At 61.8% G+C, this 57,671-nt stretch carries 46 protein-coding genes (2 of these 46 running past the window's edge); 17 read left to right on the top strand and 29 right to left on the bottom strand.

The window, feature by feature from the left end; genetic code table 11:
- The 4 genes from CAG34_RS05670 to CAG34_RS05655 all read right to left on the bottom strand — a co-directional run.
- Window positions 1–631, bottom strand: partial view of a DUF1329 domain-containing protein gene (locus tag CAG34_RS05670; protein ID WP_085588662.1) — the start only. 791 nt of this gene lie to the left of the window's left edge; 631 of the gene's 1,422 nt are visible here — the first part of the coding sequence; the start codon lies at window positions 629–631; the stop codon falls past the left edge of the window.
- A gap of 468 nt (window positions 632–1,099) precedes the next feature.
- Window positions 1,100–1,777 carry a hypothetical protein gene (locus CAG34_RS05665; protein ID WP_085588660.1) on the bottom strand — a complete coding sequence of 226 codons (678 nt, stop codon included), beginning with the start codon at window positions 1,775–1,777 and terminating at the stop codon, window positions 1,100–1,102.
- 50 nt (window positions 1,778–1,827) lie between these two features.
- The gene (locus CAG34_RS05660; protein ID WP_085588658.1) at window positions 1,828–3,195 is read right to left on the bottom strand and encodes an FAD-binding oxidoreductase; all 1,368 of its coding nucleotides are present in this window, start codon (window positions 3,193–3,195) and stop codon (window positions 1,828–1,830) included.
- 64 nt (window positions 3,196–3,259) lie between these two features.
- Window positions 3,260–4,147 carry a phytanoyl-CoA dioxygenase family protein gene (locus CAG34_RS05655; protein ID WP_085588656.1) on the bottom strand — a complete coding sequence of 296 codons (888 nt, stop codon included), beginning with the start codon at window positions 4,145–4,147 and terminating at the stop codon, window positions 3,260–3,262.
- 314 nt (window positions 4,148–4,461) lie between these two features.
- On the opposite strand from CAG34_RS05655, the gene CAG34_RS05650 reads away from it, so the two are divergent.
- From CAG34_RS05650 to CAG34_RS05620, 7 genes are all read left to right on the top strand, one after another.
- On the top strand, window positions 4,462–5,043 hold the full coding sequence (locus tag CAG34_RS05650) for a TetR/AcrR family transcriptional regulator (protein WP_085588654.1): 582 nt from the start codon (window positions 4,462–4,464) through the stop codon (window positions 5,041–5,043).
- Between the two features lie 269 nt (window positions 5,044–5,312).
- Window positions 5,313–6,839 carry an NAD(P)/FAD-dependent oxidoreductase gene (locus tag CAG34_RS05645; protein WP_085588652.1) on the top strand — a complete coding sequence of 509 codons (1,527 nt, stop codon included), beginning with the start codon at window positions 5,313–5,315 and terminating at the stop codon, window positions 6,837–6,839.
- Complete coding sequence (locus CAG34_RS05640; RefSeq protein ID WP_085588649.1) at window positions 6,836–7,711, top strand: alpha/beta hydrolase; 876 nt, start codon at window positions 6,836–6,838, stop codon at window positions 7,709–7,711. Before CAG34_RS05645 ends, CAG34_RS05640 begins: the two co-directional genes overlap by 4 nt.
- A gap of 219 nt (window positions 7,712–7,930) precedes the next feature.
- Window positions 7,931–9,088, top strand: coding sequence for an iron-containing alcohol dehydrogenase (locus CAG34_RS05635; protein WP_085588647.1), 1,158 nt, complete (start codon window positions 7,931–7,933; stop codon window positions 9,086–9,088).
- A 12-nt stretch (window positions 9,089–9,100) separates the two neighbouring features.
- Window positions 9,101–10,432: an APC family permease gene (locus CAG34_RS05630; protein WP_085588645.1), complete on the top strand. Its 1,332-nt coding sequence runs from the start codon at window positions 9,101–9,103 to the stop codon at window positions 10,430–10,432.
- Between the two features lie 79 nt (window positions 10,433–10,511).
- Complete coding sequence (locus tag CAG34_RS05625; RefSeq protein ID WP_085588643.1) at window positions 10,512–11,936, top strand: gamma-aminobutyraldehyde dehydrogenase; 1,425 nt, start codon at window positions 10,512–10,514, stop codon at window positions 11,934–11,936.
- 46 nt (window positions 11,937–11,982) lie between these two features.
- Entirely contained in the window at window positions 11,983–13,236 is a 1,254-nt protein-coding gene (locus tag CAG34_RS05620; protein ID WP_085588641.1) for an aspartate aminotransferase family protein, read from the top strand.
- Window positions 13,237–13,513: 277 nt separating this feature from the next.
- On the opposite strand, the gene CAG34_RS05610 is transcribed toward CAG34_RS05620, so the two are convergent.
- The 7 genes from CAG34_RS05610 to CAG34_RS05580 all read right to left on the bottom strand — a co-directional run bounded on the left by CAG34_RS05610 (window position 13,514) and on the right by CAG34_RS05580 (window position 20,696).
- The gene (locus CAG34_RS05610) at window positions 13,514–15,172 is read right to left on the bottom strand and encodes a cation acetate symporter (protein WP_085588749.1); all 1,659 of its coding nucleotides are present in this window, start codon (window positions 15,170–15,172) and stop codon (window positions 13,514–13,516) included.
- A gap of 8 nt (window positions 15,173–15,180) precedes the next feature.
- Window positions 15,181–15,504, bottom strand: coding sequence for a DUF485 domain-containing protein (locus CAG34_RS05605; protein ID WP_085588637.1), 324 nt, complete (start codon window positions 15,502–15,504; stop codon window positions 15,181–15,183).
- A 56-nt stretch (window positions 15,505–15,560) separates the two neighbouring features.
- Window positions 15,561–17,213, bottom strand: coding sequence for an acyl-CoA synthetase (locus CAG34_RS05600; RefSeq protein ID WP_085588635.1), 1,653 nt, complete (start codon window positions 17,211–17,213; stop codon window positions 15,561–15,563).
- Between the two features lie 84 nt (window positions 17,214–17,297).
- On the bottom strand, window positions 17,298–18,065 hold the full coding sequence (locus tag CAG34_RS05595) for an SDR family NAD(P)-dependent oxidoreductase (protein WP_085588633.1): 768 nt from the start codon (window positions 18,063–18,065) through the stop codon (window positions 17,298–17,300).
- Window positions 18,065–19,237, bottom strand: a complete 1,173-nt coding sequence (locus CAG34_RS05590) for an acyl-CoA dehydrogenase family protein (RefSeq protein ID WP_085588631.1) — start codon at window positions 19,235–19,237, stop codon at window positions 18,065–18,067. Before CAG34_RS05590 ends, CAG34_RS05595 begins: the two co-directional genes overlap by 1 nt.
- A gap of 47 nt (window positions 19,238–19,284) precedes the next feature.
- Complete coding sequence (locus CAG34_RS05585; protein ID WP_085588629.1) at window positions 19,285–19,641, bottom strand: DUF6285 domain-containing protein; 357 nt, start codon at window positions 19,639–19,641, stop codon at window positions 19,285–19,287.
- Window positions 19,638–20,696: a phosphotransferase family protein gene (locus tag CAG34_RS05580; protein WP_085588627.1), complete on the bottom strand. Its 1,059-nt coding sequence runs from the start codon at window positions 20,694–20,696 to the stop codon at window positions 19,638–19,640. The genes CAG34_RS05585 and CAG34_RS05580 overlap by 4 nt, the downstream gene beginning before the upstream one ends.
- Before the next feature lie 202 nt (window positions 20,697–20,898).
- Between CAG34_RS05580 and prpR the strand changes: the two genes are divergently transcribed.
- The gene (gene prpR / locus CAG34_RS05575; protein ID WP_085588625.1) at window positions 20,899–22,857 is read left to right on the top strand and encodes a propionate catabolism operon regulatory protein PrpR; all 1,959 of its coding nucleotides are present in this window, start codon (window positions 20,899–20,901) and stop codon (window positions 22,855–22,857) included.
- A 147-nt stretch (window positions 22,858–23,004) separates the two neighbouring features.
- Window positions 23,005–24,096 carry a site-specific integrase gene (locus tag CAG34_RS05570; RefSeq protein WP_085588623.1) on the top strand — a complete coding sequence of 364 codons (1,092 nt, stop codon included), beginning with the start codon at window positions 23,005–23,007 and terminating at the stop codon, window positions 24,094–24,096.
- Window positions 24,097–24,141: 45 nt separating this feature from the next.
- Here the strand turns inward: CAG34_RS05570 and CAG34_RS27650 are convergent, their stop codons facing one another.
- The 5 genes from CAG34_RS27650 to CAG34_RS05550 form a co-directional block, all read right to left on the bottom strand.
- Window positions 24,142–25,470: a hypothetical protein gene (locus tag CAG34_RS27650; protein WP_137138406.1), complete on the bottom strand. Its 1,329-nt coding sequence runs from the start codon at window positions 25,468–25,470 to the stop codon at window positions 24,142–24,144.
- Window positions 25,460–26,374 carry an ATP-binding protein gene (locus CAG34_RS05565; protein ID WP_085588621.1) on the bottom strand — a complete coding sequence of 305 codons (915 nt, stop codon included), beginning with the start codon at window positions 26,372–26,374 and terminating at the stop codon, window positions 25,460–25,462. Before CAG34_RS05565 ends, CAG34_RS27650 begins: the two co-directional genes overlap by 11 nt.
- Window positions 26,371–28,284 (bottom strand): hypothetical protein, encoded by a 1,914-nt coding sequence (locus CAG34_RS05560; protein ID WP_085588619.1) that lies wholly within the window; start codon window positions 28,282–28,284, stop codon window positions 26,371–26,373. Before CAG34_RS05560 ends, CAG34_RS05565 begins: the two co-directional genes overlap by 4 nt.
- Complete coding sequence (locus CAG34_RS05555) at window positions 28,281–28,979, bottom strand: hypothetical protein (RefSeq protein WP_137138405.1); 699 nt, start codon at window positions 28,977–28,979, stop codon at window positions 28,281–28,283. Before CAG34_RS05555 ends, CAG34_RS05560 begins: the two co-directional genes overlap by 4 nt.
- Before the next feature lie 1,626 nt (window positions 28,980–30,605).
- Window positions 30,606–31,655, bottom strand: coding sequence for an alpha/beta fold hydrolase (locus tag CAG34_RS05550; protein ID WP_085588615.1), 1,050 nt, complete (start codon window positions 31,653–31,655; stop codon window positions 30,606–30,608).
- A gap of 219 nt (window positions 31,656–31,874) precedes the next feature.
- On the opposite strand from CAG34_RS05550, the gene CAG34_RS05545 reads away from it, so the two are divergent.
- The 3 genes from CAG34_RS05545 (at window position 31,875) to CAG34_RS05535 (ending at window position 34,187) form a co-directional block, all read left to right on the top strand.
- A complete protein-coding gene (locus CAG34_RS05545; protein WP_015270475.1) occupies window positions 31,875–32,120 on the top strand; it encodes a DUF2790 domain-containing protein in 246 nt (81 codons plus the stop codon).
- Window positions 32,121–32,344: 224 nt separating this feature from the next.
- Window positions 32,345–33,001 (top strand): HAD family phosphatase, encoded by a 657-nt coding sequence (locus CAG34_RS05540; RefSeq protein ID WP_085588613.1) that lies wholly within the window; start codon window positions 32,345–32,347, stop codon window positions 32,999–33,001.
- A gap of 274 nt (window positions 33,002–33,275) precedes the next feature.
- Window positions 33,276–34,187 carry a LysR family transcriptional regulator gene (locus tag CAG34_RS05535; RefSeq protein ID WP_085588611.1) on the top strand — a complete coding sequence of 304 codons (912 nt, stop codon included), beginning with the start codon at window positions 33,276–33,278 and terminating at the stop codon, window positions 34,185–34,187.
- 147 nt (window positions 34,188–34,334) lie between these two features.
- Here CAG34_RS05535 and CAG34_RS05530 read toward each other — a convergent pair whose 3' ends face one another.
- From CAG34_RS05530 to CAG34_RS05515, 4 genes are all read right to left on the bottom strand, one after another.
- Window positions 34,335–35,108: an IclR family transcriptional regulator gene (locus CAG34_RS05530; RefSeq protein WP_025339264.1), complete on the bottom strand. Its 774-nt coding sequence runs from the start codon at window positions 35,106–35,108 to the stop codon at window positions 34,335–34,337.
- A 65-nt stretch (window positions 35,109–35,173) separates the two neighbouring features.
- Complete coding sequence (locus CAG34_RS05525) at window positions 35,174–36,628, bottom strand: amidase (RefSeq protein ID WP_178080867.1); 1,455 nt, start codon at window positions 36,626–36,628, stop codon at window positions 35,174–35,176.
- Window positions 36,628–37,938 carry a citrate-proton symporter gene (locus CAG34_RS05520; RefSeq protein WP_085588606.1) on the bottom strand — a complete coding sequence of 437 codons (1,311 nt, stop codon included), beginning with the start codon at window positions 37,936–37,938 and terminating at the stop codon, window positions 36,628–36,630. Before CAG34_RS05520 ends, CAG34_RS05525 begins: the two co-directional genes overlap by 1 nt.
- Before the next feature lie 82 nt (window positions 37,939–38,020).
- On the bottom strand, window positions 38,021–39,196 hold the full coding sequence (locus CAG34_RS05515) for a M20 aminoacylase family protein (RefSeq protein WP_025339266.1): 1,176 nt from the start codon (window positions 39,194–39,196) through the stop codon (window positions 38,021–38,023).
- A gap of 202 nt (window positions 39,197–39,398) precedes the next feature.
- On the opposite strand from CAG34_RS05515, the gene CAG34_RS05510 reads away from it, so the two are divergent.
- The 4 genes from CAG34_RS05510 (at window position 39,399) to CAG34_RS05495 (ending at window position 45,722) form a co-directional block, all read left to right on the top strand.
- Window positions 39,399–41,915, top strand: a complete 2,517-nt coding sequence (locus CAG34_RS05510) for an excinuclease ABC subunit UvrA (RefSeq protein WP_085588604.1) — start codon at window positions 39,399–39,401, stop codon at window positions 41,913–41,915.
- A gap of 158 nt (window positions 41,916–42,073) precedes the next feature.
- The gene (locus CAG34_RS05505; protein WP_085588602.1) at window positions 42,074–43,723 is read left to right on the top strand and encodes an MFS transporter; all 1,650 of its coding nucleotides are present in this window, start codon (window positions 42,074–42,076) and stop codon (window positions 43,721–43,723) included.
- The gene (locus CAG34_RS05500; RefSeq protein WP_085588600.1) at window positions 43,720–44,853 is read left to right on the top strand and encodes an HlyD family secretion protein; all 1,134 of its coding nucleotides are present in this window, start codon (window positions 43,720–43,722) and stop codon (window positions 44,851–44,853) included. Before CAG34_RS05505 ends, CAG34_RS05500 begins: the two co-directional genes overlap by 4 nt.
- Window positions 44,854–45,128: 275 nt before the next feature.
- Window positions 45,129–45,722 carry a hypothetical protein gene (locus CAG34_RS05495; protein WP_085588598.1) on the top strand — a complete coding sequence of 198 codons (594 nt, stop codon included), beginning with the start codon at window positions 45,129–45,131 and terminating at the stop codon, window positions 45,720–45,722.
- A 117-nt stretch (window positions 45,723–45,839) separates the two neighbouring features.
- Here the strand turns inward: CAG34_RS05495 and CAG34_RS05490 are convergent, their stop codons facing one another.
- The gene (locus tag CAG34_RS05490; protein WP_085588595.1) at window positions 45,840–46,715 is read right to left on the bottom strand and encodes an AEC family transporter; all 876 of its coding nucleotides are present in this window, start codon (window positions 46,713–46,715) and stop codon (window positions 45,840–45,842) included.
- 805 nt (window positions 46,716–47,520) lie between these two features.
- Between CAG34_RS05490 and CAG34_RS05485 the strand changes: the two genes are divergently transcribed.
- Window positions 47,521–48,825 carry an MFS transporter gene (locus CAG34_RS05485; RefSeq protein WP_063914168.1) on the top strand — a complete coding sequence of 435 codons (1,305 nt, stop codon included), beginning with the start codon at window positions 47,521–47,523 and terminating at the stop codon, window positions 48,823–48,825.
- Window positions 48,826–49,137: 312 nt separating this feature from the next.
- On the opposite strand, the gene CAG34_RS05480 is transcribed toward CAG34_RS05485, so the two are convergent.
- The 8 genes from CAG34_RS05480 to CAG34_RS05445 form a co-directional block, all read right to left on the bottom strand.
- Window positions 49,138–50,100 (bottom strand): D-glycerate dehydrogenase, encoded by a 963-nt coding sequence (locus CAG34_RS05480; RefSeq protein ID WP_085588593.1) that lies wholly within the window; start codon window positions 50,098–50,100, stop codon window positions 49,138–49,140.
- An 11-nt stretch (window positions 50,101–50,111) separates the two neighbouring features.
- On the bottom strand, window positions 50,112–51,404 hold the full coding sequence (locus CAG34_RS05475; protein WP_085588591.1) for an MFS transporter: 1,293 nt from the start codon (window positions 51,402–51,404) through the stop codon (window positions 50,112–50,114).
- A gap of 58 nt (window positions 51,405–51,462) precedes the next feature.
- Window positions 51,463–52,413, bottom strand: coding sequence for a sugar kinase (locus CAG34_RS05470; RefSeq protein WP_075045318.1), 951 nt, complete (start codon window positions 52,411–52,413; stop codon window positions 51,463–51,465).
- Window positions 52,406–53,194: a TIM barrel protein gene (locus CAG34_RS05465; protein ID WP_085588588.1), complete on the bottom strand. Its 789-nt coding sequence runs from the start codon at window positions 53,192–53,194 to the stop codon at window positions 52,406–52,408. The genes CAG34_RS05470 and CAG34_RS05465 overlap by 8 nt, the downstream gene beginning before the upstream one ends.
- A gap of 67 nt (window positions 53,195–53,261) precedes the next feature.
- Complete coding sequence (gene ptxS / locus CAG34_RS05460; RefSeq protein ID WP_085588586.1) at window positions 53,262–54,281, bottom strand: transcriptional regulator PtxS; 1,020 nt, start codon at window positions 54,279–54,281, stop codon at window positions 53,262–53,264.
- A 286-nt stretch (window positions 54,282–54,567) separates the two neighbouring features.
- Entirely contained in the window at window positions 54,568–55,812 is a 1,245-nt protein-coding gene (locus tag CAG34_RS05455) for a cytochrome c (RefSeq protein ID WP_085588584.1), read from the bottom strand.
- Window positions 55,813–55,824: 12 nt separating this feature from the next.
- Window positions 55,825–57,609: a GMC family oxidoreductase gene (locus tag CAG34_RS05450; protein WP_025339280.1), complete on the bottom strand. Its 1,785-nt coding sequence runs from the start codon at window positions 57,607–57,609 to the stop codon at window positions 55,825–55,827.
- Between the two features lie 3 nt (window positions 57,610–57,612).
- Window positions 57,613–57,671: the final stretch of a gluconate 2-dehydrogenase subunit 3 family protein gene (locus tag CAG34_RS05445; protein ID WP_085588582.1), read on the bottom strand. It continues 682 nt past the right edge of the window; the window shows 59 of its 741 coding nt (coding positions 683–741); its start codon lies off the right edge, out of view; the stop codon is at window positions 57,613–57,615.

Raw genomic sequence — 57,671 nt, 5'->3', positions numbered from 1 at the left:
GCAGCCACTCCCCACCTTTACGAGGCGAAATACCTGAAATGCTTTTCGGGATTTCGACGCCAACGCCGCGATAGCGCATCTTCATGTTCCACATCACCTCTGCACCATTGCTCGGCATAGGGAATGGGGCACCGGGTAGATGGGCTTCTTCGAGGGCCAACCCGCTGGCATCCAGCTTGGCAAAGCCAACGTTTTGCCGTGTGTTCTCGGCCACGAATTCCGGCACGCCGCAGGTACGGCGGGTTGGATAGACATCCATTCGGTAGCCTGGAATCTTCTTGAACAGTTCCAACTGAGCGGGAGACAGTTTGCTCGCATGCTGCGCCACGTTGCCCGCGTCGATGCTGTACAGAGGTTTATCACCCTTGAACTTCCAGTGCTCGCCTCGCACTTGACCATAGCTCCAGCCCGATCCTTGCGGGCCCGGGGCAGCCCAAGCCGGAATTTCCCCGCTTGAGCTGGCGGCGATCTCACCGCCCAGCGGTGTCAGCTTGGTACCCAGCGCCTCGGCCCCCTGGGATGCGGCCTGAGCCGTGCAGATCGCGGTCGAAGCCGCAAGGGTAACCAGCAGCTGCCTGAACATACGGCGAGCGGACATTTCGCCTTCCGTCCGTGCTGTGACTTCTTTCATTGGGGAGATCCTCAAACGTTGGGCCTGGACCGGCCGCGCGATGTCCCGTCTGGGAAAATCGGTGGCCTGCCACATCTTGGTCACTAGACATGGTCACTTGACCATGTCATCTGATCATAAGGCAAGCTGTATGCCAGATCCCATGATTTGCGGTTTGCACCAAAGAAATCAGCAATTTAGAACTGCATGGCGAGCTCTTATACACCAAACGCCTGCACCAATTTGGGAACTAAGGAAACACGTGTTACCCAAAGAGGCTCTTTTTGGGCGCAACACTTAATCGGTAGCGCAAATTAAGTTGAGCATACCCATAAAGTCTGCCTGCAACTAAGCACGTGAAGCGCGCCCATAAAAAAACCGCCCCTAAGGGCGGCAAAAAAGCAGGCCAGCGGCCCGCCATGGAGTAAACAACTACCAAGATTTAATCATTAGCCCGCCGGGCATGAATTTTACGTGGACATCAAAGCTTCAACGAACCGGCATTGCAGAAGCAGAGACATTTTTTGAACGCTGAAGTGCACCATAGGCATAGAACAACTGCGCGATTGTATAAGACCAGGTCAGGAAGGCGCAGGTCATAAAGATCATCTTGGTGTCATCCCCCGGTATCGGGAAAAAGTCATAGCGCAGCGCAATCGTCAGCCCTGCCGCCGCGCCGACAAGCGTGGCTAGCGCGTGCAAACTTTCGCCAACCCGTAGCAATCGCCAAGTAAAATAGAGCAAGTACACCGTATAGAACGCCCACATCACTAGGTAAAAGTAAGGCAGCACTACTTTGAATGTGTTCGACAAAAAATAGATCGCTGCGACAGTAAATGCTGCTAAGAATAAGATGAAATCCTTGGCCGGCGATGGCTTGTAATTATGAGTGACGGCCATCAAACCGAGCACCCCGATGATCGGCACGCCAACTCCACGGGAAAACGCATCAAGAAAAATGGCAATGCTGTAGTTAGCCTGCCAACCGGTGGCAATGAAGGTCGTGAAATTCGTTGCGGAAATACCCACAATCAAAAATTCCACCCCAAGTAGATAATTCTTACGCTTGACGAGTGCTGCACCATAACTCAGTCCGCACACGACCAACAACAGGCATGAGACCAACGCAATGACATCTATTAGTTCCACGTTAACAGCCTCTGTCATCTGGCAGTGCCGTTTTTTATACGAACACTTGCCAATGGTATAGTTTGAATTCAGCTTTTCCTGGCCCTGGCTCTGCGTACTTTCCTATCGGTCCAAGCATCCAGCAAACTTGCCGCCGCAAAGGCAGAATGAACAGCGCACCATTGCAACGGCTCGGGCAGCATGGAGGGCGTCTTGTGCTGAAGCGCGGCCAGCAATTCAGGCGCCTTGCCGTTGATTTGCGCGGCAAAAAGCGATCCTACGAGCGATTGTGTGGCCAGCCCATGACCTGAGCAGCCGGTGGTATAGAAAATATTCTGCTTCGCGCCCATTGCACCGATCATCGGCAGGAAGTCATAGGCGCCACTGACATAGCCACTCCAGCAGTGCTGCACGGCAAGACCCTGCAAGACGGGATAACGCTCGCGCAGTACCTGTGCCAATGCCCGGTAGGCGCCTTGGTCGGGAACGTTAGGCGTCTTCGAACCATAGGCGTAGCCCAGTCTCTTGACGGTCAACAGCAGGGTGCCGTGCGCCGTCAGGCGATGGCTTTCCATGGTGTAGTGCGGCGTGATGATCCCTTCCCGCGCCTGCCACCCCAAGTCAGCGAGCTGCTGGGGGGAAAGCGGTTGCGTTTCGATTGCCGACACCCGAATCGCCGCGACCTTGTTGCGCAACACCCCCAGTTGAGGAGTGTAGGCATTGGTAGCCAGGACCATGACTGGTGCAGTCGCGCTGCCGTGCGCAGTCTTGCAGGTGATGACCGATCCCTCGCTGAATGAAAGCAAGGGCGTGCGTTCATAGAGTTTCACGCCCGCCGCGATGGCCGCACGCCGTAGACCACCGACGTATTTGCCGGGGTTAAGGGTACCGCCGCACTGCTCGGTGCCGAACAGAAAGGCCGGTGGAATCCCCCGCGTGCGCATCTCGGCCGCACCCACGAAACGGGACACCGCTCCCAGCTTCTGGCCCAGCGCCATGTTCTGCCGCAAGCGCTTTTCCTGGCAGGGATGAATACCTGCACGCAGCACGCCCGAAGGGTTGTAATCACAGTCGATTGCCAACGCCTTCAACCGGCCCTCCACATAAGGCACAGCCTCGTCATAGAACCTGACGAACTGGGTAGCCTGTTCCACCCCCACGCGCTTGACGAACATATCGTACTCGATGCCCATGCTGCCCAGCAGGTACCCAGCATTGCGGCCGCTTGCACCGAAACCGCCGAACTCCTGCTCCAGTATGATGACATCCGCCCCGAGCGCCTTCAGCTCCAACGCTGTGGACAAGCCAGCGAAGCCGGCACCGACAATGATCACATCAGCCTTTTCATGACCTTCGAGCATTGGCTGCAGGTCGCTTGGCCGTTCCACCCAGCCGCCCAGGGTGCGAAATCTGAACGGTGCCGCGTCACCTTGGCCCGGGTTGTTCAACGCGTTCATTCATACACTCCCAGAATACCGCCCCCGTTATCACCACAGGTCACCCCATGGCGGCTCGGGATTGTCAGAACCCTTTGCCCGGCTCGGAGAAAGCGGGCATGCCCAGAAGCTCTTGCGGATCACGCATCTGGCCATCAATTTCCACCCAACCAAGCAGTGTGGAACTGGCACTCCAGCCCAACAGGCGCTGCATTTCGGCCGGCAGTTGGCGAACCCGTTCGATAGGAAGGGACAGGAAGTGGTTTTCTTCCAGACGCAGGAAAGCCAAGTCATAGGCCATGGTAAGACCGGTGCGGGCGTGCGCTGAGATGTTCGCCCCTCCACCGTGATACACCGAGCCCATCCACAGCAATGCAGAACCCGCCTTCATCTCTGCCGCAACGGTTTCTTCCTGGGTTGGCATGCGCTCGTCATCCCAAAGATGACTGCCGGGAATGACCCGTGTTGCACCGTTCTCTTCGGTGAAATCCGAGATTGCCAACATCATTTGCAACCGGGCCTCACGCCCGTATTGGGGATGACGCCAAAGCGACGTGGCATCGTCACGGTGCAAGGGCTGCAGTCCTTGGCCCGGCCCGATCTGAATCGCCTGAGTGATGCTCAGTTGTATATCTGGCGCCATCTCGATGCGGTCACTGCCTACCCAGACGTGGGTAGGCGTTTGCAGGATCTGCCTGGCTGTTCCGAGGAACAGCGGGTTCATAGCGACCTCTACAGCCGTGTCGCTTCGCCCGATAATCCGGGCCACACGCCGGGTTTGCGTGCCCGCGAAATACGGGTCCACGCCGCAAGGGGTGGCATTGAGGTAAACGTCGAGTTCATCGCTGAGGGACTGCAGTGTGGCTGGGGAGATCAGGTCGGAAATAATGACCCCACCGTCCCGGCGGATAACCTCAACCACCTGCTCGATGGGAGTTTCATTGCTGAGCGTCGAGAGTTTGCGTGTATCCATCTGCTTTGTACCTGTCTGGTTTTGTCATTGTTTTATCCAGCGAAGCTGGGGAACTCGGCTCAACCCATCAGTGCCGACCACAGCATCTCTCCAGTTGCGCTTGCGCGATGCAGCGGTGCCGAGATGCAAATTCATAATTACCCAACATGGTCATTTGATCAAGTCGTGTGACTAAACTATTTTTCAGCGCTGCTTGGCCAGAAAAGATGGGATCGCATCGACTCATGGATCGCGGCGTGACCTTGCGATAGCATTCGACACCGTCGACGCTGGACGAATGAGCCGGCGACAACACCTCAAAGGGAGAACGCTCAATGGCTCGGATTGGCGCTGAAGAGCGCAGACAAGACTTTATCGAGGCCACCGTGAAGGTGATCGCGGAGCACGGCGTGGCTAATGCTACGACCCGGCGTATCGCAGCGGCAGCAGATTCTCCGCTGGCTTCGTTGCACTATGTCTTTCACACCAAGGACGAGCTGTTCTATGCCGTCTACGAATCGCTGATCAACATGCCGCAGCAATCGCTGCAGCATGTGCCGGCAGGTGCCACAGCAGCCGAATCGGTAAGCGAAATGCTGCGCCAACTGGTCAACTGGTTCACAGCCCACCCGGAAATGGCCACCACGCAGTTTGAATTGTTTTGCTGGAACCTGCGGAACAACCCTGAGATGGCGTCGAAAATTTACGCTGTGTCCATCGATGCGACCCAGCAGGCCATAGCGAAGGTCACCGACTCGACGCTGGATCACGCTGCGCTGACCACCATTAGCCGTTTGCTGATAAACCTCTTCGACGGCTTGATGCTCGCATGGTCCGCACACGGCGACCGTGCACGCCTGGAAACAGAGACCGAGACGGCCTGCCAGGCAGTCAAGCTGCTGGTAGCAACTTACTGAGATGTCGTTCGGATTGCCGCGCTGAGCCGCGGCAATCCGCGCTCAGTAAGTGAGCCGGTCGCCGGCATATATCCCCTGCCCTCATCCTCATTGGCTAGACCGCTGAAGCCAGCCAGATCACTGATCGGCGCATGAAGAAGGTGCAAATCATCCCAAAACATTAGCTAGCCGGTGCATTTTGCACCTTGCTCCACTCGACTTGTCGCCCTATTCTGGTCAAATGATCAAGTCAATAGATCAGTCTCTATAACACTAAAATAGGAGGCGATATGTCCTCACACACTGCTCTTCCGGTTGAGCCGCTGGACATTCTGATCATGGGAGCCGGTGTGTCTGGCATCGGCGCGGCGGCCTACTTGCGGCGTCACCAACCGAACAAGACCTTTGCGATTCTTGAGTCGCGCGAACGCATGGGTGGGACCTGGGATCTCTTTCGATATCCTGGCATTCGCTCTGACTCGGATCTCTACACCTTCGGTTTCGACTTCAAACCTTGGACCAAGGCCAAGTCTCTGGCGGACGCCGCGGATATTCTCGAGTACCTGCGCGAAGCCATCGACGAGTATGAGCTGGGCCCATTCATCCAGTACCAGCAGAAAGTCGTCTCGGCCGACTGGCAAAGCGACAGGGGCCTATGGACGGTGCGTATCGAAGACGGCCAGGCCGCTCAAATCCGCACGATCGAATGCCGCTGGCTTTTCAGCGCAGGCGGCTACTATCGCTATGACCAGGGTTTCACCCCTCGCTTCGAGGGAACTGAGCAGTTCAAGGGTCAAATTATCCATCCGCAACACTGGCCAGAAAATCTGGACTACACCGGCAAACGCGTAGTCGTCATCGGCAGTGGCGCAACCGCAGTGACCCTGATCCCAGCAATGGCTGACAAAGTCACAAGCATCACCATGCTGCAGCGCACGCCCTCCTACATCATCAATCAGCCCGCCAGTGATAGCGTGGCAGCATTTCTGCGCAAACTCCTGCCAGAACAGACTGCGTATAACCTCACGCGCTACAAGAACGCCAAGATCACCCTGGCCTTCTGGGGCTTCTGCCAGCGCTTCCCTAAACTTTCGAAAAAACTGCTGCTCTGGCTGACGCGCAAGGAATTGCCGAAAGACTACCCCGTCGACGTGCACTTCAACCCGCCCTACAACCCATGGGATCAGCGTCTGTGCTCGGTGCCCGAGGGCGACTTGTTCAAAGCCATCAGCGCTGGCAAAGCAGATATCGTCACCGATCATATCGCGCGGTTCACCGAGTCCGGCGTATTGCTCAAATCGGGCAAGACGCTGGAGGCCGACATCATCGTCACGGCGACCGGGCTGAATGTACAGCTCTTCGGCGGCATCACCCTGCACAAGGATGGCAAACCGGTGGTGCTCAGCGAGACCCTCGCCTATAAGGGCATGATGCTCTCCGGCGTGCCCAATTTCGCTTTCGCAGTCGGTTACACCAACTCGTCTTGGACCTTGAAAGTCTGCCTTTTGTGCGACCACTTCTGTCGCTTGCTTGGCTTCATGGCAAAAGAGGGTTACAACGTCTGCGAGCCAAAAGCGCCGGCCGGAATCAAAACCCGACCGTTGCTGGACTTCGGTGCCGGCTATGTGCAGCGCGCACTGGACAGCATGCCACGGCAGGGGCCTTGCGAGCCGTGGGTGATGTCAATGGACTACTTCCGCGATGTCAAGTTGCTACGCCGCGGCAAAGTGGCAGACAAGTGCCTCTCCTTCAGTACAGTGCCCAACGAGCCTTTGCATGCCAGCGTCGAGCTGCAACGGCAAGGTAGCCGTAGATGAGCCGCGATCACTTCTACGAGTTGCCGGGCAAAGGCAAGCTCTGCTATCGCAGCTACGGCCATGAGGCTGCCCCGGCAGTTCTTCTCATCGTCGGTCTTGGTCTGCAATTGACTTACTGGCCGCAAGAGCTCATTGCAGGCCTGGTCGAGCAGGGATTGCGCGTTATCATTTTTGACAATCGTGATTCGGGCAGGTCGTTCTTCACCGACGTAACGCCGCCTACACCCCTGCAGCAGTTCCTGCGCACGCGCACTGCCGGCTATGACCTGGGTGACATGGCCAACGATGTGATTGGGCTAATGAACGGCTTGAAACTGGAAACGGCCCATGTGGTAGGGATGTCGATGGGCGGCATGATCGCCCAAACCCTCGCCGCGCGTTATCCGGAACGAGTACGGACGCTCACTTCGATATTCTCGACTACCGGTTCACTGCGCGTAGGCCAGCCAGCGTGGCAGACAATTCGGCAGCTGCTACGCCGCCCGCCGCGCACTGAGCAGGAAAGCATTCGCGACTACCTGGACATCATGCGCTTGATCGGCTCGACCCTCGAGTGGAATGAGCGCGCCTTTCATGACTATGCCCTGCTGGCTTGGGAGCGAGGGGGTGGCGAGGCCAGCAACATCGGCACTGCCAGGCAGATCGGCGCGATCATCAATTCAGGCGATCGGACTCAGGAACTGCAGCGGATACGGTGCCGGACCTTGGTCATCCATGGCGATAAAGACCTCATGGTCGCCACTAGCGGCGGGTACGCCACGGCAACAGCAATCCGTGGTTCCAGCCTGGTGCTGCTGCCCGGCATGGGGCACGACCTTCCGCGTTGCCTCTCCAGCACACTGCTGTCCCTGCTGACAGGTCACATGCGGTAGTGCAATCAACCTTTTAGGGGAGTGCAGCTTGGCAGCCCCTCTTTTTATCACGAGGGAGGCCTTTTACCAGCCGCTTCAGCAGAACCCAAAACAACAAAATGCTGGCTTGCACGATAAGCCAAGCCACACATCACACGCTTGAGCTGTTATCCACGGCCTCATGCGATGGCTCCTCTACTGCCCTTTCCAACAATGACAACAATTGAGCAAGAGGTATGTATGGAATTCAAGTTTTTACTCCCCTGCAAAGTCGTGGTGGAACCCGGTCTTCGCGAACGCACCGGTGAACACTTGCGGGCACTCGGCCTGGCCCGCGTGCTCATCGTGACCGATCCTGGAGTCAAGGCGGCGGGCTTGCTGGATAGCGTCTACGCCAGCTTGGACACCGCAGATATCGCCTTCGAGGAAGTGTCGGACATCAAGGCCAATCCGCGCAGCGAAGACATCAACCAGATCGCGCAGCAGTATCGTGGGCAAGGCATCGATGGCTTACTGGCCGTCGGCGGTGGCAGTGCAATGGATGCGGCCAAGGCCATCAGCGTGCTGCTCACCCATGAGGGCCGGATCGAGGACTACGAAGGGTCGTTTATGCTCACCCGTCCCATCCCCCCTATCGTCGCCATTCCGACCACCGCGGGCACCGGCAGCGAAGTGACCTGTTTCTCAGTGATTACCGATACAACCCGCCATTACAAAATGAGCGTCCATGATTACCGGGTCGGGCCAGTACTCGCACTGCTCGACTCCAACATCCTCGACACGCTGCCTGCGTCGATTGCCGCCGCTACTGGTATGGATGCGCTCACCCACGCCATCGAAGCCTACACCTGCCGCGTGTCGAACCCGATCAGCGACGGCTTGGCGCTGCATGCGATCCGCCTGATCAGCCAATACCTGAGGCCTGCGGTGCTGGAACCGGACAACCTGCATGCCCGCGAGCAGATGCTGGTGGCCAGCCTCATTGCCGGTATGGCCTTCGGTAACGCGGATGTTGCCAGTGTGCATTGCATCTCCGAAGCCATCGGCGGCATGTATGACACACCGCACGGTGTAGGTAACGCGATCTTCCTGCCGTTCGTGTTCGGCCACAACCGCGATGCAGACATCACACGCCACGCCCAAGTTGCCTATGCACTGGGAATTGATTCCAACCTCTCACCAGTCGATGCCGCACAAGCTGCGGTCGGTTACCTGTTCCAGATGAGCAAGGACTTGGGCATCCCACGCTTTGCGGAAGTGAAAGGCGTACGCGAGGAAGACTTCCAGGCCATCGCTGAAAAGTCGAAGAAGAACTTTTCCGACGGCAGCAATGCCAAGCAGATGACCGTGGAGACCTACCGCGAAATCGTCACCACTGCGTATCACTTCGTAGCGTGAGGGATGTCAGTCATGAGCCAATCAACCTCTGGCGCTTCGTTGAAGCGCACCTTGGGTCCGTTTTCAGTGCTTTTGTTCGGCTTGGCGTTCCTCGCGCCGTTGATCGTGTTCGGCACATACGGCGTGATCACTCAGGCCAGCGGTAACACCACGGCGATGGCCTATCTGATCGCCGCAACCGGCGTGGTGTTCACGGCGCTGAGCTACGGCAGACTGGTCAAGGTGTTCCCGGTGGCCGGCTCGGCCTACACCTATACCCGCAAGATGCTGAGCGCGAACCTAGGATTCATGGTGGGCTGGGCCGCCCTGCTCGATTACTTCTTCATTCCGATGCTGATCTGGCTACTCGGCGCCAGCTACCTCAGCATGGCCTTTCCAGACGTGCCGCAGTGGGTGTGGATTACCGGCTTCATCGTCTCCACTTCGCTGTTGAATGTACTGGGCATCCAGGTCGCGAACCGCTTCAACGTGCTGTTGATGATCGCGCAACTGGCCATCATCGTCGTGTTCATCGGTCTGTGCGTGCACTACATCGTGGCGGCCAACGGCTCTGGCGGGCTACTGTCTGCCAAGCCGTTTTTCAACCAGGACGTGCCGTTCGCTACCAGCATGGCCGGCGCAGCCATCGCCGCTTATTCGTTCCTGGGCTTTGACGCGCTATCCACCCTCAGCGAGGAAACCCGCGACCCGGACCGCACGCTGCCGCGCGCCATTCTGCTGGTTGCGTTGATCGGCGGTTCGGTCTACGTCAGCTCTTCGTACTTCATGTACCTGGCGCACCCCTCCCCCACGTTCGAGCTTGTGGACGGGGCTGCTTTCGAGATCGCTCGCATGATCGGGGGTGATCTGTTCTTCGCCGTGGTATTGGCGGGGATCATCATCGCCCACTTCGCCGCAGGCATGTCGTTCCAAGCCAGCGTGGGCCGCCTGCTCTACGCCTTGGGCCGAGACAACCAGCTGCCGCGCAAGCTGTTCGGTGCCCTGCACCCGCACTACAAGACCCCCGCCTTCAACATCTTGCTGTGCGGCATTTTCGGCACTGCGGGTTTTGGCTTGACGATCGCCACCGCGACGTCCCTGGTCAATTTCGGCGCGTTTCTGGCTTTCACCGCAGTCAACTTGTGCGCGTTGCGGCTCACCTTCGATGCACGGGTCAGGGACGGGGCTGGCCTGCTGCGTGGGGTGCTTTTCCCTCTCATCGGCCTGGTGACCGCGGCCTGGATGCTAGCCAGCCTGGACAATGACGCGCTGATCATGGGCTGTAGCTGGCTCGCCCTCGGCGCGCTTTACCTTGCCTGTCGGACCAGCTTTTTCCGCACCCCGGTGCCTGACGCTCTGACATAGCACCCGGTTTCCTTCGAATGCTCTGACAACAACCACAAAGGCAAGGCCTTGGTCTTGCCATTCAACGGGGACAATCGACATGCAAACAAAACTTCTGATCAATGGTGCCCTGGTGGCCGGCGAAGGCGAAGCGCTCGCCGTCTACAACCCATCCCTGGGCAGCGTCCTGGTGCAGACTACTGAGGCCAGCCGCCTCCAGGTCCATGCCGCAGTCCAGAGCGCGGATGCGGCCTTCGAGACCTGGTCGCAAACACCGCCCAAAGACCGCGCAGCACTGCTGCTCAAGCTCGCTGACAGCATCGATGCCCAGGCCTCGGTGTTCGCCCGCCTGGAAGCGGACAACTGCGGCAAGCCGTTCAGCGCCGTGCTGCAGGACGAACTGCCCGCCGTATCTGACGTGTTCCGTTTCTTCGCCGGCGCCGTGCGCTGCCTGCAAGGCTCTGCGGCGGGGGAATACGTCCCAGGCCACACCTCAATGATCCGCCGCGACCCGGTGGGCGTGGTCGCCTCCATCGCGCCGTGGAACTACCCGCTGCTGATGGCCGCGTGGAAGCTCGGCCCGGCATTGGCCGGCGGCAACACCGTCGTGCTGAAGCCGTCGGAACACACGCCGATGAGTACCCTGAAACTGGGCGAATTGCTCGCCGAGATCTTCCCTGCCGGTGTAGTCAACATCGTCCACGGCCGCGGTGCCTCGGTGGGTGAGCCGCTGACCAGCCATGCCCAAGTGCGCATGGTGTCGCTGACCGGCTCCGTGCGCACCGGCAGCCAGATCATCGAAGGCACCGCCGATAGTGTCAAACGCATGCACATGGAGCTCGGCGGCAAGGCCCCGGTGCTGATCTTCGATGATGCCGACATCGACGCCGCCGTCGAAGGCATCCGCGCCTTCGGCTTCTACAACGCCGGCCAGGATTGCACCGCTGCCTGTCGTCTCTATGTGCAGAAGTCGGTCTACCCGGAGTTCGTGCGCAAGCTCGGCGATGCTGTCTCCAGCATCAAATGCGGGCTGCAGGATGACCCGACAACCGAGATGGGGCCGCTGATCACCAAGGAGCACCTGGAGCGCGTCGAGGGCTTCGTGAACCGTGCCAAGGAGCTGCCTCATATCGAGGTGGTTACCGGCGGCAAGCGCGCCGCAGGGGATGGATTCTTCTTCGAGCCTACGGTCCTCGCGGGCGCTACGCAGGAAGATGAGGTGGTGTGCCGTGAGATCTTCGGTCCGGTAGTGACGGTGTCGTCGTTCGACGACGAAGCCCAGGTACTGGCATGGGCCAACGACTCGGACTACGGCCTGGCCTCGTCGGTGTGGACCGCCGATGTGGGGCGCGCCCATCGCCTGGCGGCCCGCTTGCAGTACGGCTGCACATGGGTCAACACCCACTTCATGCTGGTGAGCGAGATGCCCCACGGCGGGGTGAAGCTTTCCGGCTACGGCAAGGACCTGTCCATGTACGGCTTGGAAGACTACACCGTGGTGCGGCACGTGATGTTCAAGCACTGACCTTTCCGCAAACCAGGTTACCCACATCATTTCTAGGAGGTTATGCATGAACAACATCGAAACGTTCGAGAGGCTCGAGTCTAACGTGCGGATGTACTGTCGTGACTTGCCGCTGGTGTTCGATACCGCCCAAGGCAGCAAAATCCGCGGTGAAGATGGTCGCGAATACCTGGATTTCTTCGCTGGCGCCGGCGCCCTGAACTACGGCCACAATGACCCGCGCATGCGCGATGCCCTGATCGGGTACCTGTCGTCCAACGGCGTGGCCCATGCCCTCGACTTGCACACCACCACCAAGCGCCAGTTCCTGGAGGCGCTCGAGCGTGACCTGTTCAAACCACGCGGCTGGGATTACAAGGTCCAGTTCACTGGCCCGACCGGTGCCGACGCCGTCGAGGCGGCGTTGAAGCTGGCGCGCAAGGCAACCGGGCGCACCAAAATCATATCGTTCTATGGGGCTTACCACGGCATGACGGCCGGCGCCCTCGCCGTCACCGGCAACCGCACCCGTCGCGGCCCGGGGCTTTGCACCGACGTGGTGTTCGTGCCGTACGAAAACAGTCCCTACGGCGAATTCGACAGCATTGGCTTCCTCGAGCGCCTGGCCGACGACCAAGGTAGTGGCTCGGAACTTCCCGCAGCAGTGATCGTCGAGTCGGTGCAGATTCAGGCAGGTGTCTACCCGGCGTCCAATGGCTGGCTGCAGCGATTGCGCAAGTGGACAAGCGATCACGGCGTGCTGCTCATCTGCGACGAGATCCAGGCCGGCTGTGGCCGAACTGGCGACTTCTTCGGCTTCGAGCGCTGCGGGATCGTACCGGACCTGATCACCTGCGCGAAATCGATCGGTGGCTTTGGTCTGCCGATGGCGATCGTGTTGATTCGTGCCGGGCTCGATGTCTGGCAACCCGGCGATCACATCGGCACGTTCCGAGGCAATCAGCTGGCATTTCTTACGGCACAGATTGCACTCAGCTACTGGCACGACGAGCAGTTCCTGAAACTGCTGGCTGTCAATTGCGCGGCCATGGAGCGTGCGGTTGCCGGTTTCGCAGAGCTTCCAGGCGTCGCGTCGGCGCGCTGTCGCGGCATGATCGCCGGCATCGACTTTGGCCGCGGCAACGTCGCGGTCGCCAAAGATGCCCAGCAGCGAACGCTGCAAGCGGGTGTGCTGGTCGACCGCTGCGGTCCGAATGGTGAAATCATCAAGCTGATGCCACCGATCAATACCCCAACTGACCAGCTCGAAGAAGGCCTGAGGGCCTTCGGTGAATCGGTCGCCGCAGCGCTGAACCGGTAACCGCAGAGAACTGCCCTGCGCCCCGTATCGATACCCGTGCGGGGCTACATAGGCCCGAACCGCTGGAGGATCATATGCGCCGATTGAGTGTGTTACTGGCCGTGTTGACGCTGGCAATTTTTCTGAGCGTACTGCTTGCCCCAAGACCACCTCTCGTCAATCGCGGGACGGCGCAGCGCATGGGGCATCCCGTCACCGGCATCGGAGACATCTTCAGAGGTTATTAGGAAAGTGTCGGGCGGCCGTTGGCACTCATCCGCTAACGGCCGCTGGCAACTCAGTGATCGATTGCACCGCTGGCGCCGAGTCCCGTCTGGCCCCGTACGAACTGATCGGCGAACGCCGCCCGTTCCAACCTGGCCCGGGCAGTCCGGTCCAGTCGGGAAACGGCATACGCGACCAGAAACGCCAACGGCATGGAGAACAGCGCAGGCTGTGTGTAAGGGAACAACGGCTCGGCGAAGTGCAACACATCCACCCATACCAGCTTGGAAAACATAACAAACCCCATCGCACTGAGCAGACCTGAGTAGCCACCAGCCAACGCGCCACGGGTGGTCAGCCCCGACCAGAACATCGACAGGAACAGTACCGGGAAGTTGGCCGAAGCCGCGATGCCAAAGGCCAGCGCGACCATGAAGGCCACGTTGACGTTTTCGAACACGATACCCAGGGCTATCGCTATCAGGCCAAGGCTCAGTGTGGCCAGCTTGGTTACCCGCAGCTCCTGCGCCTCGCTCGCTCCGCCTTTCATGATCACCCGCGCATACAGGTCATGGGCGATGGCGGATGCCCCGGCAAGGGCCAAACCCGAAACCACGGCCAGAATGGTGGCGAAGGTGACCGCCGACAAGAACCCCAGTAACAGGTTGCCGCCAACGGCCTGCGCCAGATGCATGACCACCATGTTGCCCCCGCCCAGCAGCTTGCCACCCAGCTCCCCACCCTCGAAGAATTGCGGCTGCTGGCTAACGATAACGATCGACGCCAGGCCCAGCAGGAAGATGACGTTGAAGAAATAGCCAATGAACCCGGTGGCGTAGAGCACCGACTTGCGCGCCTCCCGGGCATCGCTGACAGTGAAGAAGCGCATGAGGATATGCGGCAGCCCGGCGGTGCCGAAAACCAGCCCCAGGCTCAGCGACAGCGCAGTCAACGGATCGGCCAGCAGGCTGCCAGGTGCCAGCAGGCGTTGGCCCAGGGCATGCGTGTTCATGGCCTTGCTGACCAGCGTGTCATAACTGAAGTCGAACTCGCGCATCGCCAGGTACAGTACCAGCGAGCCGCCGACCAACAGCAGGAATGCCTTGATGATCTGCACCCAGGTAGTCGCCACCATGCCGCCAAAGGTGACATACAGCATCATCAACACGCCGACGATCACCAAGGCGATGTGGTAGTCCAGGCCAAACAGCAGTCTGATCAACTGCCCGGCTCCCACCATTTGCGCCACTAGGTAGAAGCACACCACCGTCAGCGAGCCGATAGCGGCCATGGTGCGCACCTTGCCTTGATCGAGGCGGTAGGAAGTGATGTCAGCGAAGGTGAAGCGGCCCAGATTGCGTAGCCGCTCAGTCATCAACAGCAGCAACACCGGCCAGCCGGCGAAAAAGGCAATGAGGTAGATGTAGCCATCCATGCCGGAGGTGTAGATGAGCGCGGTGATCCCCAGCAGCGTCGAGGCGGACATATAGTCCCCGGCCAGCGCCAAACCATTCTGCCAGCCCAGGATACCGCCACCGGCGCTGTAGAAATCCGCCGTCGAGCGGGTGCGCCGCGCCGCCCACCAAGTGATGCACAAGGTGAACAGCACGAACACCATGAACATGCCGATGGCATGCAAGTTCAGTGGCTGACGCTGGCCAGCATCTAGCGCGGGGGTCGCCAACGACAGGCCAGAGTGCAGCAACAGGGCCAAAGGCAATAGTTTCTTCATGAGTTTCTTCATGCGCCCTGCTCCTCGTCCAGCCCGGCGACCAGCGCCTGCGTCAGGCGATCGAACTCGCCATTGGCGCGGTACACGTAGAACGCCGACAGCGCACCGAAGAACACGAACAGGAAGGCGCCGGCTGCGACGCCGACGGTCATGTTCGACCCCTCGACCAGCCGCCTGGCAATCAACTCGGGCCAGAACGATACCAATGCCATGTAGCCATAGAACGTGGCCAGAACCAGCAGGAAAAGGCTCAGGGTAAAACGGTTCCTGCGTGCCACCAGTTGCTGGAAGCGGGCACTGGCGCGAACACGCGCGTATAACGGGCTGGACATGAGACACCTCGGTCAATGTACTTGTTGTTATGGGGAGCACGGGTGCTGCAACTCGATCAGTGTTCGGCGTTGGCGGTCTTTACCTCCTGTTGCCGTGCCCACTCGCGCAAAATGAACTTCTGGATCTTGCCGGTTGCGGTTTTCGGCAACTCCGTGAGTGACACATGCCGCGGCGCCTTGAAGTGCGCCAGACGCTCACGGCACCAACGGATCAAGTCATCTTCCGTAACCATTGCTTGCGCATCTACGCGCAAAGTCACGAAAGCGTGGGGCGTTTCCCCCCAGCGTGAATCCGGGCGCGCCACCACTGCGGCCTCGACCACTTCCGGGTGCTGGTAGAGCACCTCCTCGATTTCCAGTGAGCTGATGTTTTCGCCGCCAGAAATGATGATGTCCTTGGTCCGGTCCTTGATTTCGACGTAGCCGTCCGGGTGCAACACGGCTAGGTCGCCGGTGTGCAGCCAGCCGTTGGCCAGCGCGGCGCGGGTGGCTTCGGGGTTGTGCAGGTAGCCTTTCATCACCGTATTTCCGCGTACCACCAGCTCGCCAAGGGTAAGGCCGTCAGCAGGGACTGGGCAGCCGGTATCGGTATCCAGCACCGTAGCCTCCTCGAGCATCGGATGGGCGACCCCCTGGCGGCTCATGAAGCGGGCCCGGGCCTCCAGCGGCAATTCGTCGACACCCGGCTGCCACAGACACAGCGTGCTGGGGCCGTAACTTTCTGTCATGCCGTAGGCGTGGGTAATGCTGAAGCCGCGTGCTTCCATCGCGGCGATAACTGCGCTGGGCGGCGCCGCGCCGCCGGTGATCACGGACACTGGCCCGGGAGGGGCACAGGAATGCTCGGCATGGATCAACATCGACATTACTACCGGTGCGGCGCTTAGGTGGGTCACTGCATGCTCGGTGATAGCGGCATGGATCGCTTCAGGCTGGACCTTGCGCAGACATACGTGCGTTCCACCAGAGAGCGTCACCGCCCAGGTATGACTCCAGCCGTTGCAATGGAACATTGGCAAGGTCCACAGGTAGACGCTACGTGGCCCCAGTTGGAAAATCAGCGACCCGGCGCAGGCGTTGAGATAGGCACCGCGGTGATGCAGGACCACGCCCTTGGGGTCACCCGTGGTTCCGGAGGTGTAATTGACGGCGATCGACTGCCATTCGTTCTGCGGCGCACTCAGCGGCCGCCCGGGATCGCCCTTGGCCAGAAACGCTTCGTAGTCCAGGTCATCGGTTAGATCGGCGCGCTCGGCGTGTTCATCATTGATGCCCACCAGCAACGGTGGTGTATCGAGCATGGCCAGTGCCTGGTGTGCCACGGCACCGAACTCCCGGTCACAGATCAGTACCTTGGCCGCGGAGTGACGCAAGATGAAGGCGATGCTGCGCGCCTCTAGCCGAATATTGATGCACACCAGCACGGCACCGGCACCGGGCACGCCATAGTGTGCTTCGAGCATTTCCGGGATGTTCGGGGCCAGTATCGCCACCCGTTCGCCCGGTTGCACACCAACCCGCTCCAGGGCACTGGCTAGAGCACGGCTGCGCTCGTGCAGCTGACGATAGTTGTAGCGCCGCGTACCATAAACCACCGCATCTCGCTGCGGATATACCTGCGCGGCGCGCTTGAGAAACGACAGCGGCGACAGCGGCACATGGTTGGCGTCGTTGGGAGCAAGCTCGTGTTCGAGGGTTGGAACCATCATGGCAGGCACCTCATCGACACATTACTCAGGCATTGCACGCACATACATACCTCCTGTTTCTTGTTGTTATTAGGTCAAGACGCGTTACAGGCTGCTGCACAAATGGCCACCGTCGACCACGATCTCAGTGCCGCTCATGGCCCGCCCGGCATCACTGGCAAGTAGCAGCAGGGCGCCGTCGAGATCGGCCGGCACGCTGAAGCGGCGAGTCGGGATTCGTGAGCGCAGCTTGTCCCCCGCCTCGCTGGCCAGAAAGGCCTCGTTCAGGTCGGTCATCACGTAGCCGGGCGCCAGGGCATTCACCCGAATGCCATGGCGCGCCAATTCCAGCGCCATGGCCCGGGTCAGGTGAGCCAGGCCAGCCTTGGCCGCCAGATAAGGGCTCACGGCGCCGGCGACACGGCTCGCGAGGATAGAGGTGACGTTAATCACGCTGCCGCCCTTCCCTGCGGCGACCATCCGCCGGGCGCTTTCCTGAGCCACGGCCCAAGCGCCTTTGAGATTGGTGTCGAGCACACGGTCCCAGTCTAGGTCGTCGCAGGCCAGCAAAGGTTGGCTGTCGCTTACCCCCGCATTATTGATCAGGACATCCAGCGGGCCGGCGGCGTCGAGTACTCGGCAGATGTCCTCACGGCTGGTTACATCGAGGGCAAAGGCTTGCGCCTGCCCTCCCGCCATTTCGATGTCTTCTACCAGCGCATGCAGCGGCGTCTGGCGCCTGGCGGTCACCACCACCTCGGCGCCTGCAGCGGCCAGAGTCATGGCGAAGTGGCGGCCCAGGCCGCTGGAGGCACCGGTCACCAGGGCACGGCGCCCATCGAGGGCGAACAGTCGGGTCAGGTCCGGTTGCATCAGCGGGCCTCCAATCGCTGGTCCAGAAGCTTCTTCGCCAAGCTCATGCGGTGCACTTCGCTCGGGCCGTCGTAGATACGGAACGGGCGAATATCGCGGAAGATCCGCTCCACAACAGTATCTCCAGTCACCCCACGCCCGCCCAGGACCTGGACACAGCGATCAACCACCCGCCACAGCGCCTCGGCACTGATCACCTTTGCCATGCTCGAATCGACATTGGCGCGATGGCCCTGGTCGAGCACCCAGGCACAGTGCCAGACCGACAGTCGCACAATGTGCAAGTCCATCATGTTGTCGGCCAGCATGAAGCCTACGCCCTGGTGCTCGCCCAGCGGCTTGCCGAAGGCATCGCGGGTGCGCGCATAGTCGCAGGCGATGTCGTGAGCGCGGCGCGCGGCGCCGAGCCAGCGCATGCAGTGGGTCAAGCGTGCGGGCGCCAGGCGCACCTGGGCATAACGGAATCCCTTGCCGATCTCACCGAGCACATCGCTCGCCGGAACGCGCAGATTGTCGAAACGCAACTGCCCGTGGCCGCCGGTAAAACAGCTGTCAAGCGAGTCCAGTTGGCGCTCGTGGATGATGCCATCGCGCTTCATGTCGGTCAGGAACATGGTCGCTGTACCGTCCTCCATGCGCGCCATGATGATGCCAAAGTCGGCGCCTTCGGCCCCGGTGATCAGCCATTTGCGGCCATTAATCAGGTAGTCGTCGCCATCGCGGGTGGCGGTAGTGCGCAGCATTGACGGGTCCGAGCCGGAGCCCGGTGCAGGCTCTGTCATGGCGAAGCATGAACGAGTATGGCCTTGAACCAGCGGGCGCAACCAGCGGTCCTTCTGCGCCTCGGTGGCGACCACGTCCATCAGGTGGATATTACCTTCGTCCGGCGCATGAATATTCAGCGCCACCGGGCCCAGCGGCGAATAGCCGGCTTCTTCGAAGACGATCGCCTTGGCCACATGGCTCAGTTCCAGGCCGCCCATTTCACGGCTCGCATGAGGCGTCAGCAAGCCAGCGCTGCGGGCGCGGGCCACCAGCTCTTGGCGCAACGCGTCGCTGGGGCCGTGGCTGTTCTGGCGTGGGTCGTTCTCCAACGGGATAACCTGTTCGGCAATGAAGTCCCGGGTCTTGGCCTGCAAGTCGAGCAATTCGGTTGGGAGGGTGAAATTCATGACTGTCCTTTCTTTGTTCTTGTCTGTCGTTGGATGGCTGACGCCGCTCAGGGCAAAGCCTTGGGGTTGCTGATAGCCAATCGAGCGAGGGTGACCTGGCGCAATGCTTCGACCAGGATGCGGCGGCTTTGCGGGGCGTCATGGCTGCCTTGGCGAATAGCGCTGGCCAGTTGGCGACGCATCTCGGGCAATGTCGACGGCGCTTCTTCGACCAAGGCGGCCAGCTGCGCCTGCTCTTGATCCTCGGCCTGAGCTCCCTGGCGGCTTTCGCGAGCTGCGATGGTCATGGCATTGGCGATCATCAGCGCCGGGTAACGCAGCTCACCGGGCAGCGCTGGCAGCAGCTGTTCCAGAAGCGTCGCGCGGGCTATCTCGAGCAGGTCATGGGCATTGGGCTGGGTCATGGCGCTTCGGCTCCGGTCATGTGCAGGATGTCGAGTTCAAGCTCCGGCAACAGGCGTGCTGTCAGTGCCAGTTCCAGGGAAGGTTCTTCACCGGACAGGTGACGCTGCCCTTGCTGCAGTGCAATCACCGCCCAGCGTAAAGTGGCCATGACCTGCCAGTAGTGGAGCTGGCTGCGCTCGATACACAGCGAAGACACCTCTTGGTAGCCACGCAGGAAGTCCTCCAACTTCCCGATGCCACCGGCCTCCAGGTCTGGGCGAGTGAAACGCCAGCAGGGGGCAGTGAACCAGCCGAGATCCTCGTGAAGGTCGCCCCAGCCGGTGAACTCCCAGTCGAGCACGGCTTCCAGCCCCTGCTCGCTGGCCAGATAGTTGCCGGTACGGTAGTCACGGTGCAGCAGGCATAGGGTGCTGTTGCGCGGCGCGTGCAACTCGCACCAGCGCAGGCCCCACTCCAGCACCGGATAGGCGTCGGCGAGGGTGTCCAGATATCGACGGTAGGCGTTGATGGTCGCCAAGGCGGGCGGCCTTTGCGGAATGGATAAGAAATCCAGCGCGGCGCACGGCGGGCGGATCTGATGCAGACGCGCCAGATTGGCACCCAGCTGTTCAGCCAGACGTGCGTTACCCTGGGTTCCTGCCCCGGCGCTGAGTAACCGCCCGGCGGCGACACCCGGCACATACTCCATCAGGAAAAAGGACCGCCCAAGAACGGTGATATCGCCACACAGCCACAGCGGGCGCGGCACCTTCACACCGGCCTGATAAGCCACCTGCAACACGGCGAACTCTTGTTCACGGTTTAGGCTGGCGGGCAGCGCGGAAATCGCATCACTACGCAACACCCAACGACGGTCGCCGGCCCAAACGCCGCCTTCAATCAGCAAGTCCAGCAACCAGTTTTCCTGAATGGCGCCGCCGCTCAGGCGCTTACGCGTTCGGATGACTACCCGCGCTGCCGAGGCCTGCTTACGGATGAATTCAACCAGGTGTTGATCGTCAGTCGTGGCCACGAACGTATCGCTGGCCTGAGAAATCGTTGGAGAACTGCTCATGGGTCTGTGTGCCCTGCCTTTGGTTTCAGAGTTGGCAGAACCCTAAGAGCAAAGCCTGGGCCAAATACTGGAGAATCAACTGCAGCCCACGTGCTGCGTGGGCTTAGAGAAAGTGCCTTCGGGCGGAAGACTTATATTTTGTTGCATGATTGAAACGCGGTAATTCAATATCGAAACATTTCAACCTTGAACAGGTTCCGCCATGGACGCTTTCGCCTCCCAAGTCGTAGTGCTGATAAGCCACTTGCAGCGCCCCAGCCAACGGAGCCGTCTCGCCCAAGTGGTGAAAGGACTTACAGCTGACTATCCCGACACCCATATTGAGGTCCTCGACACCTCAGTGGTCGAAGCGCTTCAGACCGCTCGCGAGCTGGAGCAGGCCGGCAAGGTTGATGTTTTCGTCTGTGCCGGAGCCACCGCCGCCTACCTGCGCAAACACTTGACGCGCCCGGTACTGGCGATGCGTGTTGGGAGCGGCGACTTGCTCCGCGCATTGGGGCAGGCTCGTGAGCATTCTTCGCAGGTAGCCGTGCTCAGCTACAACCATATCAACCATGACCTGCAAGCCATGGCCGCACTCTTCACCGTTCAGGTTCAGCAGGCCGCTTACACGTCGCTGGAAGGGGCTCGACAAGCCGTCGAGCAGGTGGCCGAGCTTGGCTGTCGCAGCATTATCGGATCGTCGACGGTGGTGGAACTGGCAGAGCAGGCGGGGCTGCATGGTGTGCTGTCGCTGAGTGAGGACACGGTGCGAAAGGCCCTTGAGGAAGCCTTGGGTATTCTTGACAGCCAACGTATTGAGATCGCCAAGCGGAGGCACCTGAATGCCGTACTGCAGCACATTCCCGCCGGTGTAGCGGCCGTCGACAACCAAGGTGTGGTGCAGTCGCTCAACCCCGCGCTTGCACAGTTGCTGGAGATGCCTGTTAGCGCAGCATTGGGTCGACCGCTGCAGCAACTATGCCCGGACCTGGACCTACAGCAGGCTTTGCAGGATGGTACCGGCGAAGAAAACCGTGTGATGCGACTCGGCTCGCACGCTGTGGTCAGCAATTTACTGCCTATCCTGGAGAACGGCGAACGCACTGGTCTGGTGTTGACCTGCCAGGACATCACCGCTGTGCAGCGTGCCGACCAGCGCATCCGCTCCACCCGTCGCCCCGGTGCGTTCACTGCTCGTTACAGGCTCGACCAGCTGGAAGGCAACAGCACGGCCAATCGCGAAATGCTGCAGTTGGCCAGGCGTTTTGCCACCAGCCATTCGACCATCCTGATTACTGGTGAAAGCGGAACTGGCAAAGAGCTGCTCGCCCAGGGTATCCATAATGAGAGCCCACGCCGACAAGGGCCTTTTGTCGCTATCAATTGCGCAGCGTTTCCAGAGTCGCTGCTCGAAAGCGAGCTGTTCGGCTACGAGGAAGGTGCCTTTAGCGGCTCGCGCAAAGGCGGCAAGCCGGGCCTGATCGAAGCAGCACACCGCGGCACGCTGTTCCTTGACGAGATTGGCGACATGCCGGTATCGCTGCAAACACGCCTGTTGCGTGTTCTGCAAGAGCGCGAGGTACTCCGCCTGGGCGGCACCGAGCCGATAACCATCGACGTGCGCATCATCGCCGCCACCCATCAAGACCTGCGTGCGGCTATGGAAGATGGTGCGTTTCGTACCGACCTGTATTACCGGCTCAACATCCTGCGCCTGCAGACCACGCCCCTACGTGAGCGGCCAGAGGACATCGCTATGATCTGTCGCGGCATCAGCCAACGCCTGCTGGTTCAGGGCCAACCGCCAGGGGCCGCAGATATAGTGATCGCCTTGCAACCCTACTTGGTACGACATGTCTGGCCGGGCAATGTCCGGGAGCTGGAGAACGTGATCGAGCGCGCGATGCTCTCGGCAGGCGAACTTCTACGCGAGCACGGTTTAGACGAGCAGTACCTGACCCGTGTGCTGCCTGAGCTGTGTGAGGATCCGCAGCCGCAGCAGCCGCCTGCACGAGAAGCGCCATCGCGCGAAACCGACTTGAACATGATCGGCAGGGCCGCGCAGCTACGTCATGTTCAAGAAACGCTGGAAAGCTGCCAAGGCAATCTAGATGAAGCTGCCCGTCGCCTCGGGATCAGTCGAACCACTTTATGGCGAAGACTTCGCTCCTCTCGTTAAACGAGGAATCTGAGCTATGCGGCACTCGTCGACTTAAATCCGCCTGTCACGTTGCGCCCTGTCTTCGTTATATTGGGTCTGATAAGCCACAGGTTATCCGAACCTATTGCACCGTTGAGCGAGAAGACGTTGACAGAACCGATAGCGATGCCCTCCTCCTCGCCTTTAGTGTTGGCGGAACTGGCCGCCAGCACCCGTGCCGCCGCCGACGCATTCATCGCCGCCGGTACCGCGGCCAACACCGTGCGCAGCTACCAGAGCGCCCTCGCCTATTGGTCCGCCTGGCTGCAACTGCGCTACCGACGCGCACTCGGTGATGGCGCCTTGCCCCCGGAGGTGGCGGTGCAGTTCATTGTCGACCACCTTGCCCGACCCGACGGTGCGGGCGGCTGGAGCCACCTGCTGCCAGCGAACCTCGATGCTGCGCTGGTTACGGCTGGCGTAAAGGGCAAACCAGGCCCGTTGGCGTTCAGCACGGTCAGCCACCGCCTGGCCGTCCTGGCCAAGTGGCATCGCCTGCAGCAGTGGGAAAACCCGGCGGAGAGTCAGGTCGTAAAAACCCTGTTGCGTGAAGCCCGTAAGGCCCAGGCTCGCCACGGCGTCTCGGTTCGCAAGAAAACCGCCGTGGTGCTGGAACCGCTGCAGGCGATGCTTGCTACCTGTACTGACGGTATTCGCGGCCTCCGCGACCGTGCACTGTTGCTGTTGGCGTGGAGTGGCGGCGGACGCAGGCGTTCAGAAGTGATTGGCCTGCAGGTTCAGGACCTCCGTCGCTTGGACGCAGACACTTGGCTCTACGCCTTGGGGGCGACGAAGACTGATACCGGTGGCGAACGGCGGGAAAAGCCCCTGCAAGGACCTGCGGCCCACGCGCTGCAGGCGTGGCTGGAGGCGGCGCCCGCGCAGACCGGACCACTGTTCCGTCGGCTGTACAGAGGCGGCCTGGTCAGTAGCAACGGACTATCAGGCGATCAGGTGGCGCGTATCGTCAAGCGTCGAGCGCAATTGGCCGGCCTTGAAGGGGATTGGGCAGCGCACAGCCTGCGCTCGGGCTTTGTCACCGAGGCCGGGCGTCAAGGAGTGCCCCTAGGAGAGGTGATGGCGATGACCGAGCACCGCAGCATCACTACGGTGATGGGCTATTTCCAGGCCGGCACCCTGCTGGGCAGTGGTGCAACCAAGCTACTTGGCCAGGCCCTCACACCTCAAGCGAATGCCAGCGCGCCCTCCGATGAATAATCGCCTTGAGCAGTGACATCCGTCATCCCGCACAGTGCACTGAACTCAAAATACAAAGGCGCTCGCCAGGATTTCGAAACCGAACAAGAACTTTGGCTGGGCGTCGGTATGAACTGAAACGGTGCCGGCAGCATGGGAAATCCGCAGCAACGCATCGGTGCGCCCGTGGCCCATGAGCTTGCGCAGCATCGGCAGTCCGGCAGGCAAGTCGATGATGATTTCATGGACCCGTCCTCGGATGGTCTCACCGAGGTAGTCGCTAAGTGATGGCGCTCTGCCCAGAAAGGGCGTGAAGAAAAAACGAGAATCCACACGGACAGAAAAACCGTTGCTATGGGCGCAGCGATACCACAGCCGGGAAAGCAACTGATAAAACATTACTTTGAAATAATTGCGTAGGCTACTACGCGTGAAGCCCAACTCACTTAGGCACTCCAGAGCCCTGTCAGACATGCAAATGCGAGTATTTGAAATAGGCAATGTTTCAAATTTCTGCCGAAACAGCATCAGCGTGAGCGCGAACACGCAGGATCCCCGTTCGCGGATCCCCAGGGAACTGTTGGCGTTATGCAGGCAATGACGATGGCGCCGAAGTAGCCTCGATTTCCAGAATGACACAAACCGTCGATAGACAACATCCACCTGCCGCGGTTGTGTCAGGCTACCCTCGCCCCCTCTCATGTCTAATGCCACCCGGTATCGTCGTAGGGTCAAGTCTTCTTCGAACGCGTCATAAAAACTGTGAGGTTGAATCAGAACGGGAGGATCTATAGGACCCTCCCCCAACCGCATGGTGTCTAAAATTCCCAGACGCTGAAGACGCGCCAAGGTGCTAAATAGCCGCAAACTATGAGCGGCACGCTGAGCACAGAGACCCGAGCGCAAGCTGTCGAGGATCACTTTCAAGCTGGGCACGGCATAACCGCAGGTGGCACATGGCTGATTGTTTCGATCAGGACAAAAAGCCGCGGCATCAGCACATTGCGCGCACAAAGATTTGAGTTCAACCCGATGCCATGGGCACCATCGGACGCATCGCAAATGGAAAAAGAGCGAGAGGTAACCTGAGTCAGCGGCACACAGTGGGCAGTACTGCATTTTATCCAAGGCACGCGGGGCAAAAAATTGTGCAACGCTGCCAATGAAATGCGTATTTGCCAGGTAGGGACGCCCGGGCGCGTATAACCCTTGAATCGTTGCGCTGGCCACGCTGCCGTGACGCCACCGATGGTCGCCTTCGCCAGGACTGAATGCCAGCAACAAAGCGCGTGCCGGTACCCCGTTGATGACCGCAGCTCTTTGCACAGTAGCAAAGGCCGCTTCAAAGGGCGTGGGAAACCCATCGGGAAAGAAATAGCCATGGTTATAATGCATCACAAAAAGCCCGTAGGTTGCTTTTTTGCACTGCCTCACTCACCCAGCGAGGATCAAGCTCCATTGAGGTACTGTCCTTGGCTGCGAGGCTGAGCAATAGATTGAGTATCGACTCACACAGATGCTCCATGGGGATGTTGTTCATATAAGGCCCGGAGGTACTGGACGACAACTCGAGCCAAAGCGGCTCAGTAACACGCGCTAAACGAAAACCTGCCGAGAAGGCCTTGGGTATGAAATGCGCGGTATAGCTCGTCCCGGAACCCGAGGGGAACTCGGAGCCCGTATCGTAGGCATTCAAAATCACACCGAGCTCATCCACCCCGCGACAACCAGGAAAAGTCAATACTTCGGTTAAAAACCGCGCTGTCAACTGCTGCTCACGTGTCGCCTTGATCATCGTGATTTGTGCGTCAATGTCCGGCTGAGCAAAGGCAATCAGCGTCATGCAGATGCTCTTCGCCTGTAACAGATTGTAGAGATCCGCCAAGTCGAAGTAATCCACCGGCAATAATCTTTGAACCTCATCAATAACCAAAAGATACTGCCCGGCCTGCTGCCCGACCAACAATGATTCCACATGGGCTACCAAATGATAACGCAGATCCACGCGCTCCTTTGGATGAATATTTTCAGTATAGCAAAGCTCACGACAAAGATTATTAGGATGCCGTGTCTTACGTTTCAGCGCTATATAAAAAGCGACATGACATTCAGGAAACTGTTTTTTTAGCTGCTCGGCCACAAACACGGCGCAACGACTTTTGCCAACCCGTGATTGCCCACGAAACATCACTGCGGAACGCCTCATTGCAACCCGATCAAGGCACAACCGCACCGCCCAATTTAACGCGGGCGTGATGATCCGCGCCTGCTTGCTGATTAAGGGATGCGTTATATTCATGATCCCCCCCGATTATCGGCTTGTCCTGCTGCGGGAAGACCAGGATATTCATGATCCGGCTGAAGCAAGTAGTCTTTAACTGGCTTCTTCACAGGTACGACGGCGCGTGGCAGTGTCGACAGGCTCGGATCCTCGGCCTGCTTAACCAGCAGCGCCCGGTTGGGTTGGTTGTGGCGAATAAAATAGTCGCAGATCTGCTGACTGGGTGGAAGATCCTCTGTGATGGTCAACGCTCGTTGACCAATCAATGAATTGACCAACCGTCTAATGTACGGTGTATGCCTAAAGGTCGCCCACCAACCGCAGGCGTGGAGTACACCTATTGCTGCACCATTGGGTAGAAAAGCGTTGACAGCGCGATAATCATGCTCGTCAATTTCCACACACAATTTGAGCCCGATCAGATCAAAGTTGGCCGCCAAATGCTCACTGGTATACCTGACCCGATCCAGCATGATGTATGGCCGTCGCCCTTCTGCCAAGCTTCCGCGCACCGTCACATACTTAGTAATCAAGTCGACTTGTAGCCGTTCACGGCGTTCAACAGCAATACGTGGTAGTATGGCGGCTTGATTCATATACTGTCGAATCAAGCCCAACGGCGAAAACATGCCAATCCCTTCCGAAGGCTCCGCATTATAATTGGCTAGCGCGACGTCCAATGCTTGGATAAATCGTGTCAGATCCAACTGATACTCAACGGCTTTTTCCTGTGCGCCATCCGCTCTACCATGGCGAGGGTGACTACCGGTTGTCGACGGTAATAAAGCTGTGTGTCGTACCACCTCCGCAAAAAGTCGCTCGATCTTTGCGCGCGTTTCAAAACGCCCGGTTGGGCCCAAATAATGGTGAAAGCCGAAATCCTGCCGAGCTTGGAGCGTAATTTTCTTAGCAATATTGGACAGATGCGAGTCAACACTAAGCACACTGAACGTGACACCGCAACACTCCTCAATCACGCTTGAAGGAAAGCCCGCATCGACTTTGTATGAAAAATTGGTTTTTTCCAGTGTTTGCGCCTTCCACCCCCCCAAGCTTGCCCGCACAAGCACTTCGCGAACATCGCTGGCCCCAGGCTGGCTTCGCAAGACCAATTTGTAGGCAAGCAGGGCATGGGAATATTGATCAATAGCAGCGAGTAACCACATGCGATCTAACGGAATCGGTAACATCAAGCCATCTACTTGCTCCACCAACAAAACAAAAAAAGCACTGATAAAATGCCCATCCAACTCAACAATGTCGAACGGGCGCTGCGCGACGAGGTAAGGCCGGTGCCCGGTACCAGTGACAATATGCGCTCTCGCCTCGGAACTGCCATGCGCATTTATGTACGAACCCGGAAATTGGTTGCGCAGAGCGAGAATATAGCGGCGTATGCTCACGCGTCCCTGATATTTAGTGGAATAAGGCCAACCACGATGATCGGGGGCTATGGCGTGCAAAACCTGCATGAACTTTTTGGTGAGGAACGCTATAGCGTTCCTATGATCATCGAGCGTCTGTGCAGAGTCTTTAAGAACTGCGATCATCCGCTCTTCAATTTCGGGGTATGTCTCGAGTAACTGCTGAAGGCAGCCTGACATCCCCCCCTGCTGGCCACTGTATTTATTGCCCGATGGTTTGCGTCGTTCGTAGGGTTTGAGATGAATATGGGGAAGCAGCGCCCTTTCGCCAATACACTGGCCTTGGTCATCCAAAGTCAGAAAGCGGGACGCTAATCGATTAACTTCCCACCCTTTTAGGTGGGTCCTCTGCTCGATTGCGCGCAAAGCGTGACCTTCAATGTACATCTGCACTGCGGTGCGACGCCGACAGAACAGCTGCCAGTGTTCCTCGGGGACTGCCGAGGCTGGTAGTCTCGGCCAGTTCCCGGCTTGCACGGTCTGGGGGATCACAACCCGCTTCATGGCCGTTCAACTTTGCAAGACCATGTGGTCTGCAGGTTTGGGGTGAAAGCATCAATGGTTAACTCTACCTGCCCTTTGATTGCCAAACGGCTGAGTCCGCCGACCAACTCCGTCATGTCTAGGTTGGGTAGTATTTGCGCCAAGCTGCCAATGGTACCGATTCTATTTAGCCCGACGGTTTGAAAAAGAAGCGCTTCCGTTGCGTTGATATCCACACTCCAACGCGTCAACGCTACGAAACTTGCCAATCTTAGCAAGGGCATAACTTGATAATGACGGGCGTCGCGTGTTGACTCATCGAAGAGTCGGTAAAGAGCACCGGCAGCCTGTGCCAACTCCTTCTGAACCTTCAGCTGCTCATGCGCCTCTAGATCATCAATGTATCCCGGCTTCACCTCATGCCACTCGATAAGGCCCTCGACATTCGTCGCAATCGCATCAAGTTTTACCTTGCGCCCGCCTCGCTGGTCTGCATTGAATTCTTCGCCTTGGGGCTTCCAGAAAGCTACTATTGATGGATCAAACTCAAGATAGATTAGCCAGTGCGCGACTTCACGATGGCTTTCTAGAATCAGATTATTATTGGCTTTCAAACTATAAACATGCCAAATACTGCTGCGTACAGATCCGCGATTACGCATCTGAGCTATCAAGGCATTGCTGGGCGTCGCTTGCTTCGTACTTTTTTTAGACATATCTACACCCTCAACATAGACTTCATGCTTAGGTAGATATGCCAACCCCTCGCGGAGGTCTTCTATGACGAATGGGGGCGGATTCCACAATGTGATAATCGCACAGTTGCCCCACATCCATGATGCCTATTGGAAATAAAAGGTACCGCATAGCGTAAGAAAGATAATAAGCCGCTACGGAATCACAAGCATAGAGGAAGCGACGCGATGAAAACGTTATCCATGCCAGGTCTCACACCCTCCCTATTTGACCGTCAAACAATAGATTATATACGTGATTTCCAAAATTACTATGAAGGTGGCCTTCCCTGTACAGCTGAAGAATTGTGCCTCTATCTGTTGCATAGCTTCCGAGGTACCCCTACCAAAATCGGTCGGATCCTAACAGCGCTCTCTCGCTATCATCGAACACTCGGATTTGCAGATCCCACCCAATGCCCCACCGTATTAAGGCTCTGCAGGGAGTTCGAGAAAGTAACATGCTTACAAGCACCTATATCTTCACAAACGACTCCTACATTTCATTGTGTCTCCGAACTGACTAAAATGTTAAAAGGCGAGATCGCTCGCCACCGACACGAGCTCAAAAAAGCCCGCGCCCTTCTGAACCATGACAGAGCACGCCTGATACATCATAAACTCCTCAAATCAGTGCGTAATCGAGCGATATTGCTCGTTTCTTACTGGTACGGATTGGAGATGAATGAAACTTGCGCACTGAGCCTAAAGGACGTGGTGGTGACGCCAAAAAAAATGCAGATAACAGTTCGCCCAACCCCAAAGTCGCTTAAATCACCGCCCCAGCTTTTGACTATTGGCTATTTACCTCAGCTATGTCCAGTGCGAGCAACTCACGCTTGGCTAGAACTTTCCAAACTTAGCGAGGGACTCCTGTTTCCAGACATTAGAGCAGGCGAATTACTAGCTAACACGCCCGCAACCAACCTACAAAATTATTTCGGGTCCCGAGCAAAGCGCATTACACCTGATGCATTAAAAGGACGGATTGTGTGGAGAAACGGATTACTGGCTTTTCTGCTGGATTGTGGCTGGTCAGCAGCAGACATCACGCAGTGCTTACCCCAGTATCGGAGAAAGCACATTCGACATCTTCAAAAGGAGTTCCAAAAACAAGGACGCAATCGACAGGACTTACCAATAGATAGGGTCTTGACGACCATCTTGAGTCATTACACCCGATCGGCAGAAAGCTATATATCCTCAAGAACCTAAAACAGCAATTCTTATTGCATAGCTGCAAGCTTATTCGCCAACTTTTAGTAACAACGCTCCAACTCAACTAAATCATCATCTCGAAAACACCAAGTAAATATTAAAATCCGCGAGCTGACAGGAATGCAAACCATTGAAATGGCGAGATTATCGACTAGCCAGAAATTGGAAGATTTAGTTAAGATGACTGCGACCGCGAAACTACCGCAATGATGCTGAAGGCTATATGGCTGGTCCGGCAAACCTGACTGCACATGGCGAATTGAATCAGCAGGGACACTGTGGGCGCCGCGCTTGCCGGCGATGGGGCGCGAAGCGGCCCCGGTTACAGATGCCCGCTGTGGGTCGGTAACAGCCAGTCGGAGCAGACCGTTCCGCCCCATCGCTGCGTCGTTACATAGACCAACGACCAAAATGCTGCTCCAGGAACTCAGTCACCAGCGAGGCGATCTGCAACTGGATCGCCCCCCGCGACCGGGCGTTATCGCCGTCCCGGCAAATGACACCATCCCCTGGAGCATCGTCTTCGAGCAACGCCATCGCGCCTGGTTTGCACGTCGACAAGAAGCTGAAATGGCTGGCGTCCTCGATCTCGACATAACGACTCGTCGCCGAGGGCAGACGCTTGGCAAGGTCAGCAGATTCCAGCTGCGCGGGAAGGTCTTCAGAAGGCGCGCCAGCCGCAATCACCAACGTCGGCACTGGCAAAGCCGCAAGGCTTTCATCGGTCAGGCCACGTGACAGGCCAAGATCCAGGGTAACGATGGCGGTGACACGACTGTCGCGCAAATCGCCACCCAGTCGAGCTTTCGATGCCGGGGCGCTGTCGGCATTGATCTGCTTGTAGACGCTGCAACTCGACAGCTGCGGATGGATGGAACAGTCCTGGGCAAAACGCTTGGAATCAAAGCGGGCGCCGGCAATTTCCAGCGCGGTCCAGCCGCCCAGTGAGTGGCCGACCACTGCAACTTGGCCCTTCGCCACCCGCCCGAACTGATCCGCCTGGGCCATGACCGCATCGATGGCCCGCTGCAAGTCAATGGGACGCCGCCACAACTGTGCCGCGGCTTCAGGGTTGCGATCGCGGGTAGTAGTGCCGGGGTGGTTGACCGCCGCCACGATGTAGCCTTGGTGAGCCAGTGCACTGGCCAGCCACGACTGGTTTCCCCAATTGCCGCGAAAGCCGTGGGAAAGCACCACCAATGGATACGTGCCTGCAGTTGGAGGTGCATCGCGCACAGCGAGGTCACCGCTGAAAACCGGGGTATCAGCGATCAACTGTGGTGGCGCAGTAGTCGTACTCGGGTACCAGACGACCAGCTCCAGCGGACGGTCTGTTTGCCTCTCCGATAATGTCGAGGTCTTGAAGCCAATGGTCTTGTAGCCAGCGAATGCAGGTATGTCCAGGCAGATAAAAAGCAACAAGCCGAGCACTGTTTTCATTGTTTTTCTTCCTTGATAGGTCAGCGTCGATTAGATGCAAACCGGTACGCGGGAAACATATCAGCCCTCGCCGCGACCCACACAATCTTTCCGGCAATGCAGCGCTCCAATAGACCAGATAGTGGGAATATATTTTGCGCACTAAATATTATCACGCAATATTCAGCCCAGGCAGCAAGCAGTCGCTGATCCCACTACCCAAGCTAACGGAGCATGATCATGACCTTCATCAAAGCAATCGCCATCACCACCCTGACCTTTGGCAGCAGCGTCGGCGCCTTCGCCCAGACCGCCTCCCCGTACCAGTACGGCATGAACCTGGACATCGCCCAAGTGATCGCGGTGGAGGCCTCGGGCCACGCCACCGACCACGCCGACACCGCCACCCTCACCTACCGTGACAGCGACGGCAAGGTGCAGAAGATCAGCTACCTGCGCCCAGCCACCTCCGCCAACCAGAACTGATGACCAAACTTCAAAAGCCGGAGCGTGCCAATGGCCGGTTACTCGGTTGGCTTTCCAGCTTTGGCAGTTGCTGACTCGACGCGCCGGCGCCAACCTCGCGTTCGAGCACAGCTCTGCCAAGGCTGGCGTACTCCAGTACACTCAGGGAGCCGCGAAGTTCACGTGACTCCAAAGGCAAAGAATCTCCCTTCTGGCCCGCCCATGATCTTGGACCTGGATACCCAATGCTGACTGCCCTGCTGTTCGACCTCGACGGAACCCTCACCGACACTGACACCTTGCACTTGCAGGCCTTTCGCCAACTGCTGCGCGAGCATGACGGCCGCGAGCTGAGCCAGGCGCAGTTCGATGCCCAGGTCAGCGGCCGCGCCAACGGCGAGCTGTTCGCCGAGCTGTTTGCCGGTGCCAGTGCCGAGCAGTGCCAGGAGCTGGCCGACCGCAAGGAGGCGCTGTTCCGCGACATGTCGCCGGCTCTCGAGCCGATGCCGGGCCTTGTGCGCCTGCTGGAACATGCCCGGGCTCGTGACATCGGCATGTGCGTGGTGACCAACGCACCGCGGCTGAACGCCGAGCACATGTTGAACGCCATGGGCCTGGGCCAGCGCTTCGAGCATGTGCTGGTGGCCGAGGAACTTGCACGGCCCAAGCCGGACCCGCTGCCTTACCTGACCGGGTTGCAGCGGCTGGGTGCCGAGGCCGGGCAGGCACTGGCCTTCGAGGATTCGCTGCCGGGGGTGGCGGCAGCGAGTGGCGCGGGGATCTTTACCGTGGGCGTGGCCACTACCCAGACGCCGGAGCGGTTGCTGGCGGCGGGGGCGAAGCTGGTTGTCCGTGACTTCAACGACCCAGCGTTGTGGACCTTGATCGGATCCATGCAATGAGCATACGGGGCCGCTTCGCGCCCCATCGCCGGCAAGCCAGCTCCCACCTCGACCGCATCGGCCTCAAGCCATGCGCCATCCCTGTGGGAGCTGGCTTGCCGGCGATCAGGCCAGAACAGGCAGCACAAGACAGTTGCTCCCTCCTCGATCGCATCGGCCTCAAGCCATGCGCTGTCCCTGTGGGAGCTGGCTTGCCGGCGATGGGCTGCGAAGCGGCCCTAGGATTTCAAGGCAATATGCATGCCCCTGCCATTGTGCACACCCAGGTCAACCCATGCTGATCGACGAAGAACTGACCCTCAAGAAGCTGGAAACCTTCCTCGCCTTCATGCGCACCGGCAACCTCGGCCGCGCCGCCGCCGAGCTGACCACCAGCGCCGTCAGCGTGCACCGTGCGATCCACTCGCTGGAAAGCGCACTGCGCTGCCCGCTGTTCAAGCACGAAGGCCGCCAGCTGATCCCGCTGGAAAGCGCCTACGTGCTGGAAAAGAAAGCCCGCCAGCTGATCCAGGACGCCGAGCAGATGGTCCGCCAGACCCGCGAGGCCGCCGGTTTCTATGCCGAACGCTTCCGCCTGGGCGCGCTCTACTCGCTGACGGTGAAAACCGTGCCCAAGCTGGTCATGGGCCTCAAGCTGCGCCGCAGCGAACTCAACATCGACCTGACCCTGGGCTCCAACGTCGACCTGCTGCAGCGCCTGAAGAACCACGAATTGGAGGCCATCCTCGTGTCGCTCGACGAAAGCGCCAGCGACCCTGCATGCGAGCAGCTGCCGCTGTTTTCCGACGATATCTTCCTTGCCGTGCCCATCGATTCGCGCTTCGCCGAGCAGGCCGAGGTGGACCTGGCCGACCTGGCCGACTCCACCTTCATCACCCTGACCCAGGGCTTTGCCACCCACCGCGATGGCGCCCGGGTGTTCCAGCAGGCCGGCTTCGAACCCAAGGTGGCCATGCAGGTGAACGATATCTTCACCCTGCTGAGCATGGTCAGCTCGGGCGTGGGCTTTGCCCTGCTGCCCGGGCGTATAGCGGCGGTGTACGAAAACCGGGTCAGGTTGATCGCCCTGAAGCCGCAATATCGCTTGCAGCAGCATATCGGCGTGGTGTTCCTCAAGGCGCGGGAGCGGGAGCCGAACCTGCTGGCGTTGCTGGCAGAATGCCGGATGTACAGCCTGGAGCGCTGAGGGGTCTCGGAACACAGCCTCTTTTGTTGTTTGCTGCACTGGCCTCTTCGCGGGTAAACCCGCTCCCACAGGTACCGAGCAAACCTCGGGCAATGCACTTACCCTGTGGGAGCGGGTTTACCCGCGAAGAGGCCGGTGCAGGCTGACTCAAACCACCAAGGCCCGCTGCACCTCGCCCACCGTTGTAGCCAGGCTGTTCAGGTGCAGGTTCAACACCCGCTCCACCGGCGCCTGGTCCAGCGGCCAGTGCAAGGCAATGCTCCCGGCCAGGCGCCCTTCGGCATGCACCGGCAGGGCTATCGCGCGGATCAGGAACGGCAAGCGCACCGGGTACTCCCAGTGCCCTTCGGTGCGCTGGCCGAAGCCCTTGTTCGCTTCCTCCTCGATGTCGCGCAGCACCGTCTCGTCGCCCACCCGCGCATGGGCCGCCAGGCGCTGCACTTCATCGACCGCCAACTCACCCAGGCATGCCCGCCCCATCGCCGAGTGGAACAGGCTGGCATGATGGCCGACGATCTGGCAGGTGTGCGGGTAGCGTTTGCGCAATACCTGGGGGATGGCGCTTTCCATCACCTCCAGCCGCTCGCCGTCGAAACATGACAGGTCAACCACCAACCCGGTGCGCTCGCTCAACTCCAGCAACATGGGTGCGGCGTGCTCCACCAGGCGCCGCTTGAAACGCAGCTGGCGGTCACCGAACAGGCGCCGCGCGCACAGCCGGTAACGCCGGTCGCTGAGGCCGCGGTAGACCCAGCCCTGCTCCTGCAAGGTGGCGAGCATGCGCGACACCGTGGCCTTGGGCAGCGCCGTCAGGTAATGCAGTTCTTCCAGGCCCAGCGCCTGGTGTTCGCCAAGCAGGTCGACGATGGCCAGCGCCCGCTCCACCGAACGCACGCCGCCACTGTCTGCCGTGATGCCCATGAGTGTGACCTCCCTGTAGCTGGATGGTCAGGATAGCCAGCAAGATCCGCGCCTGCCCAGCGGTTTCATGGCGCTTGCAAGCTCCGGGGTGGGCGCCGCGCTACCCAACGGGTGAGCTGTTCATGGGCATGGGCCAGCTGCAACACCGCATGGTCGGCCTGGGCCGGGCCGATGATCTGCAGGCCCATGGGCAACCCGGCAGCGTTGAAACCGACCGGTACGCTGATGCTCGGCAAACCGGCCAGGGTCGGCCCTATCACCACTTCCATCCAGCGGTGATAGGTGTCCATCGCCCGCCCTCCGACCACCGTTGGCCAAGGTTGCCGTGCATCGAATGGGAACACCTGGGCCGATGGCAACAGCAGGTAATCGTAACGCTCGAACAGCTGGCCCAGCGCACGGTACCAGTCGCTGCGGGCCACCGAAGCCTGGTACACCGCCGCCGCGCTCAGGTGCAGGCCACCCTCCACCTCCCACCGCGCCTCGGGCTTGAGCAGCGCGCGCTTGCCCGGGTCGGCATAGGCCGCAGCGAGGTTGCCGTGCACCAGGAAGTGGCGATGGGTCAGCCAGCATTGCCACAAACGCGCCAGGTCGAACGCCGGTTGGCAGGCTTCGACCCGGCAGCCCAGTTCGGCGAAGTCTGCCAGGGCCGCTTCGCACAGGCTCAGCACCCCGTCATCCATCGCCAGGTAGCCGTCGTAGTCGCCCAGCCAGCCAACCCGCACGCCGCGGAAATCGCGCTGCAACCCGGCGGCAAAATCGCGCCGGCCCTCGCCCAGCGACAACGGCGCCCGCGCATCGAAACCCGCCAGGGTCGACAACAGCCGCGCCACATCCACCACGCTGCGGCCCATCGGCCCCTCGGTGGCCAGCTGCTGCACGAACAGTTCCGGCGCCGGCCCGTGGGGTACGCGGCCCTGCGACGGGCGCAGGCCATAAACGTTGTTGAACGCCGCCGGGTTGCGCAGCGAGCCCATCATGTCGCTGCCGTCGGCGACCGGCAGCAGGCGCATGGCCAGCGCCGCCGCCGCCCCACCGCTGCTGCCCCCGGCCACCTTGCCCGGGTCGTAGGCGTTGGTGGTGGTGCCGAACAGGGTGTTGTAGGTCTGCGAACCAAGGCCGAATTCCGGCACATTGCTCTTGCCTATGATCAGCGCACCACTGGCCCGCACCCGCGCCACACTGATCGCGTCCTGCTCGGGCACCTGCTCGGCGAACAGCGGCGAGCCCAGGGTGGTGCGCAGCCCGGCAGTAGCGGCGAGGTCCTTGATCGCCTGGGGCATGCCATGCATCCAGCCGCGCGAATGGCCACGGGCCAGCTCGCGGTCACGCTCATCGGCCTCGGCCAGCAGTGCCTCGGCCGGGCGCAGCGACACCAGCGCATTGACCTGCGGGTTGAAGCGTTCGATATGCGCCAGATAAGCCTGCATCACCTCCCGGCACGACATCTGGCGGGCATGGATGGCCCGGGACAATGCCTCGGCATCGAGGGCAACGATGGGGTCGATGGCTAGCGGCATCACGGTTTCACTCCAAGGTTGAAAGCGGCAGGCTTGCCCGCGCGTGGGGCTTCTTTCAGGCAATAGGTGCCCAGCAGTGTCAGCAGGCAGGCGAACAGCACATAGAACGACGGCGCCACCGGGGTACCGAGCGCCTTGCTCAGCCAGGTGACGATCAACGGGGCGAAGCCGCCGAACACCATCACCGCCACGTTATAGGCCACCGACACACCGGTAGAACGCACCTCGACCGGGAACTGTTCGGCCAGGGCCGTGGGCGCCGGCCCGAAGAAGCCACCGATGGCGGTGCACAACAGCAGTTGCATCACCAGCAGGCGCTCCAGCGACGGCGCGGCAGCCACCCATACATACAACGGGTAGACCATGACGAAGAACGCCAGGGTGAAGGCCATCAGCACCGGGCGCCGCCCCAGCCGGTCAGACAACGCGCCGGACAGCGGGATCACCACGGTCATCAGCCCAACCGCAAGCATCTGCACCAGCAGCACCTGGTCCAGCGGCAGGCCGAGGTTCTTGTGGGCGAAGGTCGGCATGTTCACCAGCACCACGTAGAACGACACCGTCGCGCCACAGGCCAGGCCCATCGATACCAACAGGCTGCGCCGATGCTCACGCAGCACCTGCCACAGGCTGGGCGACTGGCCCTTGGCCTGGCGGCGCGCCTCGATGAATTCCTCGGGCTCTTCCATGTGCTTGCGAATCCACAGCCCCACCGGGCCGATCAGCAGGCCGAGCACGAACGGGATACGCCAGCCCCAGCTGTCCAGCGCCGCTGGCGTGCACAAGTGGGTGACCAGGGCCACCATCGCCGCCCCGGAGAACACCGCCAGGCACTGCCCCACCAGCTGCCACGAGCCATACAGGCCCTTGCGGTGGGCCGGCGCGCTCTCCACCAGGAAGGCCGTGGCGCTGGCGTACTCGCCGCCGGTGGCAAAACCTTGCAGCATGCGCGCCACCACGATCAGCATCGGCGCGGCCATGCCGATGGCCAGGTAGTCGGGGGCGAAGGCGATCATGGCAATGGACACGGTCATCAGCCGGATGATCATCTGCATCGCCGCCTTGCGGCCCTTGCGGTCGGAATACATGCCCAGCAGCACGCCGCCCACCGGGCGCATGAAAAAGCCGACGCCGAAGGTGGCCAGGGCCATCAGCAGCGAGGCGTATTCGTCGTCGGAGGGGAAGAACTGCCGGGCGATGATGCTGGCCAGAAAGCCGTACACGATAAAGTCATACCACTCCAGGGCGTTGCCGATGACGGCGGCGACCACTTGCCGGGTACGCGACACGCCGGTGCTCGAAGTCTGCATAGGAAACACTCCACACAATGATTGGGTGATCGCCCAGGCGCGGTCGCGCCCGGGTTCCAGCGGCAGTCGTCAAAAGGAAAGGTCAGGCGGGCGCGAGCCAGCGCTCTGCCAGCGCGCCCCAGTAGGCGGCACCGGTCAGCAGGATGTCGTCGTTGAAGTCGTAGGCCGGGTTGTGCACCATCGGCCGCGATACGCCATTGCCGATGAACAGGTAGGCGCCCGGGCAGCGTTGCAGCATCCAGGCGAAGTCTTCGCTGCCCATCAGCTTGCGGGTGTTGCCATCCACTGCCTCGGCACCGAGCAATTCCACCCCCACCTGCCGGGCGAAGGCATTTTCCGCGGCATGGTTGACCAACACCGGGTAGGCCGGGCGGTGTTCGAGCGTGGCGCGGCAGCCAAAGCTCTCGGCCTGGCTGACGATAATGGCCCGCACCCGCTCCAGGGTCTGCGCCCGCACCTCGGCGTTCAGCGCGCGCAGGCTCAGGCGCAGCAGTGCCTGCTGCGGGATCACGTTGGCCGCTTCGCCGGCCTGCAAGGCGCCGACGGTAACCACGGCCGCCTCCTGCGCATCGATATTGCGCGCCACCACGGTTTGCAGGGCCATCACCACACTGGCCGCCGCCACCAGCGGGTCGACGGTCAGGTGCGGCATCGAGCCATGGCCGCCAACCCCGTCGAGGGTCACCGTGAGCAGGTCTTGCGAGGCCATCATCGGCCCTTCGCGGAAGCCCAGGTGCCCCGCCGGCAGCCCGGGCATGTTGTGCATGCCGAACAGTGCATCGCAAGGGAAGCGCTCCAGCAGGCCGTCAGCCAGCATCGCCTCGGCGCCACCCTGGCCCTCCTCGGCCGGCTGGAAGATCAACGTCAGCGTGCCGTCGAACTGCCGGGTCGCCGCCAGGTAGCGCGCGGCGCCAAGCAGCATGGTGGTATGCCCGTCGTGGCCGCAGGCGTGCATGCAGCCCTGGTGCTGGCTGCTGTACGCGGCGCCGGTAGCCTCGTGGATGGGCAGCGCGTCCATGTCGGCGCGCAGGCCCAGGCGGCGTGGGCTGCTGCCATTGCGCAGTACGCCGACCACGCCGGTCTTGCCGATACCGGTGTGCACTTCATAGCCCCATTCTTCGAGCAGTCGGGCAACCAGCGCCGAAGTGCGGCTTTCTTCGAAGCCCAGTTCCGGGTGAGCGTGGATATCGTGACGGATTGCGTGCAGGTCGCTGGCCACATCGTTCAGCCAGGCCAGGATGTGCTGATGTCGGGACATGTAGAGTCTCCTCGCGCGGGTGGATTCCCGTTCTTGTTGTTCGCCTTGAGGTCACGACGGGTAAGGCAGGTCGTGCTTGGCTGACAGATAAGCGCGAGGAAGCTGGGAGCACAATCGAATCTGGTTTCACACGGTGGAACACAAAGTCGTGCCTTTGCTGTTACCTTGAACGCACTGTTCAGCCAAAGCCAAGGACTGCGTCATGCCCCCACGCCCCACCACCCCCACCGGTTTCATCCGCGTCCGTGGCGCCCGCGAGCACAACCTCAAGAACATCGATGTCGATATCCCCCGTGACGCTCTGGTGGTGTTCACCGGCGTGTCCGGCTCGGGCAAGTCCTCGCTGGCCTTCTCCACCCTCTACGCCGAAGCCCAGCGCCGCTACTTCGAATCGGTCGCGCCCTATGCCCGGCGCCTGATCGACCAGGTCGGCGTGCCGGACGTCGACGCCATCGAAGGCCTGCCCCCGGCCGTGGCCCTGCAGCAGCAACGCGGCACGCCGAGTGCACGTTCCTCGGTGGGCAGCGTGACCACCCTGTCCAGTTCGATCCGCATGCTCTACTCCCGCGCCGGCCACTACCCGGCCGGCCAGGCGATGCTGTATGCCGAGGATTTCTCGCCCAACACGCCGCAGGGCGCCTGCCCGGAATGCCATGGCATGGGCCGGGTCTACGAAGTGAACGAAGCGACCATGGTCCCCGACCCGTCGCTGACCATCCGCGAGCGCGCCGTGGCGGCCTGGCCGATGGCCTGGCAGGGCCAGAACCTGCGCGACATCCTGGTGACGCTGGGCTACGACGTCGATACCCCCTGGCGCGACCTGCCACAGGCGCAGCGCGACTGGATCCTGTTCACCGAAGAAACACCCACCGCGCCGGTGTATGCCGGACTGACCCCGGCGCAGACCCGCGCCGCCCTCAAGCGCAAGCTAGAGCCCAGCTACCAGGGCACGTTCATGGGTGCCCGGCGTTACGTGCTGCACACCTTCATGCACTCGCAAAGCGCGCAGATGCGCAAGCGCGTTGCCCAGTTCATGCGCCCCAGCCCGTGCCCGCTGTGCCAGGGCAAGCGCCTGAAGCGCGAGGCCCTGGGCGTGACCTTCGCCGGCCTGGATATCGCCGAGCTGTCGCGCCTGTCGCTGCAGGCGCTGGCCGAGGTGTTCCGCAAGGTGGCGGCAGCAGACTACCTGGCACAACAGCAGGACGACCTGACCCTGGAAAAGCGCCTGGCTGCCCAACGCATCGCCAACGAACTGCTCGAACGCATCGACACCCTGCTCGACCTGGGCCTGGGCTACCTGGCCCTGGAGCGCAGCACCCCGACCCTGTCCTCTGGCGAGCTGCAACGCCTGCGCCTGGCCACCCAGCTGAACTCGCAGTTGTTTGGCGTGATCTACGTGCTCGACGAGCCTTCGGCCGGTTTGCACCCGGCCGACAGCGAAGCCCTGTTCGAGGCGCTGCAGCGCCTTAAGCACGCGGGCAACTCGGTCTATGTGGTGGAACACGACCTGGACACCATGCGCCGCGCCGACTGGCTGGTGGATGTAGGGCCTGCCGCTGGCGAGCATGGCGGCACCATCCTCTACAGCGGGCCGCCCACGGGCCTGGCCCAGGTCGAGCAGTCGAGCACCCGGGCCTACCTGTTCAGTGCACCGGCCCAGACCACGCGCACACCACGCCAGGCCCACGACTGGCTGAAGCTCGAAGGCATCAGCCGCAACAACCTGAACAACCTCAGTGCGCAATTCCCGCTGGGCTGCTTTACCGCCGTTACCGGTATTTCCGGTTCGGGCAAGTCGAGCCTGGTCAGCCAGGCGCTGCTGGAGCTGGTGGGTGCGCACCTGGGCCATGCCGCCCAACGCAACGAGCCCGAAGAGCAGAGCCTGGAAGATGAACCAGAACAGGCCAGCGGCGGGCATGTGAGCGCGGGCCTTGGCAGCATCAGGCGCCTGGTGCAGGTCGACCAGAAGCCGATCGGCCGTACGCCCCGCTCCAACCTGGCCACCTACACCGGCCTGTTCGACCATGTGCGCAAGCTGTTCGCCGCCACCGAACAGGCCAAGGCAAAAGGCTTCGATGCCGGGCGTTTCTCCTTCAACGTTGCCAAGGGGCGCTGCGAGAACTGCGAGGGCGAAGGCTTCGTCAGCGTCGAGTTGCTGTTCATGCCCAGCGTCTATGCGCCCTGCCCGACCTGCCATGGCGCCCGCTACAACCCGGAAACCCTGGCGGTGAGCTGGCAGGGCATGAACATTGCGCAGGTGCTGCAGTTGACGGTCGACCAGGCCTTGCTGGTGTTCGCCGAACAGCCAGCGGCGCGGCGCTGCCTGCAGGTGCTGCAGGACATCGGCCTGGGCTATCTGCGCCTGGGCCAGCCGGCCACCGAACTGTCCGGCGGCGAGGCGCAGCGCATCAAGCTGGCCACCGAGCTGCAACGCATGGCCCGCGGGGCGACGTTGTATGTACTGGACGAACCCACCAACGGCTTGCACCCGCAGGACATCGACCGGCTGCTGGTGCAGCTCAACCGCCTGGTCGATGGCGGGCACAGCGTGGTGGTGGTCGAGCATGACATGCGAGTGGTGGCGCAGAGCGACTGGGTGATCGACATCGGGCCTGGGGCCGGGGATGCCGGGGGCCAGGTGGTGGTCAGCGGCACGCCACAGGTGGTGGCCGGGTGTGCTGAAAGCCGCACTGCGGAGTTTCTGGCCAAGGCCTTGTAGCGCCTGCTCCGGCCTCTTCGCGGGCTTGCCCGCTCCCACAGGTTCACCACAGTCGTGCAAGCTGTGCAGTACCTGTGGGAGCGGGCAAGCCCGCGAAGAGGCCGGCATAGGAGATAGACTGTTTTCATCCCTCGGCACCCTCAAGTACAGTCTGCCCCATGGACAAATACGCCCCCCGCCAGTGGCTCCCCCACGAAAAACCCAGCCTGCCGGGCTCCCCCTCCACGCCCCTGCACACGCCCGCCAAACGTCTGGCCTACGGCGTGGTCGGGCTGCTAGTGGCGATCACCGGTGGCCTGGGTAACGCGCTAGTCACCGCCAACCTGGTGTTCCTGCAAGGAGCGCTGGGCGCAACCACGGCGGAAATGGCCTGGCTGCCGGCCGCCTATGTAATGACCAACGTGTCCATCAACCTGCTGCTGGTGAAGTTCCGCCAGCAATTCGGCCTGCGCGCGTTCACCGAGGTGTTCCTGGTGCTCTATGCCCTGGTCACCTTCGCCCACCTGCTGGTCAACGACCTCAACTCGGCCATCGCCGTGCGGGCGGCCCATGGCATGGTCGGTGCCGCGCTCAGCTCGCTGGGGCTGTACTACATGATCCAGGCGTTCCCGGCGCAATGGCGGCTGAAGGCGATGGTGCTTGGCCTGGGCGCCTCGCAACTGGCGTTGCCGCTGGCGCGGATCTTCTCCGAAGACCTGCTGCAGATCGCCGAATGGCGCGGCCTGTACCTGTTCGAACTGGGCCTGGCGCTGGCCGCGCTGGGCTGCGTGCTGATGCTCAAGCTGCCCCCCGGTGACCGCTTCAAGACCTTCGAGCCGCTGGACTTTCTCACCTTCTCGCTGATGGCCAGCGGCACCGCGCTGCTGTGCGCCGTGCTGTCACTCGGGCGTATCGACTGGTGGCTGGAGGCGCCCTGGATCGGCATGGCCCTGGCGGCCTCGATCGCGCTGATCTTCAGCGGCCTGGCCATCGAGCACAACCGCCAGAACCCGCTGCTGATGACCCGCTGGCTGGGCAGCGGCGCGATCATTCGCCTGGCCCTGTGCGTGGTGCTGATTCGCATGGTCACCTCGGAGCAGTCCACCGGGGCAGTCGGCTTCCTGCAGGCGCTGAACCTGGGCAGCGAGCAGATGCGCACGTTGTACGCGGTCATGCTGCTGGGTGCGGTGGCCGGCCTGGCCAGCAGTGCCTTCACCATCAACCCCAACCACCTGGTGATCCCGCTGTTCATCTCGCTGCTGGCCATGGCCACCGGCGCCTTCATGGACAGCAGTTCGAGCAACCTCACCCGCCCGGCACAGATGTACCTCAGCCAGTTCCTGCTGGCGTTCGGCAGCACCTTCTTCCTCGGCCCGTCCATGGCCCTTGGCATCAGCCATGTGCGCGCCAACCCGCGCAATCTGGTGAGTTTCTCGGTGCTGTTCGGCATCTGCAACAACCTCGGCGGCCTGATTGGCGCGGCACTGCTGGGCGCCTTCCAGACCTGGCGGGAAAAATTCCACTCCAGCCACCTGATGGACCGCCTCAGCTACCTGGAACCCTTGGTCACGGCCCGCGTGCAAAGTGGCGGTGCCGGCTACGGCGGCATCATCGCCGACCCGGCCCTGCGCAGCGAAGCCGGCATGCGCCTGCTGGCCAGTGCCGCCACCCGCGAGGCGAACATCATGGCTTACAACGATGTGTTCGTGCTGATCGGCAGCATCGCTATTCTGACCATGATCTGGATCTGCATCCGTAGCACCTGGCTCTGGCACACCAAACGCCGGGCCATTTCCCCTGACTCCACCCCCGGCGCGCCCACCCGATGACCGACGACACCCGCACCACGACCACCACTGCCATCGCCGAAACCCCGGAAGGCGCCACGCCGCCCAGCGAGCCGACCAGCCCGGTGCGTTCGCGTCGGGTGCGTATCCTGTCGTCGATCAGCTTCGCCTGCGTGGCCCTGGCCGGCATCCTGCTGGTGTTGTATGCCTGGCGCCTGCCGCCATTCAGCAGCGCCATCGAAAGCACCGAGAACGCCCTGGTGCGCGGCCAGGTGACCATCATCGGGCCGCAGCTGAGCGGCTATATCGTCGATGTGCCGGTGCATGACTTCCAGTTCGTCAAGGCCGGCGACCTGCTGGTGCAACTGGACGACCGCATCTACAAGCAACGCCTGGCCCAGGCCATCGCCCAGCTGCAGCAGCAACAGGCGGCCCTGGCCAACAACCTGCAGCAGCGCAACAGTGCCGAAGCCACCATTGCCCAGCGCCAGGCGGCCATCGGCGATGCCGCTGCCCAGGCAACCAAGGCCAGGGCCGACCTCAGCCGCAACCAGGCGCTGGTCAGCGATGGCTCGGTGTCGCGGCGCGATCTGGACCTGGCCCGGGCCAGCGAAGCCGCTGCGGTCGCCAGCCTGGCCCAGGCCAAGGCGGCACTGGAAATCGCCCGCCAGGACCGCGAAACCGTGGTAGTCAACCGGGCCGCGCTGGAGGCCTCGGTGGAAAACGCCAAAGCCGCCGTGGAGCTGGCCCGCATCGACCTCGACAACACCCGCGTCACCGCCCCGCGCGACGGCCAGCTGGGGCAGATCGGCACGCGCCTGGGGGCCTATGTCAATTCCGGTGCGCAGTTGATGGCGCTGGTGCCCGACACTCTGTGGGTGATCGCCAACATGAAGGAAACCCAGATGGCCGATGTGCGCATCGGCCAGCCGGTGAGTTTTACCGTGGATGCGCTGAACCACCTGAGGCTGCATGGGCACGTGCAGCAGATCTCACCGGCCACCGGCTCGGAGTTCGCCTTGCTGCAGGCGGACAATGCCACCGGCAACTTCGTCAAGATTGCCCAGCGCATACCAGTGCGGATCACCGTGGATGCCGACCAGCCGGAGGCTCGGCGCTTGCGGCCGGGGATGTCGGTGGTGGTCAGTATCGATACTCGTGGCGAACAGTGATGTTGCCTTTACCGGCCCAATCGCCGGCAAGCCGGCTCCCACACTTACGGTGCAGCTCTCAAGGCCTGTGGTGTATCTGTGGGAGCTAGCTTGCCGGCTCCCACAGTTACGGTGCAGCTCTCAGGCCTGTGGTGTACCTGTGGGAGCTGGCTTGCCGGCGATTGGGCCAGCGAAGATCATGCAGAGATGCCGTCTTGCCATGATTGCGCCGCTCTAGCCCGTAGGTTCTAATCGCGCACGACCCGTTTGCCTTTGTCACTCAAGGAAGTGTCACCATGTACAGGAAGATCGTGCCGCTGGCGCTGTTGGCAACCCTGGCCGGTTGCTCGAACAGCGAGGACACCAGCGAGGCCAGTTTCCAGAAGGCCGCCCAGGCCTACCTCGATACCCAGTACCCGCACTGCTTCGTCATCACTTCATTCCCGACCAAGACCCAGGACTTCGACCTCCATGGCACCAACAAGGCGTTGCATGCCCTGGCCCAGGTAGGTGTGGTCAGCGAAAAGGAGATCTCGCGCACCGAGGTGCCCGCCCGCCTGTGGCAAGCGGCACGCACGGACATCTACTACGCCTATGACCTCACCGACGAAGGCCGCAAGTACTACAAGGCGGATAACGGGCTGTGCTTCGGCAAGGCGCAGGTCACCGCCATCGAGCAGTTCAGTGAGCCGAGCGAGGTGACTGGGCAGAAGATGTCGAATGTGACCTATGCCTACAAGATCACTGGGTTACCGGCGTGGGCCGGGGATGATGGGGTCAAGGCCAGCATTGCCGAACTGGGCAAGGCGGTGGCCAGCAATGACACGCCGCTCAAGGAAACCCGGGCGATGGTGCTGACCAGCCAGGGGTGGCGGTTGCAGGAGAAATAGCCGTTTGCCGTGCCGGCCTCTTCGCGGGTAAACCCGCTCCCACAGGTCCATCACAGGCCTTGAGACCTGCGCAGTACCTGTGGGAGCGGGTTTACCCGCGAAAGAGCCGGTACAGACTTACATCCACCAAGCCAGCACCACCGGCAACCAGGCAAACGACAGCACCGTGGAACACATCACCAGGTTCGCCACCTGCTCCGGTTCGCGGTTGGCGCGCACCGCCATCAGGTAGTTGAACACCGCCACCGGCATCGCCGACTGCACCACCAGCACCGCACGCTCCAGGCTGCCCATGCCCAGCGCCGCACCTACCGCCCAGCCCACGGCAGCCCCCAGGCCAATGCGCAAACCGCCCAGCAGCATGCCGCTGCCCACATGGCGCAGGCGAATGCTGGCCAGCGACACGCCCAGTGTCAGCAACATCAGCGGGATGGTCATGCCGCCCAGCAGGTTTGCGGTATTGGCCAGCCAGCGCGGCAACTCGAAATCGAGAAAGATGATCGGCATGGCGCCGGCCAGGCTGATCACGATGGGGTTGCGCAGCAGTGCCTTGAGCGAAGCCGCAGTACCGGAAATGGCCATGCCGAGGGTGAACTGCACGATCGACAGGGTCAGGAAGAACGCCACTGCCAGGGCCAGGCCGTGTTCGCCAAAGGCGTACAGGCTGATCGGCAGGCCCATGTTGCCGGTGTTGGGGAACATGAACGCCGGCAACAGCACACGCCAGTGCATGCCCGAAGCGCGGCACACCAGCAAGCCGGCCAGGGCCATGCCCAGGGTGCACAGCAGGCAGGCCATGGCCATGCTGGTGAAGGCGGTCGGGTCCAGTTCGGTGCGGCTGAGCGTGGACAGCACCAGCGACGGGGTGCCGACGGTCATCACCACCCGGGCGATGAATTCGGTGGGGTAGTCCAGGCCCTTGCGGGCCCAGGCATAGCCGATGCCGGCGACGATGAAAACCGGGGCCAGGACGGCGAACAGCGAAGCGAACATGGGGGCCTTCCTTGGGGGTGAGCCCCGCATTATGCCGCAGTCTGCGGGATTGCCGGGGCTGCTTTGCAGCCCAATCGCCGGCAAGCCGGCTCCCACAGGTACAGCGCCAAGCCTTGAGGTATCACCACCATGCAGGAGTAACAGTCTTGTGTTGTCTGTTCTGGCCCCATCGCCGGCAAGCCGGCTCCCACAGGTACAGCGCCAAGCCTTGAGGTATCACCACCATGCAGGAGTAACAGTCTTGTGTTGTCTGTTCTGGCCCCATCGCCGGCAAGCCGGCTCCCACAGGTACAGCGCCAAGCCTTGAGGTATCACCACCATGCAGGAGTAACAGTCTTGTGTTGTCTGTTCTGGCCCCATCGCCGGCAAGCCGGCTCCCACAGGTACAGCGCCAAGCCTTGAGGTATCACCACCATGCGGGAGTAACTGTCTTGTGTTACCTGTTCTGGCCTCATCGCCGGCAAGCCGGCTCCCATAGGTACTGCACAATGCTTGAGGTCGATGCAGTCGAGGTGGGAGCTGGCTTGCCGGCGATTGGGCCGCAAGGCGGCCCCGGGATGTCCGCCCAAGACGCATTCGTGTCGCCCACAGACTGCGGCGTCTCGTCGCACACCCAAGCCCCTTGGGCAAAACCGCGCAAGCCCGTAGAATCGCGCTTCCTTTTCGCCCGTCGCCTTGAACGGTGGCAACCGGCAGCGTCGCATCCAGCCCAGGCACATCCGTGCAGCCCCTCGGCCCCGTTCGGGTCGAGCCGGTGTGCGCGTCCGAAAAGGCGCTCATTCCGCTCATCCAACTAGAGGTACGTATGTCTCCGCGTTTGCTGGCCATGGCGCTGGCGCCCCTGCTCGGGCTGTTCATCATTGCCCTGGGCAACGGCTTCATGTCTTCCCTTACCACCCTGCGCCTGGGCGCTGCCGGCGAGTCGGCCACCACCATCGGTGTGGTTTCCTCGACCTACTTCATCGGCCTGACCCTGGGTGCCATCTTCAACGACCGGCTGATCCTGCGCATCGGCCATATCCGCGCCTACACCAGCTTCGCCTCGCTGATCGCCGTGACCATCCTGCTGCAAGGCCTGTTCTACGACGTCACGTGGTGGTCGGTGCTGCGCCTGATCAACGGCTGGGCGGCGGTGGGCGTGTTCCTGGTGATCGAAAGCTGGCTGCTGCTGGCCGGTGACGCCAAGATCCGCGGCCGCCTGCTGGCGCTGTACATGATCGCCTTCTACGGCGCCGGGGTCATCGCCCAGGCCGGCCTTGGCGAAATCACCCACATGGGTGACACCGCACCGTTCATGCTGGCCGGCGTGCTCGCCGCCCTGTCGGTACTGCCTATCGTGATCCTGCCGCGGGTGTCGCCGCTGCTGGACCAGGTCGAACCGCTCAAGCCACGCCAGTTGCTGGGCGTTGCGCCGTCGGGCCTGGTCGGCTGCTTCGGTTCGGGTGTGGCCATTGCCGGCATCTATGCCTTGCTGCCGCTGTACCTGCAGCGCATCGGCCTGGATGTGGGCGAGGTCGGCAACATGATGGCCTGGGTAATTCTTGGTGCCATGCTGCTGCAATACCCGGTCGGACGCTGGTCCGACCGCAAGGACCGCCAGGATGTGCTGATCGCCCTGGCCGCGCTGTGCGTGCTGCTGTCGCTGGTCACGGTGTTCCTGCCGTCGGATTCGATCCTGCTGCCGGCGATGCTGTTCCTGCTGGGTGGTGGCGTGTTCACCCTGTACCCGGTGGCGGTCAGCCATGCGGCCGACCGGGCGCCATCGGATGCACTGGTGCCGATGATCCAGGGCCTGCTGCTGATCAACTCGCTGGGTTCGGCCATGGCGCCGGTGGCGATTTCGCCGATGATGACCGAGTTTGGCGAGGCCGGGTTGTTCTGGGCCTTTGCCGTGGTCAACCTGGCCATGGTGTGCTTCTTCATGTGGCGCCGTGGCAAGCGCCCGGCGGCAGAGCACCCGGCCCCGTTCACCGCTTCGACCACCTTCTCGCCGACCGGTGCCGAGTTGCGGGTGACCGAAGACCTGATGCATGCGGCGCAGGAGCACCCGCCGCTGGAGCCGGTGGAGAGTGCTGCGCCAGCGCAGGCGCAGCGTTCAGAATCGCATTGACTCCGGGGGCTGCCCTGCAGCCCTTTCGCGACACAAGGCCGCTCCCACAGGGTGCCCACCAGCTGAAGGAATGCGCCGTACCTGTAGGAGCGGGCGCGCCCGCGAACACCGGCGTAGCCGGTGCCATCCACCGCGTCGCCTGCTTCGCGGGCATGCCCGCTCCCACAGGGACCCACCTGCCGAAAGAATGCGCTGTACCTGTGGGAGCGGGTTTACCCGCGAACACCGGCGCAGCCGGTGCCATCCACCGCATTGCCTGCTTCGCGGGCATGCCCGCTCCCACAGGGGCCGCGCAGGTTTGTGGATCTGGCTTTAGCCATTCACCAGGTTGGCCGGGCGCTCACCAGCCAGCGCACTGAGCAGGTTGTCCACCGCACAGCGCGCCATGGCCTGGCGGGTTTCCTCGGTCGCCGAGCCGATATGCGGGGTCGCCACCACGTTGTCCAGCTGCAACAACGGCGACTGCGCCGGCAACGGCTCCTGCACGAATACATCCAGGCCGGCGCCGCGTATGCGCCGGGCACGCAACGCGTCGATCAGCGCCGGCTCATCCACCACGCGCCCGCGGGAAATGTTCACCAGGATTGCCTGCGGCTTCATCAGCGCCAGCTCCCGCGCGCCGATCAGGCCTTCGGTGCTGGCACTCAGCGGCACGGTCAGGCAAACGAAATCCGCCTGCTGCAACAGCTCATCCAGGCTGCATCGGCGCGCCGCATGGCGCGCCTCAACCTCAGGCTTGGCACGCTGACTGTGATACAGCACACGCATGCCGAAGCCGGCCGCGGCACGCCGGGCCAGGGCCTCGCCGATGCGGCCCATGCCGACGATGCCCAGCGTCTTGCCGTGCACATCGCTGCCGAAATGCGCCGGGCCGAGGTTGGCCTGCCAGTTCCCGTCTCGCACCCAGTTCGCCAGCTCCACCACCCGCCTGGCGGTGGCCAGGATCAAGGCAAAGCCCGTGTCGGCGGTGGTTTCGGTCAGCACGTCGGGGGTGTTGGTCAACATCACGCCACGCCGGCTGAGCTCGGCGATGTCGTAGTTGTCCACGCCGACCGAAACGCTGGACACCACTTCAAGCTGTGGCGCCAGGTCGAGCAGGCTGGCGTCCAGGCGCAGGCTGGCCCCCAGCAGCCCGTGCGCCCCCGGCAAGGCATCGCGCAGGCGCGCCAGGCCATCGGGCCCGGAGGTGTCCACCCAGGTCACCTCGACGCGCTCTTGCAGGCGTGCCATCAAGTCGTCGGACAGGCGTTTGTACAGGACGATTCGCTTCTTCATTGCACAGGTTCCTAATGGTTCATGGCCAGGCGCGAGTTGCCGCGCTTGGCCCGGCCAGATGTCTGGGAAGTATTGAGTGCGGCGGTAAGCGCCACTGCGGCCAGCAGCGCACCGCACATGAACAGGTAGGAGGCACCGGGCCCGCCCGTGACGCCATTGAGGTAACCCACCAGCCACGAGCCACCGAACGAGCCCAGCGCGCCCATGCTGTTGATCAGCGCCATGGCACCGCCCGCAACGTTGGCCGGCAGGATCTCGGGCACGATCGCGAAGAACGGGCCATAGGGTGCGTACATGCAGGCGCCGGCGATCACCAACAACGCGTACGACAGCCAGAAGTGCTCGCTGCCCAGGGCATACGAGCCATAGAACGCGACGGCGGCGATCAACAGTGGCGGCCAGACGAAGCGCTTGCGCTTCTGCAGGCGGTCGGACGCCCACGACACACCGACCATGCCCAGCACCGCCGCCAGGTAAGGTACCGACGACAGCCAGCCGGCCTGCACGATGTCGAGGTTGGCCGCCTGCTTGAGGATCGACGGCAACCACAGCACGAAGCCATACACACCGATGCTCCAGCAGAAGTACTGCAGCGAAAGGATGATCACCTGCGGCGAGCGGAACGCCTCGCGGTAGTTCTTCACCGGCTTGATACCTTGCTGCTCGGCAGCCAGCGCCTGTTCCAGGGCGGCCTTTTCCTGCTCGCTCAGCCAGTTCACCTGGGCCGGGCGGTCATCCACCAGGCGCCACCAGAAGAACGCCCAGATGACCGCGGGCAGGCCTTCGATGATGAACATCCAGCGCCAGTCGTAATGCTTGACCAGGTAGCCCGACACCACCGACATCCACAGGATGGTCACCGGGTTGCCGAGGATCAGGAAGGTATTGGCGCGCGAACGCTCGGCGCGGGTGAACCAGTGGCACAGGTACACCAGCATGGCCGGCATCACCGCCGCCTCCACCACCCCGAGCAGGAAGCGGATGCCGATCAGCATGTAGACGTTGCTGACCACGCCAGTGAGCGTGGCAAGGCCACCCCAGAGGATCAGGCAGACAAAGATCAGCTTCTTCACGCTGCGCTTTTCCGCGTAGATGGCGCCAGGCACCTGGAAGAAGAAGTAACCAAGGAAGAACAGTGCCCCCAGCAGCGAAGACAGTGCGGGGGTGATGTGCAGGTCTTCAGCCATGCCGGAAGCGGCGGCGAACCCGTAGTTGGCGCGGTCCAGGTACGCCAGGCTATAGGTGAAGAACACGATCGGGATGATGTACCACCAGCGGCGAGGTGCCAGGCTTTGGCTTTGCATGGTTCGTTTCTCCTGAGCTTGTTGTTTTTGTTGCAACAGGTGTTTCGGGGTCAAGTGTTCACGCGCTTCTGCGCAGGTCGTGGGCTTGCAGCTCATGGCGCAGCGGCAGCCCTTCCATGTCGCCACGCGACTGCACGGCGCGGCTGCCGCACCAGTTGCCACGCGCCACTGCCTCGGCTACCGGGTGGCCCTCCAGCAGCGCACTGAGCACGCCGACGGCAAAGGCATCGCCGGCGCCAACGGTGTCCACCACATGGCTGACCGGCACCGGCGCCACCTGGCCTTCGCCCTTGGCGCTGCGGAAGTAGGCACCGGCATCGCCCAGCTTGATCACCACCAGTTCCACCCCTTGGTCGAGGTAGAACGCGGCGATGTCTGCCGGGGTGTGCTGGCCGGTCAGCAAGCGGCCCTCCTCCAGGCCTGGCAGAACCCAGTCGGCCTTGGCCGCCAGGGCATTGACTTCGCGCACCATGCTGCTTTGGTCAGGCCACAGCGAGGGGCGCAGGTTGGGGTCGAACGAGATGCTGCGCCCGGCGGCACGCATGGCGTCCATCAACGCATGCGACAGCGCCCGGCAGCCCTCCGACAGCGCCGGCGGGATGCCGGTGGCGTGCAGGTGGCGGGCCTGCAAAGAGCCCGGGCGCAGCAACGCCGGCGACAGCCGGCTGGCCGCCGAGCCACGGCGGAAGTACTCCACCGCCGGGTCGCTGCCGTCATCGCAGCGGGCCTTGAGCTGGAAGCCGGTGGGGTAGCTGGCATCCACCTCTACGCCGGAGCAGTCCAGGCCTTCGCGGCGCAGGCTGTCGAGCACGAAGCGGCCCAGCGAATCGTCGCCCACCCGGCTCAGCCAGCGGACCTTGAAGCCCAGCCGCGCCAGGCCGATGGCCACGTTGCTGTCGGCGCCGGCGATGCGCTTGCCGAACTGGCCGACACTGGCCAGGTCGCCGGCCTGCTCGGCGACGAACATGGCCATGGTCTCGCCGAAACACAGCACGTCATGCTCATGCATGGCTCAGCTCCTCACTCGATACGCCCTGCCCCAGCGCCGCCAGGTCGCGCACCTGGGCACGGGTCAGCGCCAGCAGATCGTCGCTCACCAGCGGGTACTCGACAGCACGCACCACGCCGGGGGTGAACTCGGCCATCAGCTCGGCCCACTCCTGCAGGTCCGCAGTCTCTGGCGGGACGGCTACCAGGCGGCCATCGGCCCGGCGCTGCACGGCCTTGCAGTGCACATAGCGCACCCAGCGGCCAAGCTGGCGTGCGGCGTGCCGGGCAGGCTCGCCCTGCCACTGCCAGTTACCGATATCGAAGGTCATGCCAAGGCTCAGCCCGAGTTCGTCGGCGCGCTGGAAAAACTGCTGCAGGGGTTCGATTCGTCCACCTTGCGCGGTCTGGTCATTCTCCACCAGCAGCAACGGCCCGTGCGCCGGCAACAGCGTCGCCAAGGCCGCGACGTCACAGTCCGCAAGGTAGTGGCCCAGGGAAACCTTGAGCGCAACCGCGCCAAGGGCGCGGGCGGTTTCCAGCTTTTGCGCCAATTGCGGGTCAAGCTCGCCTTGTGCGGTCCACAGTTCCAGGGGTGTGGAGTACAGGCACTCAAGGCGCAGCGCGGCAATGGCTGCAGCCAGCGCTGCAGTGTCCGGCGCACAAGTGAACAGTTCTTCGCGCAGTTCCACGCGGGTAACGCCAGCGGCAGCCAGCAGGTCAAGGAACTGCTCCTGGCCACGTTGCCGGACAAAGTCGGCACCGTAGCTGGAGAGGCTGATGGAAACGGGGCTCGAGTGCATTGTTGTTGTCCTTATGAAACCGGTTTCATTTTTTGATGACGGCAGGCACGCGGGTGCCTGCCTGTGATTACTGTGGCTGGGTTGAACCTCGGATGATCAGCTCGGCCTTGAAGTCGATGCGCCGGGCTGCCCCGCTGTCGCCGCGCAGGCGGCCAAGCAGGCTCTCGAATGCTGCCACGCCGATTCGCCCGGTGGGCTGGGCCAGTGCAGTGATGCCGCTGCCGACCAAGGGGTACCAGTCGAGGTCGTCGAGGGCGATCAGCCCGACGTCCGCGAACAGATTGCGCCCTGCTTCGTGCAGGGCTCGGGTCACGGCCAGGGTGGCGACACCGTTGAAGGTGAAGATCGCCTGCGGGCCATGGCCGCTGCCGGCGAGGAACGAAGCCAGCTGGTCATCCAGCCCGGCGCCGATTTCCAGCACCTGCTGGCGCATGCCGGGGCGCCGGCTGATCGATGTGCCGAACGCTTGCACCCGCTCCAGCCGCGAGCTGGTGCCATCGAGGCGTTCGGTTACCGCCAGGATGTCGCGGTAGCCTTGCGCCTGCAGGTGGTCCAGGGCCTGCTCGACCGCGTCGGCATTGTCCAGGCCCACCAGGTCGACATTCAGTTCGGGCAACTGGCGGTCGACCAGCACCATGGGGATGTCGCGCTGCAGGTTGAGCAATTCGCCGGGGTGATGGCCAAGCGTGTTCACGATCAGCCCTTCGACGTTGTAGGACTGCAGGGCCACCAGGTGGTGACGCTCCTGCTCGTCGTCGCGGTTGGTGTTGCACACCACCAGGCTGTAGCCGTGCTGGCGGCAGGCAGTTTCCACGCCATGCATCACGGCCACTGAATAGGGGTTGAGGATATCGGCCACCAGCATGCCGATCAGGCGCGTCTGGCCGCGCTTCAGGCCACGGGCCATCTGGTTGGGGCGGTAACCGAGGCGCTCGATGACCTCTTCCAGGCGCTTGGCGGTGGCTTCGGCGAGCAACTGCCGGTCACCGCCGATGTAACGGGAGACGGTGGCCTTGGAAACGCCAGCGACACGCGCTACTTCGCTGATGGTGACCCGTTCGCGGGCATGGGCAGGCGCGTCGGTCATGGGCTGTCCTTATGATTGTTGTGATAGCGATGAAACCGGTTTCAATACAGCAAAATCGCACGCGTTCGTCAACATGCCGTTGGTCGGCTTTGCTACAAAAAGGTGTTATACAACATCATAAATATCTAATAAGTCCTTGATATATAGATATATTTCTGTTGACGTCTGTGGGAGCGGGCATGCCCGCGAACACCGGCGAAGCCGGTGCCATCCACCGTGTCGCCTGCTTCGCGGGCGCGCCCGCTCCCACAAGGTAAACCCGGCAAACCTCCGGGCCTGGTTGCAGTCAGCGGAGGGCTTTCACGTCACTGGCGGTGACGGCATCCCCTTGGTTACCCCAACTGGTGCGAATGAAGTTCACCACCTCGGCAACCTCCTGGTCACTCAGGCGCCAACCGAACGCCGGCATGGTGAAGTTCGACGGTGCCGCGTGCGTCGCCGGCACTGTGCCCCCCGCCAAGACCACGTGGATCAGCGATGTGGCATCCGCCGTCTGCACCACCGGGTTGCCGGCCAGGGCCGGGAACACGCGGGTATAGCCCTGGCCATCGGTACGGTGGCAGGCCGCGCAGTTGTCGATGTACACCGCCGCCCCGGGCTTGCTGTCGTCGCCCTTCCACAGCGCATCCGCCACCTGTTTGTCGTACACGTGCGGCTGGTCGTCAGGGTTGCTCGGCGGCAACGTCTTCAGGTAGCGGGCGATAGCGGTCAGGTCGGCGTCGCTCATGTGTTGCATGCTGTGCTCGACCACGTCGCTCATGCCACCGAACACGGCGCTGCGGTCGCTACGGCCAGTCTTGAGAAACTGCACCAGTTGCTCTTCGCTCCAGCTACCCAGGCCGTCCTTGTGGTCGCCACGCAGGTTCTTGGCAATCCAGCCTTCCAGCGGTGCACTGCCAGCCAGGAACTGCTCGCCATCCTGTGGGCTCAGTGCCTTTTCCTGCATGGTCAGCGCCCGAGGCGTATGGCACGCACCACAGTGCCCCAGGCCCTCGACCAGGTAGGCACCGCGGTTGACCACCGGGTCGGCCGCCGCCGATGCCTGCCAGGGCTTGGCCTCTGGCGCGAACAACCCGCGCCAGACCGCCAGCGGCCAGCGCATGCTCAGCGGCCAGGGGATGTCGGTGGCCTTGTTCGGCTGCTCGACCGGCTCCACGCCCTTCATGAAGTAGGCATACAGCGCCTGCATGTCCTGCTCGCTGACGCGCGCATAGGACGGGTATGGCATGGCCGGATACAGGGTGCTGCCGTCCTTGCCGATGCCCTTGCGCACCGCCTGGTCGAAGTCTTCGAAGCTGTACTGGCCTATACCACTGGCCGCCGGGGTGATGTTGGTGGAGTACACCGTGCCGATCGGTGTCTCCATCGGCAGCCCACCGGCGAACGGCTTGCCGCCCTTGGCGGTATGGCAGGCGACGCAGTCGCCGGCGCGGGCCAGGTACTCGCCCTGGCGCACCTGCGCATCGTCATTCGGCGCAGCCTGTGCAGCCACGCTGGCACCCAGCAGGGTTGCGATCAACATTGTCTTCATGCGCATCGCTCCTCAAGCCTGGACCAGCGGGCCAGGGTTTTTCAGGTACTGCTCGCGGATGGCGCGGGCCGACCAGTAGGTCAGCGCAGCCACCAGCCCGGTCGGGTTGTAGCCCAGCCCCTGGGGGAACGCCGAAGCCCCCGGAACGAACACGTTGTGCACGTCCCAGCTTTGCAGGTAGCGATTCAACGCACTGGTTTTCGGGTCGGTGCCCATGATCGCGCCGCCGTTCAGGTGGGTGGTCTGGTAGCTGGCGGTGTTGAAGTGGTCCTTGACCTTCTTGCCCAGCACCGCAATGGTCTTGGGGTTCATCGCCTGGGCGATCTTGCTCAGCTTGTCGACCATAAACTGGTTCATCCTGATGTCGTTTTCCTGCCAGTCGAAGGTCATGCGCAGCAGTGGTTGGCCGTAGGCGTCGCGGTAGGTCGGGTCGAGGTCCAGGTAATTGCCACGGTAGGACTGGTGGGCGCCGTGGGCGTCCATCGACACCTGGTGGGTGTAGTAATCGGCGGTGGCCTTCTTCCAGGCGCTGCCCCAGGCCGGTGTGCCAGGCGGGGTGGCGCCGCCGGCAATCGGCCGTGTACCGGCCTGGTTCACCCACATCGGCGAGCCACCGACGAAGCCGTGCGGGCCATGGTCGAAGTTGTCGGCGTTGAAGTCATCGATGGCAATGCCGTTGCCACCGGCACCGATGAAGTTGTTGGTGTAGGTGTCCTTGTCGAAGAACGCCTTGACCGTGCCCATGTTCTGGTAGGCGAAGTTACGCCCGACCACGCCTTCGTTCTTGATGGGGTCGTACGGTTTGCCGATGCCGGACAACAGCATCAGGCGCACGTTGTTGAACTGGAACGCCGCCAGGATCACCAGGTCCGCCGGCTGCTCCACTTCCCGCCCCTGGGCGTCGATGTAGGTCACCCCGGTGGCCTTGCGCTTGCTGTCGTCCAGGTTCACCCGCAGCACATGGGCATTGGGCCGCAATTCGAAGTTCGGCACCTGGCGCAGCGCCGGCAGGATGTTCACGTTGGGCGAGGCCTTGGAGTACATGTAGCACACGTAGCCGCTGCAGAAACCGCAGAAGTTGCACGGCCCCATCTGCGCCCCGTACGGGTTGGTGTACGAGCCGGAGGTGTTGGCCGAGGGCAGGTTGTAGGGCTTGTAGCCCAGGCTGGCCGCCGCCTTTTCGAACAGCCTGGCCGACACCACGTTTTTCTGCGAAGGCAGCGGGAACGGGCTGGAACGGTCCGGCGCATAGGGGTTGCCGCCCTTCCCTTCGCCAACGACCTGGCCGTTGACGGTCCAGGCCTGGCCAGAGGTACCGAATACCTTTTCGGCAAAGTCGAAGTGCGGTTCCAGTTCTTCGTAGCTGACCCCGAAGTCCTGGATAGTCATGTCTTCGGGGATGAACTTGCGCCCGTAGCGTTCTTCGTAGTGGCTGCGCATGCGCAGCTCCATCGGGTCTACCCGGAAGTGCACGCCAGACCAGTGCAGGCCTGCGCCACCTACACCTTTGCCCGGCAGGAAGGCACCGAGCTGGCGATTGGGCAGTGCCACGTCGTTCATGCCGTGGCGGATGGTGACGGTTTCTTTCGACACATCGACGAACAGCTTCTTGCGCACGCTGTAGGTCAGCTCGTCGATCACCTGCGGGTAGCTGCCTTCCGGGTAGGTGTCCTGCATCGGCCCCCGCTCCAGGGCCACCACCTGCAGCCCCGCCTCGGTCAGTTCCTTGGCCATGATCGCGCCGGCCCAGCCGAAGCCCACGATTACCGCATCCACTTTCTTCATCACGGTCGCCATGCCTCAGGCCCTCTCGCCACGGATCGAAACAGCCGGGAACGGGTAAGGCTCGTTGCGCTCGA

It is taken from the genome of Pseudomonas sp. B14(2017), from assembly GCF_002113255.1.
Lineage (GTDB): Bacteria > Pseudomonadota > Gammaproteobacteria > Pseudomonadales > Pseudomonadaceae > Aquipseudomonas > Aquipseudomonas putida_Z.
The sequence above is the reverse complement of the archived record's forward strand: the minus strand, read 5'-3'. Positions and strand labels throughout refer to the sequence as shown.

Bases quoted from the DNA above. Each gene is read 5' to 3' on its own strand.
- CAG34_RS05665 (WP_085588660.1), bottom strand. From the start codon at position 1,777: ATGACAGAGGCTGTTAACGTGGAACTAATAGATGTCATTGCGTTGGTC.
- CAG34_RS05660 (WP_085588658.1), bottom strand. From the start codon at position 3,195: ATGAACGCGTTGAACAACCCGGGCCAAGGTGACGCGGCACCGTTCAGA.
- CAG34_RS05655 (WP_085588656.1), bottom strand. From the start codon at position 4,147: ATGGATACACGCAAACTCTCGACGCTCAGCAATGAAACTCCCATCGAG.
- CAG34_RS05650 (WP_085588654.1), top strand. From the start codon at position 4,462: ATGGCTCGGATTGGCGCTGAAGAGCGCAGACAAGACTTTATCGAGGCC.
- CAG34_RS05645 (WP_085588652.1), top strand. From the start codon at position 5,313: ATGTCCTCACACACTGCTCTTCCGGTTGAGCCGCTGGACATTCTGATC.
- CAG34_RS05640 (WP_085588649.1), top strand. From the start codon at position 6,836: ATGAGCCGCGATCACTTCTACGAGTTGCCGGGCAAAGGCAAGCTCTGC.
- CAG34_RS05635 (WP_085588647.1), top strand. From the start codon at position 7,931: ATGGAATTCAAGTTTTTACTCCCCTGCAAAGTCGTGGTGGAACCCGGT.
- CAG34_RS05630 (WP_085588645.1), top strand. From the start codon at position 9,101: ATGAGCCAATCAACCTCTGGCGCTTCGTTGAAGCGCACCTTGGGTCCG.
- CAG34_RS05625 (WP_085588643.1), top strand. From the start codon at position 10,512: ATGCAAACAAAACTTCTGATCAATGGTGCCCTGGTGGCCGGCGAAGGC.
- CAG34_RS05620 (WP_085588641.1), top strand. From the start codon at position 11,983: ATGAACAACATCGAAACGTTCGAGAGGCTCGAGTCTAACGTGCGGATG.
- CAG34_RS05610 (WP_085588749.1), bottom strand. From the start codon at position 15,172: ATGAAGAAACTATTGCCTTTGGCCCTGTTGCTGCACTCTGGCCTGTCG.
- CAG34_RS05605 (WP_085588637.1), bottom strand. From the start codon at position 15,504: ATGTCCAGCCCGTTATACGCGCGTGTTCGCGCCAGTGCCCGCTTCCAG.
- CAG34_RS05600 (WP_085588635.1), bottom strand. From the start codon at position 17,213: ATGATGGTTCCAACCCTCGAACACGAGCTTGCTCCCAACGACGCCAAC.
- CAG34_RS05595 (WP_085588633.1), bottom strand. From the start codon at position 18,065: ATGCAACCGGACCTGACCCGACTGTTCGCCCTCGATGGGCGCCGTGCC.
- CAG34_RS05590 (WP_085588631.1), bottom strand. From the start codon at position 19,237: ATGAATTTCACCCTCCCAACCGAATTGCTCGACTTGCAGGCCAAGACC.
- CAG34_RS05585 (WP_085588629.1), bottom strand. From the start codon at position 19,641: ATGACCCAGCCCAATGCCCATGACCTGCTCGAGATAGCCCGCGCGACG.
- CAG34_RS05580 (WP_085588627.1), bottom strand. From the start codon at position 20,696: ATGAGCAGTTCTCCAACGATTTCTCAGGCCAGCGATACGTTCGTGGCC.
- prpR (WP_085588625.1), top strand. From the start codon at position 20,899: ATGGACGCTTTCGCCTCCCAAGTCGTAGTGCTGATAAGCCACTTGCAG.
- CAG34_RS05570 (WP_085588623.1), top strand. From the start codon at position 23,005: ATGCCCTCCTCCTCGCCTTTAGTGTTGGCGGAACTGGCCGCCAGCACC.
- CAG34_RS27650 (WP_137138406.1), bottom strand. From the start codon at position 25,470: ATGCATTATAACCATGGCTATTTCTTTCCCGATGGGTTTCCCACGCCC.
- CAG34_RS05565 (WP_085588621.1), bottom strand. From the start codon at position 26,374: ATGAATATAACGCATCCCTTAATCAGCAAGCAGGCGCGGATCATCACG.
- CAG34_RS05560 (WP_085588619.1), bottom strand. From the start codon at position 28,284: ATGAAGCGGGTTGTGATCCCCCAGACCGTGCAAGCCGGGAACTGGCCG.
- CAG34_RS05555 (WP_137138405.1), bottom strand. From the start codon at position 28,979: ATGTCTAAAAAAAGTACGAAGCAAGCGACGCCCAGCAATGCCTTGATA.
- CAG34_RS05550 (WP_085588615.1), bottom strand. From the start codon at position 31,655: ATGAAAACAGTGCTCGGCTTGTTGCTTTTTATCTGCCTGGACATACCT.
- CAG34_RS05545 (WP_015270475.1), top strand. From the start codon at position 31,875: ATGACCTTCATCAAAGCAATCGCCATCACCACCCTGACCTTTGGCAGC.
- CAG34_RS05540 (WP_085588613.1), top strand. From the start codon at position 32,345: ATGCTGACTGCCCTGCTGTTCGACCTCGACGGAACCCTCACCGACACT.
- CAG34_RS05535 (WP_085588611.1), top strand. From the start codon at position 33,276: ATGCTGATCGACGAAGAACTGACCCTCAAGAAGCTGGAAACCTTCCTC.
- CAG34_RS05530 (WP_025339264.1), bottom strand. From the start codon at position 35,108: ATGGGCATCACGGCAGACAGTGGCGGCGTGCGTTCGGTGGAGCGGGCG.
- CAG34_RS05525 (WP_178080867.1), bottom strand. From the start codon at position 36,628: ATGCCGCTAGCCATCGACCCCATCGTTGCCCTCGATGCCGAGGCATTG.
- CAG34_RS05520 (WP_085588606.1), bottom strand. From the start codon at position 37,938: ATGCAGACTTCGAGCACCGGCGTGTCGCGTACCCGGCAAGTGGTCGCC.
- CAG34_RS05515 (WP_025339266.1), bottom strand. From the start codon at position 39,196: ATGTCCCGACATCAGCACATCCTGGCCTGGCTGAACGATGTGGCCAGC.
- CAG34_RS05510 (WP_085588604.1), top strand. From the start codon at position 39,399: ATGCCCCCACGCCCCACCACCCCCACCGGTTTCATCCGCGTCCGTGGC.
- CAG34_RS05505 (WP_085588602.1), top strand. From the start codon at position 42,074: ATGGACAAATACGCCCCCCGCCAGTGGCTCCCCCACGAAAAACCCAGC.
- CAG34_RS05500 (WP_085588600.1), top strand. From the start codon at position 43,720: ATGACCGACGACACCCGCACCACGACCACCACTGCCATCGCCGAAACC.
- CAG34_RS05495 (WP_085588598.1), top strand. From the start codon at position 45,129: ATGTACAGGAAGATCGTGCCGCTGGCGCTGTTGGCAACCCTGGCCGGT.
- CAG34_RS05490 (WP_085588595.1), bottom strand. From the start codon at position 46,715: ATGTTCGCTTCGCTGTTCGCCGTCCTGGCCCCGGTTTTCATCGTCGCC.
- CAG34_RS05485 (WP_063914168.1), top strand. From the start codon at position 47,521: ATGTCTCCGCGTTTGCTGGCCATGGCGCTGGCGCCCCTGCTCGGGCTG.
- CAG34_RS05480 (WP_085588593.1), bottom strand. From the start codon at position 50,100: ATGAAGAAGCGAATCGTCCTGTACAAACGCCTGTCCGACGACTTGATG.
- CAG34_RS05475 (WP_085588591.1), bottom strand. From the start codon at position 51,404: ATGCAAAGCCAAAGCCTGGCACCTCGCCGCTGGTGGTACATCATCCCG.
- CAG34_RS05470 (WP_075045318.1), bottom strand. From the start codon at position 52,413: ATGCATGAGCATGACGTGCTGTGTTTCGGCGAGACCATGGCCATGTTC.
- CAG34_RS05465 (WP_085588588.1), bottom strand. From the start codon at position 53,194: ATGCACTCGAGCCCCGTTTCCATCAGCCTCTCCAGCTACGGTGCCGAC.
- ptxS (WP_085588586.1), bottom strand. From the start codon at position 54,281: ATGACCGACGCGCCTGCCCATGCCCGCGAACGGGTCACCATCAGCGAA.
- CAG34_RS05455 (WP_085588584.1), bottom strand. From the start codon at position 55,812: ATGAAGACAATGTTGATCGCAACCCTGCTGGGTGCCAGCGTGGCTGCA.
- CAG34_RS05450 (WP_025339280.1), bottom strand. From the start codon at position 57,609: ATGGCGACCGTGATGAAGAAAGTGGATGCGGTAATCGTGGGCTTCGGC.